The 56,047-nt window shown below is 71.9% G+C and carries 54 protein-coding genes and 1 riboswitch (2 of these 55 running past the window's edge); of the genes, 34 read left to right on the top strand and 20 right to left on the bottom strand.

The window, feature by feature from the left end; genetic code table 11:
• Window positions 1-459, bottom strand: partial view of an ABATE domain-containing protein gene (locus tag KBX50_RS08215; RefSeq protein WP_210935966.1) — the 5' portion only. Its footprint begins 162 nt before the window's first position; only the first 459 of its 621 coding nucleotides appear in the window; its start codon is at window positions 457-459; its stop codon lies off the left edge, out of view.
• An 87-nt stretch (window positions 460-546) separates the two neighbouring features.
• Here KBX50_RS08215 and KBX50_RS08210 point away from each other — a divergent pair, with 87 nt between their 5' ends.
• Window positions 547-1,782, top strand: coding sequence for an MFS transporter (locus tag KBX50_RS08210; RefSeq protein WP_210935964.1), 1,236 nt, complete (start codon window positions 547-549; stop codon window positions 1,780-1,782).
• A 200-nt stretch (window positions 1,783-1,982) separates the two neighbouring features.
• Here the strand turns inward: KBX50_RS08210 and KBX50_RS08205 are convergent, their stop codons facing one another.
• Together KBX50_RS08205 and KBX50_RS08200 are read right to left on the bottom strand one after the other, a co-directional pair.
• Window positions 1,983-2,156 carry a DUF397 domain-containing protein gene (locus tag KBX50_RS08205; protein ID WP_247673301.1) on the bottom strand — a complete coding sequence of 58 codons (174 nt, stop codon included), beginning with the start codon at window positions 2,154-2,156 and terminating at the stop codon, window positions 1,983-1,985.
• Between the two features lie 29 nt (window positions 2,157-2,185).
• Entirely contained in the window at window positions 2,186-2,599 is a 414-nt protein-coding gene (locus KBX50_RS08200; RefSeq protein ID WP_210935963.1) for an MmcQ/YjbR family DNA-binding protein, read from the bottom strand.
• Window positions 2,600-2,740: 141 nt separating this feature from the next.
• On the opposite strand from KBX50_RS08200, the gene KBX50_RS08195 reads away from it, so the two are divergent.
• Both KBX50_RS08195 and KBX50_RS08190 read left to right on the top strand, forming a co-directional pair.
• Window positions 2,741-3,838, top strand: coding sequence for an alpha-hydroxy acid oxidase (locus tag KBX50_RS08195; protein WP_374224585.1), 1,098 nt, complete (start codon window positions 2,741-2,743; stop codon window positions 3,836-3,838).
• 85 nt (window positions 3,839-3,923) lie between these two features.
• Window positions 3,924-4,184: a hypothetical protein gene (locus KBX50_RS08190; protein ID WP_091088513.1), complete on the top strand. Its 261-nt coding sequence runs from the start codon at window positions 3,924-3,926 to the stop codon at window positions 4,182-4,184.
• A gap of 95 nt (window positions 4,185-4,279) precedes the next feature.
• Here the strand turns inward: KBX50_RS08190 and KBX50_RS08185 are convergent, their stop codons facing one another.
• Complete coding sequence (locus tag KBX50_RS08185) at window positions 4,280-5,716, bottom strand: glycine hydroxymethyltransferase (protein ID WP_210935962.1); 1,437 nt, start codon at window positions 5,714-5,716, stop codon at window positions 4,280-4,282.
• 18 nt (window positions 5,717-5,734) lie between these two features.
• Window positions 5,735-5,824: riboswitch (ZMP/ZTP riboswitch) on the bottom strand.
• 90 nt (window positions 5,825-5,914) lie between these two features.
• Here KBX50_RS08185 and KBX50_RS08180 point away from each other — a divergent pair.
• From KBX50_RS08180 to KBX50_RS08170, 3 genes are all read left to right on the top strand, one after another.
• Window positions 5,915-6,784: a metallophosphoesterase gene (locus KBX50_RS08180; protein WP_210935961.1), complete on the top strand. Its 870-nt coding sequence runs from the start codon at window positions 5,915-5,917 to the stop codon at window positions 6,782-6,784.
• A gap of 125 nt (window positions 6,785-6,909) precedes the next feature.
• Entirely contained in the window at window positions 6,910-7,140 is a 231-nt protein-coding gene (locus KBX50_RS08175) for a hypothetical protein (protein WP_210936020.1), read from the top strand.
• 127 nt (window positions 7,141-7,267) lie between these two features.
• On the top strand, window positions 7,268-8,239 hold the full coding sequence (locus KBX50_RS08170; RefSeq protein WP_210935960.1) for a DNA polymerase domain-containing protein: 972 nt from the start codon (window positions 7,268-7,270) through the stop codon (window positions 8,237-8,239).
• A 4-nt stretch (window positions 8,240-8,243) separates the two neighbouring features.
• Here the strand turns inward: KBX50_RS08170 and KBX50_RS08165 are convergent, their stop codons facing one another.
• Window positions 8,244-8,750 (bottom strand): Lrp/AsnC family transcriptional regulator, encoded by a 507-nt coding sequence (locus tag KBX50_RS08165; RefSeq protein ID WP_210935959.1) that lies wholly within the window; start codon window positions 8,748-8,750, stop codon window positions 8,244-8,246.
• 104 nt (window positions 8,751-8,854) lie between these two features.
• On the opposite strand from KBX50_RS08165, the gene pdhA reads away from it, so the two are divergent.
• From pdhA to KBX50_RS08140, 5 genes are all read left to right on the top strand, one after another.
• Window positions 8,855-10,021, top strand: coding sequence for a pyruvate dehydrogenase (acetyl-transferring) E1 component subunit alpha (gene pdhA / locus KBX50_RS08160; RefSeq protein WP_210935958.1), 1,167 nt, complete (start codon window positions 8,855-8,857; stop codon window positions 10,019-10,021).
• Entirely contained in the window at window positions 10,021-11,037 is a 1,017-nt protein-coding gene (locus KBX50_RS08155; RefSeq protein WP_210935956.1) for an alpha-ketoacid dehydrogenase subunit beta, read from the top strand. Before pdhA ends, KBX50_RS08155 begins: the two co-directional genes overlap by 1 nt.
• Complete coding sequence (locus KBX50_RS08150) at window positions 11,034-12,467, top strand: dihydrolipoamide acetyltransferase family protein (RefSeq protein ID WP_210935954.1); 1,434 nt, start codon at window positions 11,034-11,036, stop codon at window positions 12,465-12,467. Before KBX50_RS08155 ends, KBX50_RS08150 begins: the two co-directional genes overlap by 4 nt.
• Before the next feature lie 299 nt (window positions 12,468-12,766).
• Window positions 12,767-14,026: an Ig-like domain-containing protein gene (locus KBX50_RS08145; RefSeq protein ID WP_210936019.1), complete on the top strand. Its 1,260-nt coding sequence runs from the start codon at window positions 12,767-12,769 to the stop codon at window positions 14,024-14,026.
• A 192-nt stretch (window positions 14,027-14,218) separates the two neighbouring features.
• Entirely contained in the window at window positions 14,219-14,569 is a 351-nt protein-coding gene (locus KBX50_RS08140) for an anti-sigma factor antagonist (protein WP_210935953.1), read from the top strand.
• A 93-nt stretch (window positions 14,570-14,662) separates the two neighbouring features.
• Here the strand turns inward: KBX50_RS08140 and KBX50_RS08135 are convergent, their stop codons facing one another.
• The 3 genes from KBX50_RS08135 to KBX50_RS08125 all read right to left on the bottom strand — a co-directional run bounded on the left by KBX50_RS08135 (window position 14,663) and on the right by KBX50_RS08125 (window position 16,669).
• Complete coding sequence (locus KBX50_RS08135) at window positions 14,663-15,043, bottom strand: FKBP-type peptidyl-prolyl cis-trans isomerase (RefSeq protein ID WP_210935952.1); 381 nt, start codon at window positions 15,041-15,043, stop codon at window positions 14,663-14,665.
• Window positions 15,044-15,208: 165 nt separating this feature from the next.
• Window positions 15,209-15,769 (bottom strand): DoxX family membrane protein, encoded by a 561-nt coding sequence (locus tag KBX50_RS08130; RefSeq protein ID WP_093402823.1) that lies wholly within the window; start codon window positions 15,767-15,769, stop codon window positions 15,209-15,211.
• Between the two features lie 174 nt (window positions 15,770-15,943).
• The gene (locus KBX50_RS08125) at window positions 15,944-16,669 is read right to left on the bottom strand and encodes a helical backbone metal receptor (RefSeq protein WP_210935951.1); all 726 of its coding nucleotides are present in this window, start codon (window positions 16,667-16,669) and stop codon (window positions 15,944-15,946) included.
• Between the two features lie 200 nt (window positions 16,670-16,869).
• Between KBX50_RS08125 and KBX50_RS08120 the strand changes: the two genes are divergently transcribed.
• Both KBX50_RS08120 and KBX50_RS08115 read left to right on the top strand, forming a co-directional pair.
• The gene (locus KBX50_RS08120) at window positions 16,870-17,742 is read left to right on the top strand and encodes a DUF2726 domain-containing protein (protein WP_247673300.1); all 873 of its coding nucleotides are present in this window, start codon (window positions 16,870-16,872) and stop codon (window positions 17,740-17,742) included.
• A 300-nt stretch (window positions 17,743-18,042) separates the two neighbouring features.
• A complete protein-coding gene (locus KBX50_RS08115) occupies window positions 18,043-19,290 on the top strand; it encodes a hypothetical protein (RefSeq protein WP_210935950.1) in 1,248 nt (415 codons plus the stop codon).
• 141 nt (window positions 19,291-19,431) lie between these two features.
• On the opposite strand, the gene KBX50_RS08110 is transcribed toward KBX50_RS08115, so the two are convergent.
• On the bottom strand, window positions 19,432-19,779 hold the full coding sequence (locus KBX50_RS08110; protein ID WP_093402683.1) for an Lsr2 family protein: 348 nt from the start codon (window positions 19,777-19,779) through the stop codon (window positions 19,432-19,434).
• Window positions 19,780-20,042: 263 nt separating this feature from the next.
• Between KBX50_RS08110 and lon the strand changes: the two genes are divergently transcribed.
• Entirely contained in the window at window positions 20,043-22,379 is a 2,337-nt protein-coding gene (gene lon, locus KBX50_RS08105) for an endopeptidase La (RefSeq protein ID WP_210935949.1), read from the top strand.
• Between the two features lie 86 nt (window positions 22,380-22,465).
• On the opposite strand, the gene KBX50_RS08100 is transcribed toward lon, so the two are convergent.
• A complete protein-coding gene (locus KBX50_RS08100) occupies window positions 22,466-24,208 on the bottom strand; it encodes a DEAD/DEAH box helicase (RefSeq protein WP_210935948.1) in 1,743 nt (580 codons plus the stop codon).
• A 194-nt stretch (window positions 24,209-24,402) separates the two neighbouring features.
• Between KBX50_RS08100 and KBX50_RS08095 the strand changes: the two genes are divergently transcribed.
• Complete coding sequence (locus KBX50_RS08095) at window positions 24,403-24,978, top strand: TetR/AcrR family transcriptional regulator (protein ID WP_210935947.1); 576 nt, start codon at window positions 24,403-24,405, stop codon at window positions 24,976-24,978.
• 57 nt (window positions 24,979-25,035) lie between these two features.
• On the opposite strand, the gene KBX50_RS08090 is transcribed toward KBX50_RS08095, so the two are convergent.
• The gene (locus KBX50_RS08090; RefSeq protein WP_210935946.1) at window positions 25,036-25,890 is read right to left on the bottom strand and encodes an alpha/beta fold hydrolase; all 855 of its coding nucleotides are present in this window, start codon (window positions 25,888-25,890) and stop codon (window positions 25,036-25,038) included.
• Between the two features lie 218 nt (window positions 25,891-26,108).
• On the opposite strand from KBX50_RS08090, the gene KBX50_RS08085 reads away from it, so the two are divergent.
• The 3 genes from KBX50_RS08085 (at window position 26,109) to KBX50_RS08075 (ending at window position 29,567) form a co-directional block, all read left to right on the top strand.
• Window positions 26,109-27,065 carry a DUF5715 family protein gene (locus KBX50_RS08085; RefSeq protein ID WP_210935945.1) on the top strand — a complete coding sequence of 319 codons (957 nt, stop codon included), beginning with the start codon at window positions 26,109-26,111 and terminating at the stop codon, window positions 27,063-27,065.
• 2 nt (window positions 27,066-27,067) lie between these two features.
• Window positions 27,068-28,678 carry an asparagine synthetase B gene (locus KBX50_RS08080; protein ID WP_210935944.1) on the top strand — a complete coding sequence of 537 codons (1,611 nt, stop codon included), beginning with the start codon at window positions 27,068-27,070 and terminating at the stop codon, window positions 28,676-28,678.
• 67 nt (window positions 28,679-28,745) lie between these two features.
• A complete protein-coding gene (locus KBX50_RS08075) occupies window positions 28,746-29,567 on the top strand; it encodes a MerR family transcriptional regulator (protein ID WP_210935943.1) in 822 nt (273 codons plus the stop codon).
• A 51-nt stretch (window positions 29,568-29,618) separates the two neighbouring features.
• Here the strand turns inward: KBX50_RS08075 and KBX50_RS08070 are convergent, their stop codons facing one another.
• The 3 genes from KBX50_RS08070 to KBX50_RS08060 form a co-directional block, all read right to left on the bottom strand.
• Window positions 29,619-30,842 carry an SLC13 family permease gene (locus tag KBX50_RS08070; RefSeq protein ID WP_210935941.1) on the bottom strand — a complete coding sequence of 408 codons (1,224 nt, stop codon included), beginning with the start codon at window positions 30,840-30,842 and terminating at the stop codon, window positions 29,619-29,621.
• Window positions 30,843-31,035: 193 nt separating this feature from the next.
• Window positions 31,036-31,257, bottom strand: coding sequence for a DUF2188 domain-containing protein (locus KBX50_RS08065; RefSeq protein WP_210935939.1), 222 nt, complete (start codon window positions 31,255-31,257; stop codon window positions 31,036-31,038).
• Window positions 31,258-31,391: 134 nt separating this feature from the next.
• A complete protein-coding gene (locus tag KBX50_RS08060) occupies window positions 31,392-32,849 on the bottom strand; it encodes an LVIVD repeat-containing protein (protein WP_210935937.1) in 1,458 nt (485 codons plus the stop codon).
• Window positions 32,850-32,988: 139 nt separating this feature from the next.
• Between KBX50_RS08060 and KBX50_RS08055 the strand changes: the two genes are divergently transcribed.
• The gene (locus tag KBX50_RS08055; RefSeq protein WP_210935935.1) at window positions 32,989-33,693 is read left to right on the top strand and encodes a DUF305 domain-containing protein; all 705 of its coding nucleotides are present in this window, start codon (window positions 32,989-32,991) and stop codon (window positions 33,691-33,693) included.
• A 20-nt stretch (window positions 33,694-33,713) separates the two neighbouring features.
• Here the strand turns inward: KBX50_RS08055 and KBX50_RS08050 are convergent, their stop codons facing one another.
• The gene (locus KBX50_RS08050) at window positions 33,714-34,976 is read right to left on the bottom strand and encodes a nucleotide sugar dehydrogenase (protein WP_210935933.1); all 1,263 of its coding nucleotides are present in this window, start codon (window positions 34,974-34,976) and stop codon (window positions 33,714-33,716) included.
• A 105-nt stretch (window positions 34,977-35,081) separates the two neighbouring features.
• Window positions 35,082-36,446 (bottom strand): serine/threonine-protein kinase, encoded by a 1,365-nt coding sequence (locus KBX50_RS08045; RefSeq protein WP_210935932.1) that lies wholly within the window; start codon window positions 36,444-36,446, stop codon window positions 35,082-35,084.
• Between the two features lie 505 nt (window positions 36,447-36,951).
• Here KBX50_RS08045 and KBX50_RS08040 point away from each other — a divergent pair.
• The 9 genes from KBX50_RS08040 to KBX50_RS08000 all read left to right on the top strand — a co-directional run bounded on the left by KBX50_RS08040 (window position 36,952) and on the right by KBX50_RS08000 (window position 44,606).
• Window positions 36,952-37,581 carry an RNA polymerase sigma factor gene (locus KBX50_RS08040; RefSeq protein WP_210935931.1) on the top strand — a complete coding sequence of 210 codons (630 nt, stop codon included), beginning with the start codon at window positions 36,952-36,954 and terminating at the stop codon, window positions 37,579-37,581.
• A gap of 1 nt (window position 37,582) precedes the next feature.
• The gene (locus tag KBX50_RS08035; protein ID WP_210935930.1) at window positions 37,583-38,323 is read left to right on the top strand and encodes a hypothetical protein; all 741 of its coding nucleotides are present in this window, start codon (window positions 37,583-37,585) and stop codon (window positions 38,321-38,323) included.
• A gap of 318 nt (window positions 38,324-38,641) precedes the next feature.
• Window positions 38,642-39,877, top strand: a complete 1,236-nt coding sequence (gene egtA / locus KBX50_RS08030; protein ID WP_210935929.1) for an ergothioneine biosynthesis glutamate--cysteine ligase EgtA — start codon at window positions 38,642-38,644, stop codon at window positions 39,875-39,877.
• Window positions 39,874-41,208 (top strand): ergothioneine biosynthesis protein EgtB, encoded by a 1,335-nt coding sequence (gene egtB / locus KBX50_RS08025; protein WP_210935928.1) that lies wholly within the window; start codon window positions 39,874-39,876, stop codon window positions 41,206-41,208. The genes egtA and egtB overlap by 4 nt, the downstream gene beginning before the upstream one ends.
• Before the next feature lie 22 nt (window positions 41,209-41,230).
• Window positions 41,231-41,977, top strand: coding sequence for an ergothioneine biosynthesis protein EgtC (egtC, locus tag KBX50_RS08020; RefSeq protein ID WP_210936017.1), 747 nt, complete (start codon window positions 41,231-41,233; stop codon window positions 41,975-41,977).
• A 75-nt stretch (window positions 41,978-42,052) separates the two neighbouring features.
• A complete protein-coding gene (egtD, locus tag KBX50_RS08015; RefSeq protein WP_210935927.1) occupies window positions 42,053-43,018 on the top strand; it encodes an L-histidine N(alpha)-methyltransferase in 966 nt (321 codons plus the stop codon).
• Window positions 43,019-43,287: 269 nt separating this feature from the next.
• Window positions 43,288-43,875: a TMEM165/GDT1 family protein gene (locus KBX50_RS08010; RefSeq protein WP_210935922.1), complete on the top strand. Its 588-nt coding sequence runs from the start codon at window positions 43,288-43,290 to the stop codon at window positions 43,873-43,875.
• A 93-nt stretch (window positions 43,876-43,968) separates the two neighbouring features.
• Window positions 43,969-44,319: a DUF1622 domain-containing protein gene (locus tag KBX50_RS08005; protein WP_093402707.1), complete on the top strand. Its 351-nt coding sequence runs from the start codon at window positions 43,969-43,971 to the stop codon at window positions 44,317-44,319.
• On the top strand, window positions 44,316-44,606 hold the full coding sequence (locus KBX50_RS08000; RefSeq protein WP_210935920.1) for a DUF1622 domain-containing protein: 291 nt from the start codon (window positions 44,316-44,318) through the stop codon (window positions 44,604-44,606). Before KBX50_RS08005 ends, KBX50_RS08000 begins: the two co-directional genes overlap by 4 nt.
• Before the next feature lie 18 nt (window positions 44,607-44,624).
• Here the strand turns inward: KBX50_RS08000 and nhaA are convergent, their stop codons facing one another.
• Window positions 44,625-45,956 carry a Na+/H+ antiporter NhaA gene (gene nhaA / locus KBX50_RS07995; RefSeq protein ID WP_210935917.1) on the bottom strand — a complete coding sequence of 444 codons (1,332 nt, stop codon included), beginning with the start codon at window positions 45,954-45,956 and terminating at the stop codon, window positions 44,625-44,627.
• A 369-nt stretch (window positions 45,957-46,325) separates the two neighbouring features.
• Between nhaA and KBX50_RS07990 the strand changes: the two genes are divergently transcribed.
• A complete protein-coding gene (locus KBX50_RS07990) occupies window positions 46,326-47,792 on the top strand; it encodes a polysaccharide biosynthesis tyrosine autokinase (RefSeq protein ID WP_210935916.1) in 1,467 nt (488 codons plus the stop codon).
• Here KBX50_RS07990 and KBX50_RS07985 read toward each other — a convergent pair.
• Window positions 47,773-48,327, bottom strand: coding sequence for a low molecular weight phosphatase family protein (locus tag KBX50_RS07985; RefSeq protein ID WP_093402710.1), 555 nt, complete (start codon window positions 48,325-48,327; stop codon window positions 47,773-47,775). The genes KBX50_RS07990 and KBX50_RS07985 overlap by 20 nt on opposite strands.
• 162 nt (window positions 48,328-48,489) lie before the next feature.
• Here KBX50_RS07985 and KBX50_RS07980 point away from each other — a divergent pair, with 162 nt between their 5' ends.
• The 5 genes from KBX50_RS07980 to KBX50_RS07960 all read left to right on the top strand — a co-directional run bounded on the left by KBX50_RS07980 (window position 48,490) and on the right by KBX50_RS07960 (window position 54,699).
• Complete coding sequence (locus KBX50_RS07980; protein ID WP_210935915.1) at window positions 48,490-49,743, top strand: glycosyltransferase family 4 protein; 1,254 nt, start codon at window positions 48,490-48,492, stop codon at window positions 49,741-49,743.
• 81 nt (window positions 49,744-49,824) lie between these two features.
• Window positions 49,825-51,609, top strand: coding sequence for a DUF4012 domain-containing protein (locus KBX50_RS07975; protein ID WP_210935913.1), 1,785 nt, complete (start codon window positions 49,825-49,827; stop codon window positions 51,607-51,609).
• 13 nt (window positions 51,610-51,622) lie between these two features.
• Window positions 51,623-52,255 (top strand): hypothetical protein, encoded by a 633-nt coding sequence (locus KBX50_RS07970; RefSeq protein ID WP_210935912.1) that lies wholly within the window; start codon window positions 51,623-51,625, stop codon window positions 52,253-52,255.
• Window positions 52,256-52,720: 465 nt separating this feature from the next.
• The gene (locus tag KBX50_RS07965) at window positions 52,721-53,659 is read left to right on the top strand and encodes a cell wall-active antibiotics response protein (RefSeq protein ID WP_247673299.1); all 939 of its coding nucleotides are present in this window, start codon (window positions 52,721-52,723) and stop codon (window positions 53,657-53,659) included.
• 86 nt (window positions 53,660-53,745) lie between these two features.
• On the top strand, window positions 53,746-54,699 hold the full coding sequence (locus KBX50_RS07960; RefSeq protein ID WP_247673344.1) for a pirin family protein: 954 nt from the start codon (window positions 53,746-53,748) through the stop codon (window positions 54,697-54,699).
• 12 nt (window positions 54,700-54,711) lie between these two features.
• Here the strand turns inward: KBX50_RS07960 and KBX50_RS07955 are convergent, their stop codons facing one another.
• A complete protein-coding gene (locus KBX50_RS07955) occupies window positions 54,712-55,833 on the bottom strand; it encodes an NAD(P)/FAD-dependent oxidoreductase (RefSeq protein WP_210935908.1) in 1,122 nt (373 codons plus the stop codon).
• Window positions 55,830-56,047, bottom strand: partial view of an alpha/beta hydrolase gene (locus tag KBX50_RS07950; RefSeq protein WP_210935906.1) — the 3' portion only. The gene runs 901 nt beyond the window's last position; the window shows 218 of its 1,119 coding nt (coding positions 902-1,119); its start codon lies beyond the right edge, outside the window; the stop codon is at window positions 55,830-55,832. Before KBX50_RS07950 ends, KBX50_RS07955 begins: the two co-directional genes overlap by 4 nt.

Below are 56,047 nucleotides of genomic sequence, written 5' to 3'. Positions count from 1 at the left end.
GGTGAGCAATCGGATCGCCGCGTGCACCACCGGGCGTAGTGGCCGGGCGGTGGTGTGGTCGTCCCGCCAGGTCCAGACGAAGCTGTCGGCCCGGTCGAGCTGCGCGTGAGCGAGCGCGTCAGCTTCGTCGTCGCGCAGCTCGGCCAGGGCGGACCTGCTCGGGCTCCGGCCGGTCGCCAGCGCCCGGAACACCTCGTCGAGCCGGTCGCGGGTACGCAGTGACCGCTCGTAGGTGGCCTGCGCGGCGTCCGGGTCGTCGTGGCGGAGACGATGCAACCTGGTCACCTCCGCGTCGGTGAGGGCGCCTGCGTAGCCGGCCCAGGCGACCAGCTCGGGATAGCCGGTGAGCACGTCGTCGTCGGGCGGCCCGACGGGTGGACCGCTGCGGGTGTTGACGAAGTCCAGCGCGAGGTTGCCGCCCACCAGGCGCAGCCTCCGGACACCCTCGAATGTTTCCATCAAAACAGACTTTACCAGTTGACCGTGGATCGAGAGCTCCCTAGTGTTACCTCCATAACCGATATAGACGGTAACGCTGGAGGGCGCATGGGACGCGGGCGGGCAACAGTGGTCCTGATCGGACTGTCGGGCGGCACCTTCCTCTACACCACCGCCGAGGCGCTGCCCATCGGGCTGCTGCTGCCGATGGCGCTGGACCTGGCCGTGTCCCCCGCGGACGTGGGCATGCTCGTCACCGCGTACGGCGCGGTGGTGATGGTCGCCTCGGTGCCGTTGACCGCGCTGGTCCGCCGCGTTCCTCGCCGGCCACTGCTGTCGGCGCTGCTGGCCGGCTTCGTCGTCAGCAACGCGGTGACGGTCTTCGCGAGCAGCTTCGCGGTGCTGATGGCGGCCCGGATGGCGACCGCGGCGACCCACGCCCTGTTCTGGGCGGTGGTGGTGCCGGCCGCCGCGGAACTGTTCCGGCCAGGGCTCCGCGGCCGGGTGGTCGCGGTCGTGTTCGCCGGTGGCAACGTCGCCCTGGCCCTGGGCGTACCCGCGGGAATCTGGTTGGGCGAGCGGGCCGGCTGGCGGGCCTCGTTCCTGGCGGTGGCCGGGCTCGGCGCGGTGGTGTTCGCGGTGGTGGCCGCGCTGCTGCCCTCGACCCGGCCCGACCAGGGGCACGCCACCCGGGGCGCGACTCCGGACGCGCGTCGCTTCTGGCTGCTGGTCACCGTGGCCGTGCTGGCCACCGCCGGTGCGATCGCCGCCTACACCTACATCGCCCTCTTCGTCACCGAGCACAGCGCGATGGCCGCGACCTCGGTCGGTGCCGTCCTGCTCGTCCGCGGTATCGCCAGCGTGTTCGGCATCCTCGCCGTCGGCGTGCTGGTGGATCGCAACCCCTGGCTCGCCCTGGTCGCGACGGTCGCACTCCAGTCGCTGGCCCTGGCCGGGCTGTACGCACTGGGCCACCGGCCCGCCGCGGCCGTCGGCCTGATCGCACTGGCCGGGCTGGCGTTCGCCGCGTTCACCGCGACCCTCGGCGGCCTCGTCCTCCAGGTGGCGCCGGGGCGCTCGGATCTCGCCGCCGCCACCGTGTCGGCCGCCGTCAACGTCGGCATCACCGGTGGCGCCTTCGTCGGCGGGCTGACGCTGCCGAGTCACGGCGTGCACCGCACGGTGCTGATCGGTGCGCTGCTCAGCATCGGTGCGCTGGTGCTGGCGCTCGGCGAGCGGCGTCTCGCCCACCCCGCCCTTACCGGGGACGCGCCGTCGGAGTCGCCCCCCACCGCAACGCCGGCGCTTGTTGCCCCGCGCTGCGCTGACCCGCAACTTCGCTGATACTGCTGCCTCGACGACGCCGGATGCAGCAGTATCCCTGAAAGTGCCGGGGAGCCCGGGCAGGGTGTTGTCCGGAGAGTCCGGCGGGGTGGGAGGGATGAGCACGCGCGTCGACGGTGTGCGGAGTGGGGGCGATACCTGTGTCGCGATGGGACGGACAGTTGCGGTAGCCCCTCCCGGTGCTGATGGCGGGGCGTTGGTCAGGCGTCGAGCGTGCCGGCCTTGATGCCCTGAGCGAAGCCGGCCCACCGGTCGGCGCTGAAGGACAGCAACGCGCCTTGCCGGTCCTTGCTGTCACGGATCTGGGCGTTGTGGTCGGCGTACCGAACTTCGACGCACGCGCCATTGCCACCGCTGTGGTGCTGGTGCGCCAATGGTTATCGAGCGCCTTCATGGCGTCTGCTCATCCCGAATCTTCTGCGGGTGGTGCCGTCTGCGGCTGGTACGCCGCGGCCAGCCGTTTCGGGGCACGGGCGTACCAGGCTTCGACGATCAGCTCGGTCAGCTCGGTGACGTCGATCCGCTCCAACCGAACCAGCACCGACGGGTAGCCGTCGAAGTGCGGCGTGGTGAAGAAGAGGTCAGGGTCGTCGTCGAGCAACGCCTCCTTGACGCCGAGGTCCGCCACCCGGACTCCGAGGATGGGACCGTCCGGCGCGGCCGAACCGAGGTCCTGGAGTTCCTTGCCGCGTAGCGGGCGCTCCCAGACGAACGGCTTGTCCTTCACCCGCCAGGCGGCCACCCCGTCGTAGGAGGGCCGTTCGCTGGTCTCCGGCAGGCCCAGCGCGATCCGGCGTACGTCGTCCCAACTGGCCACCCCCCCGACGGTACGCCAGGTGGCGCGCCCGGTGGGCCCCGCCGGGCGCGTTCGACTCCGCCCGGTCACCTCGCCGCGCCGGCGCCGATCCTCCGGCGCGACGGTGGCGTGGCGGGCGCCGGGTCGGCGATGGTGGACCGCATGGAGATCACGCCCGGTCCGACCCCGGTCTGCCTGGCCGACTTCGCCACCCTGGCCCGGACGGTGCTGCCGCCGCAGGTCTGGGACTACGTGGACGGCGGCAGCGGCGGCGAGGTGACCCTCGGTGCGAACCGCCGCGCGCTGGACCGGGTCGGCGTGCTGCCGAGGGTGCTGACCGGGGTGGCCACCCCGAGCCTGCGGACCCGGTTGCTCGGCCGCGAGTACGCGATGCCGGTGGGGGTGGCGCCCATGGCGTACCAACGGTTGGTGCATCCCGACGGCGAGTTGGCGCTGGCCGCCGCGGCCCGCGCCGCCGAGGTGCCGTATTTGGCCAGCATCCTCGGCAGCACACCGATCGAGCAGGTCACCGCCATCGGCGCCGAGGTCTGGTTCCAGCTGTACTGGCTGCGGGACCGGTCGCTGGTGGCCGACCTGCTGGCGCGGGTCCGCGCCGCCGGCTGCCGGGCACTGGTCGTCACGGTGGACGTGCCGGTGCTCGGCCGCCGTCTGCGGGACCTGCGCAACACCTTCCGGCTGCCGCCGGAGCTGGTCCCGGCGAATCTGCCGGGTGGTCGCGACGACCTGGCCCACGGCGGTACGCCGGGCGTCACCCCGCTGTCCACGCCGCACGACTCGCCCTTCGCTCCGGCACTGAGCTGGGCGGATCTGCGGTGGCTGGGGGAGAGGTGCGACCTGCCGCTGGTCGTCAAGGGCATCCTCGATCCGGCCGACGCCGTGCGGGCGGTCGAGGCGGGGGCGCAGGCGGTGGTCGTGTCCAACCACGGCGGCCGGCAACTCGACGGGGTCCCGGCCAGCGCCACCATGCTGCCCGAAGTGGTGACGGCCGTCGGTGACCGGTGCGAGGTGCTGCTGGACAGCGGTATCCGGGGTGGCATCGACGTGCTGCGCGCGTTGGCGATGGGTGCCGACGGAGTCCTGGTCGGTCGGCCGATGCTCTGGGCCCTGGCGGTCGGTGGGCAGCCGGCGGCCAGCACCGCGCTGGCCCTGCTCGCCGACGAGTTACGGGACGCGTTGGCGCTGGCCGGCTGTGCCGATCCGGCGACCGCCCGCGAACTGCGCACGGTGGCGGTGGACTGACCGGTACCGGTACGGCGACTCATCGCGTTCACCGGTTTGCAACCTGTGACCGCTGCCCTGCCGTCGTCCTGGGTGGACGGTCATAATGGGCGACATGGTTGCCTGGGAGTACGCCCTGCTGGTCCGCCGCTACCAGGGGCAGGGCCGCAATTTTCATGTCTCGTTCGTCTGGTACGGCCCGGACGGGTCGCGCAAGGACATCACGGCGTACGGCGACACCGCCATCGCGCATCTCAACCGCGCCGGACGCGACGGCTGGGAACTCGTCTCCGCCGCCGAGGACGTGAACAACGTGCAGGGCAGCACCGAGGTCCACCGCTACCACCTCAAGCGGCCGCTCGCCTGAGCCGGTCGCACCGTCGACAGTGGGACCGTTGGACACCGCACCAGCGGGGACCGGGATCGCGCCGGGCCGGGACGTCCGGCCCGGCGCGACCGTCGTCAGCCCAGCTCGACGTCGGGGTAGAGCGGGAAACCGGTGAGCAGCTCGCTGGCCTGGCGGCTGACCTTGTCCGCGAGGGCCGGGTCGAGGACGTACTTCGCCTTGGAGGCGGTGCCGTCCGGGCCGACCCCGGCACTGGTCTGGCTGAGCACGGTGTGGATCAGCTCGGCGGTGGTGTCCATCTCCGCCGTACCGAGCCCCCGGGTGGTCAGCGCGGGGGTGCCGATCCGGATGCCGGAGGTGTACCAGGCGCCGTTGGGGTCCTGCGGCACCGCGTTGCGGTTGGTGACGATGCCGGAGTCCAGCAGCGCCTGCTCAGCCTGCCGGCCGGTCAGCCCGTAGCCGGTGACGTCGATCAGCACCAGGTGGTTGTCGGTGCCGCCGGTGACCAACGTGGCACCCCGGCGCAGCAGGCCCTCGGCCAGCGCCTGCGCGTTGTCGACGATCTGGCGGGCGTAGCCGGCGAAGTCGGGTCGGCGGGCCTCGGCCAGGGCGACCGCCTTGGCGGCCATCACGTGCGGCAGCGGGCCGCCGAGCACCATCGGGCAACCCCGGTCGACCTGGTCGGCCAGTTCCGGGCCGCACAGCACCAGGCCACCGCGCGGGCCGCGCAGCGACTTGTGCGTGGTGCTGGTGACGATGTGCGCGTGCGGCACCGGGTCGAAGTCGCCGGTGAAGACCTTGCCGGCGACCAGGCCCGCGAAGTGCGCCATGTCCACCATGAAGGTGGCACCGACCGAGTCGGCGATCTCCCGCATGATCCGGAAATTGATCTTCCGGGGGTACGCCGAGTAGCCAGCGACCAGCACCAACGGGCGGAACTCCCGCGCCGCCTCGGCGACCCGGTCGTAGTCGACCAGGCCGGTGGCCGGGTCGGTGCCGTAGCTGCGCTGGTCGAACATCTTGCCGGAGATGTTCGGCCGGAAACCGTGGGTGAGGTGCCCCCCGGCATCCAGCGACATGCCGAGCATCCGCTGGTCGCCCAGCTCACGTCGCAGCGCGAACCAGTCGGCCTCGGTGAGGTCGTTGACGTGCCGCGCCTGGGCCCGCTGCAACGCCGGCGCCTCGACCCGGTCGGCCAGGATCGCCCAGAACGCCACCAGGTTGGCGTCGATGCCCGAGTGCGGCTGCACGTACGCGTGTGACGCGCCGAACAACTCCCGGGCGTGCTCGGCGGCGAGGGCCTCGACGGTGTCCACGTTCTGGCAGCCGGCGTAGAACCGGCGTCCGATGGTGCCCTCGGCGTACTTGTCGCTGAACCAGTTGCCCATGGCCAGCAAGGTCGCCGGAGAGGCGTAGTTCTCGCTGGCGATCAGCTTGAGCGACTCGCGCTGGTCGGCCAGTTCCGCGCCGATCGCGTCAGCGACCCGCGGCTCGACACCACGGATCACCTCAAGAGCGCTGCGGAAGGCGATGGATTCGGCGTTGCGCGGCATGCGACCTCCAGGTGACGTGCGGAAGGCCCAGGCGCTCGGCATGCGTCCTCGTGACGGGGCCGCTCCCCGATGGTTCTCCATCTCCATGCGCCAGTCACGGCCCGAGGGGATCCTACCGGGTACGCCCGCACGGCGGGCCGCAGCGCCGCCGGGCGCGGCCGGATCGACGCCCTTGATCGCTTCACTAGGATCGGAGGCATGGCGGGGACGGACGATGGTGGCAGTCTCCTGGCCATCAGTGACTTGCATGTCGGATATCCGGAGAACCGGTCGATCGTCGAGGGGCTGCGTCCCCGGACGCCCCAGGACTGGCTGCTCGTCGCCGGTGACGTGGGCGACACCGTCGCCGACGTGGAGTGGGCGCTGCGGCTGCTGACCGGCCGGTTCGCCCGGGTCGTCTGGTCGCCGGGCAACCACGAGCTCTGGACGCCGCCCGGTGACCCGGTGACGTTGCGGGGCGTGGCGCGCTATGCCCACCTGGTAGAGCTGTGTCGTGAGCTCGGCGTGGTCACGCCCGAGGATCCGTACCCGGTGTGGGAGGGGCCCGGCGGCCCGGTGACGGTCGCGCCGCTGCTGCTGCTCTACGACCACAGCTGGCGGCCGGACGGCTTCGACACGCCGGAGGCGGCGCTGGCCGAGGCGTACCGGACCGGCATCGTCTGCACCGACGAGGTGCTGCTGCACCCCGACCCGTACGAGAGCCGGTCGGCGTGGTGCGCGGCACGGGTGGCCGAGACCGCCCGCCGGCTCGCCGAACGCGATCCGGCGCTGCCGACCGTGCTGATGAACCACTGGCCGCTGGTCCGGGACGTGACGCGCGTCCTGCGGTACCCGATCTTCGCCCAGTGGTGCGGCACCGACGCCACCGCCGACTGGCACGTACGCTTCGACGCCGCCGCGGTGGTCTACGGCCATCTGCACATCCCGCGTACCACCTGGCACGACGGGGTGCGGTTCGAGGAGGTGTCGGTGGGCTACCCCCGGGAGTGGCGGACCCGTCGCGTCCCTGCGGGCCGGCTGCGGCAGATCCTGCCGCCACCGGACGGGGTGCCGCCGACGGCCTGGTGAACCGGCCCGGCCGCGACCACCCGGCGGGCTACCACGGAAACAGCGCCGCAGGCTGACGCGTGTGCCGCGGCCGACCGGGGGTATCCGGCCGGCAACCAACGAGCTGGAGGTGAGTCGTGGCCACCATGGTGCAGCGGCCGGACAGTCCGGTGAAGGACAAGAACTACGACCTGATCCACGCGTTGCAGATGTCGCTGGAGAACATCTGGCATCTGGAGACCTACATCGCCGACGCGGACGCCCGAGGCGACAAGGAACTCGCCACCTGGTTCCGCAAGATCCAGGAGAACAACCGCAAGGCGGGCGAGCAGGGCAAGCAGATGTTGGCCGCGCGTCTGCAACGCGAGAACGGCTGATCGGCGCGACGACGGCAGTTCCACCCGGTCTGGCCGGCGACGCCGCGGCTCGGCAGGTTGGACTCGTCGCGGCCCGGTGTCCGGCGGTGGCCCGCCGCGCCGGGCGCCGCGCCGTACCCTCTCAGGTGTGGCGACGGCGGCGGAGGAGATCCAGGTGGGGCGGCGGACGGTCCGCGTCACCAGCCCGGACAAGCCGTACTTCCCCGAGCGGGGGCTGACCAAGCTCGACGTGGTGCGCTACTTCCTCGCCGTCGGCGACGGCATTCTGCGTGCCCTGCGGGACCGGCCGACCATGCTGGAACGGTGGCCTCGCGGCGTGTTCGAGGGTGCGACCATCGCCACCCGCCAGGACAACCGGGGTGACGCGTTCTACCAGAAGCGGGTGCCGGCCGGCGCGCCCGACTGGGTGGGCACCGCCCACATCACCTTTCCCAGCGGACGCACCGCCGACGAGGTGGCGCCGGGGGAACTGGCCGTGGTGATCTGGGCGGTCAACCTGGGTACGCTGCGTTTCCATCCGTGGCCGGTGAGCAAGGCGGACGTGGAGCGGCCCGACCAGCTGCGCATCGACCTGGATCCGCTGCCCGGCGTCGGCTTCGACCAGGTGGTGCCGGTGGCCCACGAGGTGCGCGCCTTCCTCGACGAGTTGGGGCTGACCGGCTATCCGAAGACCACCGGCGGGCGGGGTCTGCACGTCTACGTGCCGATCGAGCCGCGGTGGAGCTTCGGCGACTGCCGCCGGGCGGTGCTGGCCCTCGGGCGGGAGATGCAGCGGCGCCGGCCGGATCTGGTCACCACCACCTGGTGGCGGGAGCAGCGGGACCGGCCGGTCTTCGTCGACTACAACCAGATGGCCCGGGACCACACGATGACCTCGGCGTACTCGATCCGGCCCACGCCGGCCGCGCTGGTCTCCGCGCCACTGGACTGGGCGGAGCTGGACGACGCGCGGCCGGAGGACTTCGACGTGACCACCATGCCGGTCCGGTTCGCCGATCGGGGCGACCCGCACGCGGGCCTGGACGAGCGCCGCTTCTCCCTGGCGCCCCTGCTGGAGCTGGCCGACCGGGAGGGCCTGGCCCCGCCGCCCGAGCGCTGAGCGGTCACTCCCACGGGCTGCGCACCCCGTCGTACTCCTCGAAGACCAGCCAGCTGCGGGTGGCGAGCACCCCGGCGATGCGCTGCACCCGGTCCAGCACCACGTCGCGCAGGGTGGCGTTGTCCGGCGCCCGGACCAGGGCGAGCACGTCGTGCTCACCGCTGAGCAGCGCCACATGTTCGACGTAGCGCACCCGGGCCAGCTCCGCCGACACCTCCCGCCAGGTGTTCTGCCTGATCGTCAGCGCGATGTACGCCGAGGTGCCCAGGCCGGCCGCCTCCGGGGCGACCCGCGCCGAGAAACCGGTGATCACCCCGTCCCGCAGCAGCCGCTCCACCCGGGCGTACGCGTTGGTCCGCGAGACGTGCACCCGTTCGGCGAGCGTCCTGATGGAGAGCCGACCATCCCGGGTCAGCTCGTCGAGGATGCGCCGGTCCACCTCGTCGAGGGGGACGGCCGAACGTCCCGTTCCGCCCCGCCGGTCCGCGTCCTCGGCGGCCTCCTGGCTCATCCTTGCCTCCTCCGGATGCCATTCATCCCGCGTTCACCAGTCATCTTGAGTCAATCATCCGACAGCAGGAGCATAGGGCCACCACACGTCCAGGAGGTTCCGCCGTGACCACCACCCCCCAGGCGGCCCGCAGGGCATCCCCGCGCAAGCGGCGGCCGGCCACCCCGACCGCGCCCGATCCCGCCGCCGGCCTGCTGCCCCAGACCGAACCGGTCCGGCTGCTCAACCCGGACGGCACCCTGCTGCCGGCCCGCGCGGACTACCCCGAACCGCCGGTCGAGGCGCTGCGCGAGATGTACCGGCGGATGGTCGTCGGCCGGCGCTTCGACGCGCAGGCCACCGCGCTGACCAAGCAGGGCCGGCTGGCCGTCTACCCGTCCTCCCGGGGCCAGGAGGCCTGCCAGGTCGGCGGCGTCCTGGCGCTCCGCGACGACGACTGGGTCTTCCCGACCTACCGGGAGTCGATGGCGCTGACCGCCCGCGGCATCGACCCGGTCGAGGTGCTGACGCTGCTGCGCGGCGACTGGCACTGCGGGTACGACCCGGCGCAGCGGCGCACCGCACCGCAGTGCACGCCGCTGGCCACCCAGTGCGTGCACGCCGCCGGTCTGGCCTACGGGGAGTCTTACCAGGGGCGCGACACGGTGGCCCTGGTCTACATCGGCGACGGTGCCACCAGCGAGGGCGACTTCCACGAGGGTGTCAACTTCGCCGCCGTGTTCAAGGCCCCGGTCGTGTACTTCGTGCAGAACAACAGGTACGCCATCAGCGTCCCGCTGTCCCGGCAGACCGCCGCCCCGACGCTGGCCCACAAGGGTGTCGGGTACGGCGTCCCCAGCGAGCAGGTCGACGGCAACGACCCGGTGGCCGTGCTCGCCGTGCTCACCCGTGCGGTCGCGCACGCCCGCGCCGGCAAGGGACCGTTCCTGGTCGAGGCGCACACCTACCGGATGGAGCCGCACACCAACGCCGACGACGCCTCGCGCTACCGCGACGCCGACGAGGTCGAGGCGTGGCGTGACCGCGACCCGCTGGTCCGGCTGGAGACCTACCTGCGCGGCCGGGACGTGCTCGACGACGCGGCCGTCGCCGAGATCGCCGAGCAGGCCGAGAGGTACGCGGCCGACCTGCGGGAACGGATGAACACCCAACCCACGGTCGACCCGCTCAGCCTCTTCGACCACGTCTACGCCGAACCCACCGCGCAACTGGTGGAGCAGCGTGAGCAGGTGCGCGCCGAACTGGCCGCGGCAGCGGAGGAGGACCTCTGATGGCCACCATGACCATGGCGAAGGCGCTCAACGCCGCGCTCGCCGACGCGATGCTCGACGACGAGCGGGTGCTCGTCTTCGGTGAGGACGTCGGCCAACTCGGCGGGGTTTTCCGGATCACCGACGGACTCCAGGCCCGGTTCGGCGACAAACGCTGCTTCGACACCCCCCTCGCCGAGGCCGGCATCGTCGGGTTCGCCGTCGGGCTGGCCATGTCCGGGCTGCGGCCGGTGGTCGAGATGCAGTTCGACGCGTTCGCGTACCCGGCGTTCGAACAGATCGCCTCGCACGTGGCGAAGCTGCGCAACCGCACCCGGGGCGCGCTGAGCGTGCCGATGGTGATCCGGGTGCCCTACGCCGGCGGGATCGGCGGTGTGGAACACCATTGCGACTCCTCGGAGGCGTACTACGCACACACCCCGGGCCTGAAGGTGGTCACCCCGGCGACCGTCGACGACGCGTACTCGCTGCTGCGGGAGGCGATCGACGACCCCGACCCGGTGGTGTTCATGGAGCCGAAGAAGCTCTACTTCGCCGGTGCCGAGACCGCGCTGCCGACCCGCACCGAGCCGTTCGGCCGGGCGGTCGTGCGCCGGGCCGGACGCGACGCCACGCTTGTCGCGTACGGGCCGGCGGTTCCGGTCGCGTTGGAGGCCGCTGAGGCCGCCCGGGACGAGGGCTGGGACCTGGAGGTGGTCGACGTACGCACCATCGTGCCGTTCGACGACGCCACCGTCGCCGCCTCGGTGCGTCGTACCGGACGGTGCGTGGTGGTGCAGGAGGCGCAGGGCTTCGCCGGAGTCGGCGCGGAGATCGCCGCCCGGGTGCAGGAGCGCTGCTTCCACGCGCTGCACGCCCCGGTGCTGCGGGTCTCCGGGCTGGACATCCCGTACCCGGCGCCGATGCTGGAGCACACCCACCTGCCGTCGGTCGACCGGGTGCTGGACGCGGTGGCCCGGTTGCAGTGGGACGACCAGCCCGACCGACGCTGGCTGACCGAAAGCAGTGCGGCATGACCGAGAAGGTTTTCCTCCTGCCCGACCTCGGTGAGGGTCTGGCCGAGGCGGAGATCGTGCAGTGGCGGGTCGCGGTCGGCGACACGGTCACCGTGGACCAGACCGTGGTCGAGGTCGAGACCGCCAAGGCGGTCGTCGACGTGCCCTGCCCGTACGCCGGCCGGGTCGTCGCCCTGCACGGCGCCGAGGGTGAGGTGCGCCCGGTGGGCCAACCACTGATCACCGTCGCCGAGCCGGTCGGCGGGCGCGCCGACGGCGGCGAGCCGACCGGGCACGCGGTCTACCGCGAGGAGGAGCGGGCCGGCTCCGGCAACGTCCTGATCGGGTACGGCACCGGGCACGGCAGTTCCCGCCGGCGTAGGCGGCCCCGGCTCGCCGCCGTCACGGACGCGTCGGGCGCGAGCGACGTCCCGACGGCCTCGGGCGCGGCAGTGACTCCGTCCGCCGGCGGCCGGCCGGCGGCGGTGGCCGACCGGGAGCCCGACTCGCCCGAACTGGCCCAGCCGCTGGTCATCTCGCCGATCGTGCGGCGGTTGGCGCGGGAGCGTGGGGTGGACCTGACGACGGTGCGCGGCAGCGGCCCCGGCGGTGTGGTCCGCCGGGCCGACGTGGAGGCGGCGGCCCGCGACGTCACCGGGGCGCCGGCCGACGTGACTGCCCGGCTCACCGCAGTTTCCGACCGGCCGGCGACAACGGGACAACACCCGGCACCGGGAGACCCGGGGCCGGTCGGTGCCCAGGACCTGGTCATCCCGTTGACCGGTATCCGCCGCACCATCGCGGACAAGCTGTCCCGCAGCCGGCGGGAGATCCCCGAGGTGACCATCTGGGTGGACGCCGACGCCACCGGCCTGCTGGAGACCCGGGCTGCGATCAACTCCGCTCGCCCGGACCATCCGGTGAGCATCCTGGCCCTGTTCGCGAGGATCTGTCTGTCCGGGCTGCGCCGCTACCCGCAGCTCAACGCGCGGGTCGACACGGAGGGCCAGCGGATCGTCCAGTCCGCCGGGGTGCACCTGGGCATCGCCGCCCAGACCGACCGAGGCCTGGTGGTGCCGGTGCTGCGGGACGCCGAGCGGCTCACCACCACCGAACTGGCTGCCGAACTCGCGGCCACCACCGCTGCGGCCCGGGCGGGCGAGCTGCCACCGGCCCGGCTGACCGGGGGGACCTTCACGCTGAACAACTACGGGGTGTTCGGCGTCGACGGCTCGACCCCGATCATCAATCACCCGGAGGCCGCGTTGCTCGGCATCGGCCGCATCGTGGACAAGCCGTGGGTCGTCGACGGCCAGCTCGCGGTCCGAAAGGTGACACAGCTGAGCCTCACCTTCGACCACCGGGTCTGCGACGGCGGCGTGGCCGGCGGGTTCCTGCGGCATGTGGCGGACTGTGTCGAGCAGCCCGCGCTGCTGATCGCCACGGTCTGACGGCCCAGGTCGATCAGGCAGGTTCGCCGTTCCGTCCGCGGCCGGGACGGCGAACCTGTGATCGACCGCCCGCCGGGCGCGGACCCGCGGACCGGATCAGTGGTACGCCGCCGGACATAACGCGACAGTCGACCGAGTATCGCCCGTACCGTCTTCGCTGGCATTTTCCGTTCGCCTGGGTGCGATTACGGAAACGGTTCTCCATGCAATGTCCCCGCTCTTGTTCGAAATCGCAAAAACGTCGGTGCCGAGCTAGGGAGAATGTGGCGGAGGACGCGGCTATAACGGGGGGACGCATCATGATGTTGAGGCGGCGACTGACGCTGTTGGCGGTGAGTGTCGCGGCGGCACCGCTGGCGCTGGGCGCGTGCACCGGCGATCGCAGGGCCGGGCAGCCCGCCGAGGCGCGAGCCAACCCGGAACTGTCCGTGACGCCGGCCGAGGGGACTCGGGACGTGCCGGTCACCGGGGAGATCGGCACCACGGTCAAGCACGGGCAGGTCACCGCCGTGCGGATCACCGACGACAAGGGCGCGACGGTCGCGGCCGAGCCGCGTGAGGACGGCTCCGGGTGGGTGCCGAGCCGGACCCTGGAACCGAAGCGGACGTACACCGCGGAGGTCACCGCGACCGGCAACTCCGGGAAGACGGTCACCCGCAGGACGACCTTCACGACGCAGCCGAAATCATCCAAACCGGCCATTGTCAGCACGTTGTATTTCGCCGGTGACCGGACGTACGGAACGGCCATGCCGGTAACCGTCGCCTTCGACCCGCCAATTCCCAAAGAGGCGCGGGCGGAGGTGCAACGCCGTTTGTTCGTGAAAACGGATCCGCCACAGCCGGGCACCTGGTCCTGGGTGTCCGACGGCAGCCAGGTCTATTACCGAGCGCCCGATTTCTGGCGGCCCGGTACATCGATCAAGGTCCGCTCGGCGCTGGAGGGCCTGCCGATCGGCAAGGAGCACGTCGGCGACGCCGACCGGCGGGCCACCTCGAAGATCGGTCGGCAGGTCGAGTTGGAGATCGACAACGCGAGCAAGCAGATGTCGGTGCTCCGGGACGGCAAGTTGCTGCGCAAGCTGCCGGTCAGTCTCGGCAAGCCGAGCACGCCCACCTCCAGCGGCAAGATGGTGATCATGGAGAAGCACGATTTCACCACGTTCGACACGCGGGGCTCGGCCGATCCGTACGTGGTCGACGTCGAGGATGCGCAGCGACTCACCTGGGGTGGTGAGTTCATCCACGGCGCGCCCTGGTCGGAGGGGGATCAGGGCTACACCAACGTGTCCCACGGATGCACCAACCTGTCGGCGGCCAACGCGGACTGGCTGATGGGCATCACCCAGGTCGGTGACCTGGTCACCGTCAAGGGCACCGAGGTCGAACTCAACGAGGGCAACGGCTGGACGGCGTGGAACGTCAGCTGGGAGCAGTTCGCCAAGGGCAGCGCGCTGCCGGTGCCGGCCGGCCTGCGGCCCACGCCGACCCAGGCGCCCGACCCGGGGGCGGTTGCCGGAGGCTCGCCCGAACCGCAGCCGTCGGCGAGCGGCGGCTGACCAGACGTACGCGCCGGGCCACCCGCCCGCGGGTCGGCCCGGCACCTCTGGTGGTCTCCGCAAGGCGGTCACCCAGGGGCCGGGGGTCGTCCCTAGGGTGGACCCGGCCGGCCTGGGGGTCATGCCCTGGGCTTACCCGGAACCGTCTTTCAGCAGGGCGGAAGTGTCGGTGGTGAGGGATAGGTTCGTCGTATGCGAGAGCGCGAGGAACGGTTCCACGTCGAGACCAGGGTGTCCGACGACGCGGTGTGCGTTCGCGTGGTCGGTGTGATCGACATCGCCACGGTCGCGGCGTTCCGCGCCGCTCTCTGGGCGGCCCCCACCCGCACCGAGTTGCGGGTGGATCTCTCCGGGGTCCGGCTGCTCTCCGCGGCCGGGGTCCGCACACTGGTCGCGGCTCGGCTCTGGGTGCGATCGCAGGGCGGCAACCTGGTGCTGGTCGACCCACCGCCTCTGGTCGAGCGGGTGCTGCGGGCCACCGGCCTGGGGCGGGTCATCCCGGTCGTCGGCACGACGCCGGAGCGGGTGCTCGCCGCGGCGTGACCGGCGGCGTGCCACCCGTCAGGTGGCGCACCGGGTGCGGGGTTCCGACGACGCGTCCGGCGCCGGGCACGGGCCGGCGCCGGACGCGTGCGGTCAGCGGACGCCGAGCAGGTCCACCACGAAGACCAGGGTCTCGTTGGGCTTGATGACGCCACCGGCACCGCGGCTGCCGTACCCGAGGTGCGGCGGGATGGTCAGCCGGCGTCGACCGCCGACCCGCATCCCCACCACGCCCTGGTCCCAGCCGGCGATGACCCGTCCACCGCCGAGCGGGAAGTCGAACGGCTCGCCCCGGTTCCAGGAGGCGTCGAACTCCGCGCCGGTGGAGTGCGACACCCCGACGTAGTGCACCCGGGCCACCTGCCCGGCCTCAGCCTCCGGGCCCTCGCCCACGGTGATGTCCTCGATCACGAGGTCGGCCGGCGGGGCGCCCTCGATCGGACCGATCTCGGGCTTGCTCGCTGCCTGGTTCATGCGGATTCTCCTGGTGCGTCGGTTCCGTCTCAGCACAATCCTGCCGGATGCTACGGCCCGGCGCGCCCCGTGGACCGATGTGGGCCACCGGTGGCCGAGCGCGCCGGACGCGGTGCGGCGGGCGTCACCGGTAGGTGACGCCCGCCGTGGGGGAGGTGATCAGGGTCAGCGGAGCCAGCCGAACCGCTTGACGATCGGCAGTCGTGCCCAGGTGCGGCCCAGGCCCCAGGTGTCACCGGCGTTCGTCACCGCGAGCAGGGCCAGCACGCCGGCGTAGACGAGGTGGTCGTCCATGAAGGGGTTGTTCTCCGGAGGCAGGACGGCCGTCCACATCAGCACCAGCAGCAGACCACCGGCCGCGGCGGCGACGCGCACCCCGATACCGAGCAGCAGTGCCGTACCGATGGCGGCCAGACCGATCATGAACAGCCAGTCGGCCCAGGCGGCTCCGGCGATGCTGTTGTAGAAGCCCTGGAACGGGCCGGCGGCACCGAAGCTGAGGAAGCCCTTGGTCGGGCTGCCCCCGTTGATCCAGGCGTTCTTCGCCTCGGTGGCGAACCCCAGGCCGAACACCTTGTCCAGGAAGGCCCAGAGGAAGACCCAACCGAGCGCCAGGCGGAGCCCGGCGAGCAGGTAGCGGGTGGCCCGGGTGCGGAGGTTCTGCTCCTGGTTGGTCTCGGCCACCGGGGTCTTGGCGGCGGTGTTCCGCTCGATCATCGCGGTCATCATGTCCACGTCCCTTCTCTGCTTCGCACCGCGTGTCCCGGTGGCACTTCCATTGGACGCCCGGGGAGCCGGCGGCGATCAGGGCCAGCGGGCCGTTGCCGGCCGGGACCTTCGACCCGTGTTCCCCGGGACCGGTGACCGGTGCCGGTCCTCGACGACCGTCCGGCGCAGTGGTCAGCGGGCGACGTACAGATCGGCGAGCTGGGCGGACAGCAGTGCGGGAGCCTCCGCCAACGACGGGCCGTACCAGGTCAGGTGCCGGCCGGACACCAGGGCGCAGGGAATGCCGGGAAACGCCTCCGGCCCGTCGTCGCGGGTGAAGCGGTACGGCTCGTCCGGCAGCACGACGAGATCCGGTGCCTGGTCCCGCAGCTGTGGCAGGGTCGGTCGTGGATACCGCTCCGGCTGCTCGGCGTACGGGTTGTCGACGCCGAGCCGGCGCAGCAGATCCCCGGCGAAGGTGTCGGCGCCGAGCACCACCCAGGGCCGCCGCCAGACCGGCACCACCGCGCGCCGGGAGACCGGCGTTTCCGGCAGCGCGGCCCAGGCTTGGCGGGCCTTCGTCAGCCAGTGCGGTTCCGCTGCCGATCCCAGCTCCCGAAGCAGGTCGGCCAGCTCGGTCAGCGCACCGTCCACTGTGCGCGGGTAGGTCACCCGGATCGGTACGCCCGCCGCGGCCAGGGCGGTGGCGTCCGCCCGTCGGTTCTCCTCGACGTTGAGCAGGACCAGGTCCGGACGCAGCGCGCGGACCCGGTCCAGGTCCGGATACTTGGTGCCGCCCACCCGTGGCACGTCCAGGTCCGCCGGGTGGGTGCACCAGTCGGTGGCACCGACCAGCACACCGGGCAGGGTCGCCGCCACCGCCTCGGTAAGCGACGGCACCAGGGACACCACCCGCACCCGTCCACCTCCTCGGCCGGCTGTCGGGCGGTCCGGCGTGGACCGTCGTCCGGTCACCGCCAGCCCGCCGGGGGAGCCGCCGGCATGATCGTCATCCTAGACTCGTCGGCCGACGGGAGGAGAGCCTTGTCGAGCTGCCCGCGCACCGTCGTCCGCCCCGCGGCCGCTGTCGGCCGGCAAGGAGAGGTTGAAGAGGACTCATGGGTACGACGATGATCGGTGACCACGATCGCGGGCTGGCGCAGGTGCCGGAGGACGCCGGGCGCGCCCCCGTGCAGGTCCGGGCGGAGCAGCGGGTACACGCCGGACTGCGCCTCGGCGAGATCGTCCGGCGTCGGCCGCCGGGTCTCACCGCGAGCCAGTGGAACATGGCCAGCCGGGCGGTGTTCGACCAGGTGGTCTGTACGGCGGCGACCGGACGGCCCGAGTTCGCCGTCGAGTTCCGGTCGCCGTCGATCGACGCCACCGCCAGGCGGGCCGAGCGGACCACCGAGGCTGTCGCCGCCGCGATCGGGCTGCCGCTGCTACGGGTCGTCTCGGCCACCCTGCGTACCGCCGGGCACGGGGCGCGGATCGTCGCGTACCTCGTCGACGCCCGTCGGTACGCCGCCGGTGCCGCCGGGTCTGACGTGGCGGACGTCGGGTTCCGGGACATCGTCGGCCGGCTACCCGACGGACGGGAGGGAGCGGTCAACGACCTCGGCGCGCTTGCCCGAGCCGAGGCGGTGCAGGCGTACGTGGCGCGTCGGCTGACCGATCCGATCCTGCGCGGGTTGCACGTGCGCTGGACGCGGGGGCCGGCCGAGGGTTGGAGCTGGGCCGAGGTGCGTCCGGGCGAGGTGCTGGTGGAGCGGGTGACCGTGCAGGCGTACGGCCTCTCCTGTGGCATCGAACCCGCCCGGCTGGCCGAGGACCTGGCCGTCCTCGCGGTCGGCGAGCGGCTGCGGACGATCGAGTCCGGCGCGTCGGCGCTGCTGCCACTCGCCGATCTGCTGGCCGACATTCGGCAGCTGCGGGATCGACGCGACGAACTCGTCGGCGATTTCGCCTACGACCATCTCTGCCAGCGGTGACCGCATCCTGAACGTTCGTCCAGCGAGGGCGGACGGTGACCGGCCGGGCGCGGAAAGAAACATCGAAAAAAAGTTGGCGGCCTTTGAACCGCCGTCGGAGCGGGCCCGTACCTCACCGCGAATGGACAGGATCTCCCCAACCCGCACCGGCAGGTGCGGCAGACGGTGCGGAAAGGGCATCGTCGTTCGTCGACGTGCCACCGGTGCGTTCAGGCGGTCCCCGTCGAACGCGCCAACCAAGATTCCGTTCGGTCCGTCGAGTCACGAATCAGGAACCGGATCGAGAAGGAGAGCAATTCGATGCGCAGGTCAACCCGGTCGCGCCGACCAACCGGTAACGCGCGGACCAAGCGACTTCTGGCCGTTGGCGCCACGCTCGCTGTCTTCGGCGGCGTCGTCGCCGTGACCCAGATCTCGTCGGCCGGTGACCGACGGTCAAACCAGCAGCAGCGACCGGTGGCGGCAGAATGTGTCGCACCCAGCCCCGGCGCCACCGCGCCGGCCGCTCGGGGCGCCACCACGACCCGCACCTGGCAGAACGGCCGCTGGGTGGTCAACCACTGGGGCGATGGGCAGCAGACCGTCGAGGAGTGTCAGGAGACTCGCGACGGCACCGACGGCGCGACCGACGGCGCTTTCGCGGTGGCCTGCCCGGACGTGGTCAGCCGGCTCCCGCAGGTGCCCGACCGGGCCCGCGCCGAGGTGGACCGTAACCTGAACGCGTTGCAGACCCAGATCACCGAGGCGGACGAGCGGCTCGCCGCAGAGGGTGACCGCGGCGAGGGGTTCATCCGTAACGCCATCCTCAATCCGCTGGCCAGCAAGCGTCGAGCGACTATCGGCCGGATCACGATCGCCATCGACCGCTTCGGCCCCCGGCCGCGCGGCCTCGGCAACCTCGCCACCTGCCAGGTGCAGCCGGTCGACAACAACAACGGCGGCAACGACGGCGGTAACAACGGCGGTAACGACGGGGACAACGACGGCGGAAACAACAACAACGGTCTCGACGTGCTGGCGAACAACTGCGACAACAGCCAGCTCCAGGCACACGACGGTTTCCAGAACGGCAACCGCTGCATCAGCACCGCCTTCGGCGAGGTCGGTGCCGCGGCCAACAACCCGTCGCTGCTGATCACCGACTTCCCGCAGCAGATCAACCGCAACGAGGGTTTCTCGATCCAGGTCAGCACCCGCAACCTGGTCCGGGACCGGTTCCTCCCGGCCGGCCAGGGCGGCTACTACCTGGAGAGCTCGCTGCTCAACGGGGAGGGCCTGACCCGCGGTCACTTCCACACCGCCTGCCGGATGCTGAACAACACGGACGAGGCGCCTGCGCCGGAGCCGGTGCCGGCCTTCTTCGTCGCGACCGAGGATGGCGGCGGCGGCGCCCAGCCGGACCAGGTGACCATCCAGATCCCGGGCCTGCCGGACTCCGGTACCGCGCAGTGCGCGGTCTGGGCCGGTGACGGTTCGCACCGCATCCCGATGTCGGAGCGGGCCAACCAGACCCCGGCCTTCGACGCGGTGCGCATCCAGGTCAACTGACGCCGACGACTGAGGCCGTGGGCTGAGACCAAACAGCGGGGCCGCCCGGAATTTTCCGGGCGGCCCCGCTGCAGGTAGGAAAGCCGGTGCAATCCTGCCGTGACCCGAGCCCTAACCGCGCCAGCGCGACATTCCCGCTGCTCAGCGGTTCTTGTACGCCTCGACCACCTCGACCGGGATGCGACCCCGTTCGGAAATCTTGTAGCCGTTCCGGACCGCCCATTCGCGGACTGCGCGGTTCTGCTCGCGGTTCATTCCGGGTGTGCCCGAACCGATGCCACGACGTGGGTTACGGCCCGTGTCGGCAGCGCCACGGCCGAGTCGTCGGCCGGCATTGATAAACGGATCCAACGCCTTCCGCAGGACACCCGCGTTCTCGTCGGAAACGTCGATGGTGTACGCCACGCCATCCAGGCTGAACTCGACCGTACGGTCGGCCTTTCCGCCGTCGAGGTCGTCAGTCAGCACCGTGATTACTTGTTTGGCCATCGTCGATTACTCCCTGTGTCTGACGGGGTGTGCTCAAAGTTTGACTGATCGTCCGCCAATTACGCAACAAAAGCGCGCCCTGCGGCGGTTCGCGTTTTGCGTGACATCGAAATCCCCGATTCCGGATCTGCTCCGCGTGGGCGCGGTCGACCATCTGTGCGCCTCGGCCGGCTCGCCGTGTGCTGGGTCACACGGCGGAACAACCGGGGCCCGTCGCGACTTGAGCCAGACACGCTCAACTCATATGCGATAGCAGGTGTTCGATGGCAACTCTTCCGGTACTTCCACTGACCGACGCCGTACTACTGCCCGGCATGGTCATTCCGGTGACCCTCGACCCGACCACCCAGGCCGCGGTCGACGCGGCCCGTGCCACCGGCGACCACACGCTGCTCGCCGTGCCCCGCCTGGACGGCGAGTACGGCTCCGTCGGCGCGGTCGCGACCATCGAGAAGGTCGGTCGGCTGCCCAGCGGCGAGCCGGCCGCCGTGATCCGCGGCATCGCCCGCGCGCGCATCGGCTCCGGGGTGCCCGGTCCCGGCGCGGCGCTGTGGGTCGAGGCGTCCGAGATCGACGAACCCGCCCCGGCCGGCAAAGCCCGGGAACTGGCCCGCGAGTACCGCGCCCTGGTCACCTCCGTGCTCCAGCAACGCGGCGCGTGGCAGGTCATCGACGCGGTGGAGCGGATGACCGACCTCGGCGAGCTGGCCGACTCGGCCGGCTACGCGCCCTGGCTCAGCCTGGCGCAGAAGACCGAACTGCTGGCCGCGCCGGACGTCACCGCGCGGCTGGAACTGCTCGTCGGCTGGGTGAAGGACCACCTGGCCGAGCAGGAGGTCACCGAGCAGATCAACTCCGAGGTACGCGAAGAACTGGAGAAGACGCAGCGGGAGTTCCTGCTGCGCCAGCAGCTCGCCGCGATCCGTAAGGAACTCGGCGAGGACGCCCCGGACGGCTCGGCCGACTACCGGTCCCGCGTCGAGACCGCCGACCTGCCCGAGAAGGTACGCGAGGCAGCCCTGCGGGAGGTCGGCAAACTGGAGCGGGCCAGCGACGCCTCCCCGGAGGCGGGTTGGATCCGCACCTGGCTCGACACGGTGCTGGAGATGCCGTGGAGCACGCGTACCGAGGACAACACGGACCTGGCCGCGGCGCGCGCCGTGCTCGACGCCGACCACGCCGGTCTGGCCGATGTCAAGGACCGCATCCTGGAGTACCTGGCGGTGCGCAACCGGCGGGCCGAGCGTGACCTCGGGGTGGTCGGCGGCCGTGGCTCCGGTGCCGTACTGGCCCTCGCGGGCCCGCCCGGTGTCGGCAAGACCAGCCTCGGCGAGTCCGTCGCCCGGGCACTCGGCCGGACGTTCGTTCGGGTCTCCCTCGGCGGCATCCGGGACGAGGCCGAGATCCGGGGACACCGTCGTACCTACGTGGGGGCGCTACCCGGGCGGATCGTCCGGGCGCTGCGCGAGGCGGGGTCGATGAACCCGGTGGTGCTGCTCGACGAGGTGGACAAGGTCTCCGCGGGGTACGCGGGCGACCCGGCCGCCGCCCTGCTGGAGGTGCTCGACCCGGCGCAGAACCACACCTTCCGGGACCACTACCTGGAGGTCGACCTCGACCTGTCCGACGTGCTGTTCCTGGCCACCGCCAACGTGGTGGAAGCCATCCCCGGGCCGCTGCTGGACCGGATGGAGCTCGTCACCCTGGACGGGTACACCGAGGACGAGAAGGTGGCCATCGCCCGGGACCACCTGCTGCCCCGGCAGCGGGAGCGGGCCGGGCTGACCGCCGACGAGGTCGACGTGGACCCCTCGGCGCTGGGTCGTATCGCGGGGGAGTACACCCGGGAGGCCGGCGTACGGCAGCTGGAGCGTGCCCTGGCGAAGATCATGCGGAAGGTGGCCGTGACCCTGGCCGACGACCCGACGCCCGCCCGCGTCGGCGCCGACGACCTGGTCCGCTACCTCGGCCGGCCGAAGCACACGCCGGAATCGGCGGAACGCACCGCGACACCTGGCGTGGCCACCGGCCTGGCGGTCACCGGTGCCGGGGGAGACGTCTTGTTCATCGAGGCGACCAGCATGGATGGCGAGCCGGGGCTGACCCTCACCGGCCAGCTCGGCGACGTGATGAAGGAGTCGGCGCACATCGCCCTGTCCTACCTGCGCGCCAACGGCCGTCGCCTCGGCCTGGACCCGAACGCCCTCGCCGGGCGGCGGATCCACCTGCACGTCCCGGCAGGCGCGGTGCCCAAGGACGGGCCCAGCGCCGGCATCACGATGGTCACCGCCCTGGCGTCGCTGGCCAGCGGCCGACCGGTACGTCCCGAGTTCGGGATGACCGGCGAGGTGACTCTCTCCGGGCGGGTGCTGCCCATCGGCGGCGTGAAGCAGAAGCTCCTCGCCGCTCACCGGGCCGGACTGACCGAGGTGATCATCCCGGCCCGCAACGAACCGGACCTGGACGACCTGCCGACCGAGGTTCGCGAGGCGCTGACCGTGCACACCCTGGCCGACGTCGCCGACGTACTCGCGTTGGCGCTGCGCCCGGCCGAGATCGACCCGGCGTCGTTGGGCGGGCAGCGCGTCACCGCCGCCTGACCGTGCTCGCGCCCCCGGTCACCCGACCGGGGGCGCGGCACGGCGCAGCAGGCGACGGAAACCCGGGCGCGGGAAGGTGACCGAGCTCAGCGGCGGTCGCGGCGGTCGCCGCCGTCGAATCGGCGCTCGTTGGGACGTCCCTCCCGGTCGCGGCGGACGGTGGCCTTACGGCCCTTGATGGTGCTGCCGCGCAGCCCGGCGATGACCTCGTCGGCGACGTCGAGAGGCACTTCGACCAGGGAGAAGCGATCAGCTATCTCGATCGAGCCGATGTCCCGGCCCCGGACCCCGGTCTCCCCGGTGATCGCGCCCACCAGATCCTGCGGGCGCACCCCGGCCCGCCGGCCCACCCCGATGAAGACCTGGGTGGTGCCGGCGGTGCGGGGCCGCGCCGGTCGGCGCTCGCCCCGGCCCTCGTACCCCGCCGACCGGCCCTCCCGAGGCGGGCGGACCGCGACCTGCGGGATCTCCTCCTCGGCCTCGTCGGAACCGGGCAGCGTCGCCTCGTGGGCCAGCTTCACGGCGGCGAGCGCCACCTCCATCAGGTCGAACTCGTCGCTGAGCGTCTCGACGATCACCCGGAACGGGTCCAGGTCGTCCTCCAGCAGGCTTTCCCGCAGCGCGGCCTGGGTCAGCTCCAGCCGACGGGTCCGTAGATCGGCGACCGTGGGGATCTTGTCGATGGTGATCCGCTGCCCGGTGACCCGCTCGATGGTCTTGAGCATCCGGTGTTCCCGGGGCTCGGCCAGGGTGATCGCCACCCCCTCCCGGCCGGCTCGGCCCACCCGACCGATGCGGTGCACGTACGACTCAGGTGCCGACGGCACGTCGAAGTTGACCACGTGGCTGAGCTGCTCGACGTCGAGCCCACGGGCCGCCACGTCGGTGGCGACCAGCAGATCGGCGGTGCCGGCGCGTAGCCGCCCCATCACCCGGTCCCGCTGCTCCTGGCTCATGCCGCCGTGCAGCGCCTCCGCCCGGTAACCGCGACCGTTCATCGTCTCGGTGAGCCGGTCCACCTCCTCCCGGCTGCGGCAGAACACGATCGCCGCGGTGGGCGACTCGACGTCCAGCACCCGCCCCAGCGCCGCTGGTTTGTGCGCCCGCGCCACCAGGTACGCGCTCTGCCGTACCCGGGGCGCCTCACCGGCCACCGGCTGCTCGCGGGCGATCAGGATGCGCACCGGATCGGTCAGGTGCGCTCGGGCCATCCCGTCGATACGCGCCGGCATGGTGGCCGAGAACAGCACCGTCTGCCGCTGCTCGGGGGTGTGTTCCAGGATCGCCTCGATGTCCTCGGCGAAGCCCATGTCGAGCATCTCGTCGGCCTCGTCCAGCACGACCGTGGCGAGATTGCCCAGCCGCAGCGTGCCCCGGGCGATGTGGTCCAGCGCACGACCGGGAGTGGCCACCACGACGTCGATGCCGGCGTCCAGCGCCCGCAACTGTCGACCGATCGGCTGCCCACCGTAGATCGGTAACACCCGCGCACCGAGGTCCTTGCCGTAGCGGTGGAACGCCTCGGAGACCTGCACCGCGAGTTCCCGGGTCGGCACCAGCACCAGCGCGTGCGGGTCGTCCCCCGCCCGGTCGTCGGGCATCCGCTGCAACAGCGGCAGGGCGAACGCCGCCGTCTTGCCCGTTCCCGTCGCCGCCTGCCCGAGCAGATCCCGGCCGCTCAGCAGCGGTGGGATCGCCTCCCGTTGGATCGGCGTGGGCTCCTCGTACCCGAGCCCGGCGAGCGCGGCGAGCAGTTCGGGTCGTAGGCCGAGTTCCGTGAAGGCGGGCGGCTCGGCGGACGGGTCGGGCAGTACGGGCGTGGAACTCATGGGTCAAGCCTTTCATCACCTCCCCCGAACTGCTGCGGCGACCACCCGAACATGTGCGCGGCGTCGCCGAGGGCGGTACCACCACGGACGTTGCCGTCTCGTCGACGGCTGTCCGGCATCGCGGGAGGCGGATCGCCGTGCGGACCTCGCCGCGACACCGCCACCGTTCCTGGACACCGCACTAGCATCGGGTCGTGACAGTCACCGCGCCGGTCGGCGGTCCGCAGGAGGCCCTCCTGCGACGGGTGATCGCGTACTTCGCCGCCAACGGTGTCGGCGACACCAGCCTGCGTACGCTCGCGGCCGAGATCGGGACCAGCCACCGGATGCTGATCTACCACTTCGGCTCCCGCGATGGGCTGCTCACCGCGATGGTCGAGGCCGTCTGGCGGGACCAGCAGGAACTGCTCGACTCGCTGCTGCGCGAGGCGGTCGATGACCCGTACGACGGCGCCTGGCGTTTCTGGGTCCGGCTCGCCGACGATCGGGCGTTCGCGCCGCTGTTCTTCGAGATGTCGGCGGCGGCGATGCAGGGGCACGCCTGGGCCAGCGCCTTGCGCACCTGGATCACCTTCTGGACCGACCGGCTCGGCTGGTTCTTCGAGGAGGTGGGCCACCCGCCCGCGCAGGCGCGGATCCAGGCGCGGATGGCGATGGCGATGACCCGGGGCGTCCTGTTCGAGTTGGCGCTCACCGGCGACCGGGCGACGGCGGACGCCACCATGGCGGCCTTCCTGCGTTCCACCCGGCCGATCAGCCGGGCCAGGTGACGCTCTGACGGCGGCGACGCGGCGACGCGTACGGTGCGTCCGGGGCAACGAACGGGTTCAGGGGTGCGGCCCGCGCACCTCGGTCGTGACGAACCGAGCGAGTTCCGCCGCGAGCCGGCGGGGCTGGTCCGCCGGCACCAGGGTGTAACTGTCGTCGATCTCGATCAGTCGGCCCCGGGGAAACAGCGCCGCCAGTCGGGGCCCGTGCGACGGGGGCATGAGCTTGTCCTCGCGGGCCCAGGCCACGAGGACCGGGCGGTCGAATGACGCCAACCGGTTCGGCAGGGCCCGCAGTTCCGCCTTCGGCGGGGTGGACAGCGCGAAGGTGCGTAGGTCCCGTCGGATCGCCCGGTCCTGCCGCGCCGGTCGGAACCAGGCGTCCATCACCTCGTCGGGGATCGGGTACTTGCTCATCCACCCCCAGGCGCCGGGGGCGCGCCGGAACCAGCCGAACCGTTGAAGCTGCATCGACAGCCACAGCGCACCGGGAAGTCGTGCGCTCATCGCCACCGCCTTGCCCGGCTTTCCGGGCGGGAAGTTGTCGAACGCCTCGCAGGCGACCAGCGCCAGACCGGCGATCCGGTCGGTCGGACCGTCGGCCACGAGAAACTGGATGCCACCCCAGTCGTTGGCGACCAGGGTCACCTCGCGCAGATCCAGCGCGTCGAGCAGTTCCCCGACGAGGGCGGCGACGCCCCGGTGGGTGACCAGTTCCGGCCGGTCCATCGGTCTTCGGTGGCTGCCGAGCGGCAGGGTAGGGCAGACGCAGCGCACGGTCGGACCGAGTTCGGCGACCACCCGACGCCACAGGCTCGCGTCCATGTTCACACCGTGCAGCAGCACCAGGACCGGCCCGTCGCCGCCGGTGTCGGTGTAGTCGATCGTCCCCGCGGTCAGGGTGATGGTCGGCATCGACCGTCCCTCCCGTCCGTCGACCGCACCCCGCAGCACGGTCGTTGTACCGAATGGTACAGCGACGCCGCCCGGTCCGTGTACCGTCCGGGCGGCACGCGCCGGCCGCGTGGTCTGCCACGCCTTAGGGGGATACAGGAGTATTACTCGTACTCATCCGGATTGGTGTAGTTACTTTCTGTCACAGGCGACCGTCACGGCGGCAGAGAGGACCGATCATGCGAGTGCCCAGCCGAAGCCCGGGACACCGACCCGGTCTCCCCGTCACCCCGGCCCGCCGACGCCCACCGGGCACCGTGCGCCCGGTCACCGCGGCCCCGCCCGACCTGGCGGCCTACCGCGACGCCGTGGCCGAACTGTTGGTCGAGGTGAGCGCGCTCGCCGGGGTGAGCAGCGCGAAGGCTCGTCAGGTGCTGATCGACCAGCGGCTGCGGGAACCGGCCATCATGCAGGTGCTCGACGCCACCTCCCAGGGGCTGATCGGAGCCCGCGAGACCCTCCTGCTCGAGATGGCCCGGTACCAGCCGAACGAGCGCAGTTCCGCCGCCGACCTGGCCGCACTGGTGCGCATCTACCTGCTGTCCCGCATCGACGTGATGTGGTGGCGCGACGCCGCCACGTTCCTCACCGACGCGGAGGTCGACCACAGCGCCGAACTGGTCGACCTGGAGTGGTTGCGGCGGCGAGGGCTGCTGCGGTTCCAGTACACCGAGCAGCCCCGCACGGTCGTCGGCCGGGGCGTACGCGCGCTGCGCCGCCGGGTGCTGCCCGACGCCACGCCGCGCACCGCCGGGTTGCTGTTCCGCCGGTCCCGCCGTGAGGTGATCGCCCTCCTCAACGACATCGGTCGCGAGTTCGCCGCGGCCACCCCGGCGGGCACCCCGCCGCTGTGGGTGACCAGCCTGGTCCGCAGCGCCGAACACCAGTACCGGTTGCGCCGCCTCGGGTACGCCGCCATGGTGCCCAGCGGCCACTGCCTGGGCTGGGCGGTGGACGTGGAGATGGAGTGGTACCGCCGCTTCGGGGTCCGGGACACCCTGGCCGGGCTGCTGCTGCACCGGCAACGGTCGGGCGAGATCAACGTGGTGGACGAGGGCCAGGCGTGGCACATCTGCCTCGCGCCGTCGGCGACGCTGCGGCTGCGCCGGGCGTACGAAGCCGAGATGGGGAGCTGACCGTGTGCGGGATCATGCTCAGCATCGGCCCGGAGGCGGACCCGGCGATCTTCCGGCGGATGCTCGGCACGCTCGCGCCACGGGGCGAGGTGACCGAGACCCGACACGAGAGCGGTCTGCTCGCCGGCACCCGGCGGTTGCGGGTGGTGGATCGTGAGCGCGCCGTGCAGCCCTGGGTCTCCGCCGACGAGCGGTGGCTGCTCTGCTACAACGGCGAGGTCTTCAACCACCATGAACTGCGGGCGGAGCTGACCGCCCTCGGTCACCGGTTCCGCAGCGCCAGCGACACCGAGGTGGTGCTCGCGGGGTTCGAACACTGGGGCGAGCAGGTGGTGACCCGGTTGCGGGGCGAGTACGCCTTCGTCGTGGTGGAACGGGCCACCGGACGCGCGTACCTGGTCCGGGATCCGCTCGGCGTGAAGCCCCTGTACTGGGCACGGACACCGGGGTGCCTGCACCTCGCCAGTGAGGTCAAGGCGCTGGTCCGGCTGGGCGCGCCGGTGCGCGAGGTGCCGCCGGGGCACCACGGTTGGGCCGACGCCGACGGTCACCCGCAGCTGCGACCGTACGTGGACCTGCTCGCCCTCGGCGCGGGCCGGCCGGTGGTGGCGGACCCGGACGAGGCCGCCCTGCTCGTCCGTGCCGCCCTCACCGACAGTCTCCGGGTGCGGCTGGACACCGATCTGACGGTGGGCGTGGTGCTCTCCGGCGGGCTGGACAGCTCGCTGGCGCTGCTGCACGCGGCTCAGCTGCACCCGGACTGCGTCGCCGTCACCGTCGGGGTGCCGGAGAGCCCGGACCTGGTGTACGCCCGGCGGTTGGCCAGGGATCTCGGCGTGGCACACGAGGTGGTGGAGCTGCGCCCGCGCGACATCCGGCTCGCCGACGTACGGGAGGCGATCCGGATCTCCGAGCTGACCGAGTACGGCGACATCATCAACGCTGTCGTCTCCGTGCCGATCTTCCGGCGGCTGCGGGAGTTGGGTGTCAAGGTGGTCCTCACCGGAGACGGCTCGGACGAGCTGTTCGGCGGCTACCCCATGTACCACGAGGTCGGTCCGGAGGCGTCCCGGCGACTCTTCCTGCACAAAATCCGCAACCTGTGTCGGACCGAGCTCCAGCGGGTGGACCGGACCAGCATGGCCTTCGGCGTCGAGGCCCGGGTGCCCTTCCTCGACCTCGCGCTTGTCGAGTTGGCGATGCGCTTGCCGATCGATTTGAAGCTACGTGCCGGCCAGGAGAAGTGGATCGTCCGGCGGGCCTTCGCCGACGTGCTGCCCGACTACATCCGACGTCGGCCGAAGAACCCCATGTCGTACTCCTCCGGGCTGCACGAGCGGGCCCGGTTGTACAAGCCGCTCTTCGCCCGCCTGCACCGCTCGTTCGGCTACCACCTGCTGGAGCCGGTCCGCCGTGACTTCGACAGCGTGCTGATGCGCTGCGGTAACGACCTGGACGCCGCGCTCGCCGCCGGTCGGGCGAGGCCCGACTACACGGTGCTCGAACACGCCCGGGACCTGGTCGGTGCGGCGAAGTGGAACGCCACCCCGATCATGCGCCGGCTGGTGTCCCCACGTCGCAACCGCGGCGACGAGGCCCCGCTTCCCGGCTGAGATGTTGTCGGCCGTGGTGGCCCAGGATTGACTCTGACACGGTGTCAGCGCCGATCGTGGGGGAGCCATGTTCACTATCGGAGACTTCGCCAGCCTGGGCCGGGTGTCGGTCCGGATGCTGCGGCACTACGACAGCATCGGGCTGCTACCGCCGGCCGCCGTCGATCCGCACAGCGGCTACCGCTACTACACCGCCGCCCAGCTGGGTCGGCTCAACCGGGTGATCGCCCTGAAGGAGCTGGGCCTGACCCTGGCCCAGGTGCGGGCGATCCTCGACGAGGCGGTCGACCTGGTCGAGCTGCGAGGCATGCTGCGGCTGCGTCGGGCCCAGTTGGCGGCCCAGGTGGCGGCGGACACCGCCCGACTGTCCAGCGTCGAGGCGAGGCTCCACATGATCGAGACGGAGGGTCGGATGACCAGCCAGGATGTCGTGCTCAAGCAGGTGCCGTCGATCCGGGTCGCGGAGCTGAGTGCCGTCGCCCGCAGCTACGACCCCGCGGACATCGGTCCGGTACTGACGCCGCTCTACCCGGAGCTCTTCCGCCGGCTGGAGGCCGCCGGGGTCAACCCGGCCGGTCCGGCGGTGGCCTGGTACGACCAGGCCGCCGACGGCGACGGCGTCGTCGTGCACGCCGGGGTGGGGATCGAGGGCGGCCGGGAAGCGGTCGGTGGCATCACCGTGGTGGAACTGCCGGCGATCACGGCGGCGACGACGATCCACCACGGCCCGATGGACACGGCCGACCGCAGCCTGCAGGTGCTGGCCCGCTGGATCGAGGAGAACGACTGGCGGACGGACGGCTACGCGCGCGAACTCTACGTGGAGTACTGGCCCGAGGAGGCCGACAAGGGGATCACCGAGTTGCAGCTACCGGTGCGTCGGGCCTGAGCCGAGCGGCGTGGCCGGCTGACCGGCCACGCCGCTCCACCCCGATCAGGGTCAGCCGGTGAGCAGCAGGGCACCGACCGCGGCGAGGGTGCCGAGCACCGCGACCACGGCGCTGGTCACCAGGAACCGGGCCACCGGCACCCGGACCCGGGCGGCCCGGCATCGTTCCAGCCACAGCAGCGTCGCCAGCGACGCCCAGGGCAGCGCCAGCGGTCCCACGTTGGTGCCGATCAGGAGCGCCAGCAGTCGCTGCCGTTCCCCGGCCGGCAGCACCACCTCGCCGGCCAGATAGGCCGGCAGGTTGTTCACCAGATTGGCCAGCAGGGCGCCGGTACCACCCGCGCGCAGCGCGCCGAGCACCCCGCCGTCCGGCCCGATCAGCCCGGCCACCAGGTCGTTCAACCCGTGCCGACCGATGGTCTGGATCACCAGGAACAACCCGGTGACGAAGAGCAGCAACCGCCAGGGGGCCAGCGCGTACCGCAGCGTGCGGGGCGAGCGGAGCGCGAAAGCGAGCACCAGCAGACCGGCGGCGACCGTCGAGCCGAGGCCGACCGGTACGCCGGCCAGGATCGCGCCGACGAAGAGCAGGCAGCCGGCGAGCGCGGTGCGGTACAGCACCCCGTCGGGCGGGCGGTGCGCCGCCGGCGCCGGGAACCGGTTGCCGGGCGGCCGGGCCGGCCGCCACCAGCAGTACCAGAGCAGCACCGTGGTGACCGCGAGCACGGCCAGTTGCGGCAGCCACATCAGGCTCGCGTACGTGAGCGGGTCCAGGCCGATCCGGTCCGCGGCGAGCAGGTTGGTCAGGTTGGACACCGGCAGCAGCAGGCTGGCCGTGTTCGCCAGCCAGACGGTGGTGACCGCCAGCGGCGCCACCGCGGTGCGCAGGGTGGCCGCCAGGGTAAGCAGCACCGGGGTGAGCAGCACGGCGGTGGTGTCCAGGTTGAGCACGACGGTGGTCACCGCGGCGAAGCCGACGCAGAGTGCGAACAGCGCGGGCCAGCTGCCGCCGGCGGCCACGGCCAGCCGGGTGGCGAGCACGTCGAAGACGCCGGCGGCCGCGGTCAGTTCGGCGAGGACCACCACGGTGCCGAGGAAGAGCAGCAGCGGCAGGATCCGGCCGAGGGTAGCGGCGGCCTCGGGGCGGGGCAACAGCCCGGTCGCGACGCAACCGGCCCCGACGACGGCGAGCAGGACGGCGATCGCGTCGAGCGGGTGGGGTCGGCGGCCGGGCGGTCGGATCGGGGCGGGCGGGGCAGCCCCGGCAGTCGTCACGGTCGGCCATCCTGACACGCCCGGCGTACCCCGCCGGTCTCAGTGTCGTCGCAGGTGACGGCCGGCACGGACGGCGGCGGCAGCGGTGCCGCGGCGGCGGTGGGGGACGCTGGCGACGGCGACCCGCGACGGCGGCCTGTCGACAGCACCCGGGGTGGATGGTGTCGACAGGCCGCCGCTGGGTGTCGCCCGGTCAGCCGGCGGGCGGGTACGGGTCGTCCTGGTAGGTGTACTCGGTCTCGATCTTGCCGTCGGCCGTGTGCACCACGAGCTGGCTGGGCTCGTTGCCGTGTGCCGTCACGCGCCCGGCCTCTACCGCCCGCTGCTTCGTGTCGTACGTCCCGACGACGGTGCTGCCCTGCTCGACCTTCCAGCCGGCGCCGTCGGGCACCACGTGGTACTCGTTGCGCGTCATCTCACACCCCTTCCCTGCGTGACGGACGTGGTACCCGGGACAGGCGGGAGGAAACGCGACAATCGATGCGGCTGTTACGCGGTCGGGCCCGGCCACCCGTACGGGGGTGACCGGGCCCGGTCGGTGCGCTGGTCCTACCAGCTCAGGTAGCTGGGCTGAGTCTGGACGTTCAGCTCGCGGAAGTGGGCCAGCTTGGCCGTCCACGTCCGCCAGTCGTTGAGCGCCAGCACGTCGAGCCCCTTCTGGATGTCGGAGGAGTAGATGTGCCCGTTGTAGTAGTAGGCCGACCAGGAGCCGCCCACGATCAGCTGGCTGTCCGACAGCGGGCCGCGCTCCCAGTAGCCGATCTCCTTCGGCTTGCGGGAGTTGGTGAAGTCCCACACCGAGACGCCGCCCTGGTACCAGGCCTGGACCATGATGTCCTTGCCGAGGACGGGGATGAGCGAGCCGTTGTGGGCCACGCAGTTCTCGGTGTCGCCGTTGGTGCGGGGGATCTTGTAGTAGCTGCGGAACTCCAGCTTCCGCTGGTCACCCCGACCGGTGATGTCGTAGATGGCGTTGGCGCCACGCTCCGGGCCGACGGTCTCGTTGCAGGTGGCGCCGCCGCCACCGCCCAGCTCGTCGGTGAAGACGACCTTGGTGCCACGGTTGTTGAAGGTGGCCGAGTGCCAGAACGCGAAGTTGGTGGTGTCCCGCACGGTGTGCAGCACCCGCGGCGCCTCCCGCTTGCTGATGTCCAGCAGCACCCCGTCACCCATGCAGGCGCCGGCGGCGAGGTCCTTCGTCGGGTACGCGGTGATGTCGTGGCAGCCCGTGGTCGCCGAGCCGCCGGTACGACCCTGGTAACCACCGTCGGGGAAGAGGTTCGGCGTGGCGACCACGGCCGCGTCGGTCGGCTTCTTCAGCGGCACCTTGACGATGCTTATCGAGTCGTGCGGCGGCTGGCAGTCCGGGAAGGCGGCGTTCGGGCTGTACGAGGAGACGTACAGGTAGACCGACTTCTTGTCCTTCGCCGGTACCAGCGTGTGGGTGTGTGAGCCGCAGGCCGTCTCGACCGCCTTGACGTACCGCGGGCTGGCCTTGTGCTTGATGTCGAAGATCTTGATGCCCTCCCACGATTCCTTGTTCGTGGCGGACTGGGAGGTGCTGCTGCACGAGTCGTCGTTGCGGGACGAGTCCGTCGACAGGAAGAGCAGGTCACCGTAGACGGAGACGTCGTTCTGCGCGCCCGGGCAGAGCACCTGGGAGACGATCTTCGGCTTGCTCGGCTTGGCGACGTCGTAGATGACGAAGCCGTCGTAGTTGCCGACGAAGGCGTACCTGCCCTGGAAGGCGATGTCGGTGCCGAGCGCCGCGGTGGTGTCGAAGGGCGCCTGCTTCGGCAGGTTGGCGATCAGTTTGAGGTTGGGGCTGCTGGCAATTTCGTCGACACCGAGCGGTGCCTGGACGGCTGCGGCGGACTCGCTGGCCGCCGACGAGACCGTCTGTGCGTTGCCGGGCGAGGCAACGGCGATGCTGGCGAGGAGGAGCCCGGTGGCGGCCACACTGACGATACGCAGTTGCCGCCCCCGTGGCAGGGTCAATCCGACCATCGGCGACGCCCTTCGAGAGGGTAGTGACGTTGGCCGTACCCTACTCGTAGATGAGATTCGTCGATGTGATCCAGCTCACATTCTACGTCCAATGTGAATGGTTACGATCGCAGCGACCTCGACCCGGAGGAGGTGTGGCATGACCGCCCGACGCGGAAGGCTACTCGCCGCCGTCACATCGGTTGCCGTGGCGCTGGCCGCCGGAGCCTTCGCGTTGCGGGGAGTGTCCGCATCGGACGATCCGGCCCCGGCAGCCGCCACCGCGTCCGCCACCGCCAGCCCCGCGCCGGCCCCGGTGGACGCCTCCGCGCCACCGGTCATCGTGCCGGGTCGTCCCGGTGAGGAAGCCGTCGAACGCCCCGCCGACGAGGTCCGCGACGACGCGCCGCCGCGCTACAACGGGCTGGACACCTGGTTCGTCCGGATGATGATCCCGCACCACGAGCAGGCGCTGGAGATGGCCGAGCTGGCCACCGACCGGTCCGCCGCGCCGCAGGTGCGTGCCCTCGCCGACCGGATCCGAGCCAGCCAGGGTCCGGAGATCGGCGTGCTGCGGGCCTGGCTGACCGCGCGGGGCCTCTCCGCCGGTGTCGACGGGCACGACCACGCCACGATGCGAGGCATGCAGTCGGCAGAGGCGATGCGCCGGCTCGCCGCCGCCCGGGGTGCCGAGTTCGACCGCCTCTTCGTGCGGATGATGACCGATCACCACGAGGGTGCCGTGGTGATGGCGACCGACGTGCTGAAGGTGGGGGTCGACCTGACCGTGGAGCAGTTCGCCACCTCCGTGGCCAGCGAGCAGTCCGTCGAGATCGCCCGGATGCGCGACCTGCTGCCGTCCTGACCGCTTCCCTGTACGGCTGATCAGAGGCGTTCCACGGTGGGGCCGACGCAGCGGTTGCGGGTGTCGAAGACGTATCGGGCGTGCCGGACCACGAGGTCGTAGTCGAACACGTCGTGGTCGGTGACCACCACGACACCGTCGGCCTCGCGCAGCTCGCGTTCGGTCAGGCTCACCGTCAGCACCCCGTCGGGCAGGTGGTGCGCCTCGGCGTACGGCTCGACCGCCCGGACCTCGGCGCCGAGTTCCCGCAGCCGCCGGGCGACCTCCACAGCCGGCGAGTCGCGCATGTCACCGGTGTTGCGCTTGTACGCCAGCCCGAGCAGCAGCAGCCGGGCATCCTTGACCGCCCGGCCGGAGCGGTTCAGCCCGGCCATCACCCGCTGCGCCACGTGTTCGGGCATCTCGTGGTTGACGTCGTTGGCCAGCTCGATGAACCGGAACTGCCGGCCGAGGCGGCGCTTGACCTGCCAGGAGAGGTAGCAGGGGTCGATCGGCAGGCAGTGCCCGCCGACGCCGGGCCCGGGCCGGAACGGCATGAATCCGAACGGCTTCGTCTCGGCCGCCTCGATGGCCTGCCACACGTCGATGTCCAACTGGTGCGAGAGCATCGTCAGCTCGTTGACCAGGGCTATGTTGACCTGCCGGAAGGTGTTCTCGATGAGTTTGGTCAGCTCGGCGACCCGGGTCGAGTCCACCGGCACCGTCCGCTCCACGAGTCGCCGGTAGAACGAGTCGATCCGGGTCAGCGCGGCCGTGTCCACCCCGGAAACCACCTTGGGGGTGTTGGCCAGCCGCCAGGTCGGGTTGCCCGGGTCGATCCGCTCGGGGCTGTACCCGAGGTGGAAGTCCCCGGGGCTGCGCAGCCCGCTGGCCGCCTCCAACAGCGGTCGGAGCAGCTCCTCGGTGGTGCCGGGGTAGGTGGTGGATTCCAGGACCACCGTGCAGCCGGGCCGCAGGTACGGTCCGATCCCCGTACCTGCCTGCTCCACGAAGCTCAGGTCGGGGGTGCCGTCACGAAGCGGAGTGGGCACGGTGATGACGCAGATGTCGAAGTCCTTGGCATCGGCGTACTCGGTGCTCGGGCGGTACCGACCGGTGGCCAGCGCACGGCCGAGCCGGTCGGCGGGAATGTCCGACACGAACGACTCGCCCGAGGCGAGGCGCTTGATCCGGTCGGCGTCGACGTCGAGGCCGACCACGTCCAGACCGGCCTCGACGGCCTGCATCGCCAACGGCAGACCGACGTAACCCTGGCCGACGACGACCAACTTCTCCACGCTCACCCGAACTCCCGAACAGTAGGAGATAACTGCTGGTGAGGAGCCTAGAGCGCAGTGTGGTGCCGTACGTCCGTTTCGGGGATTTAGAAAGGTCGAGGCCGGTGAGACTCAGCTCTCGCCCTCGCCGCTGCCCGGCGGCTCACCGTCCGGCGGCGTGGTGGGCGTGGACGGCGTGGTGGGAGTCGACGACGCCGGGCTGCTGGGCGTATCCGTCGGCTCCGGATCGGGGCTGGACGCGGTCGGCTCCGGCGACGCGGGTTCGCTCGACTCGCTGGGCTGCGGCGAGGACGGCTCAGGCGACGGAGACTCGCTCGGCCGGGTCGTCGAACCGGCCGGACGCAGCGACGGCGCCTGCGCCGGTGCGCTCTCCTGCGGGCTCGGTGGCGCCGCTTCCTCGTCGGTGGACTCCACGGTCGGTGCGGTGGTCGGCAGCTTGACCGCCGGGGTGTTCGCCTCCTGGGTGGCGCCGAGCGCCGCGCCGAGCGCCGTCATCCCGACCAGCACGGCGGTCAGCGCGCCCACCAGCTTGCCGCGACGCCGACGGCCCGGCGGCGGTGCGTCGACCACCGGCAGTCCGGTGCGCGTGTCCGGCCCGGCGTCGCGCAGCGCCGTGGCCGCCGGGACCACCGTGGTGGGCAGAGAGCCCTCGGAGACGGCTGCCCGTGCCGCCTCCGCCATCGCCGCCGCGCTGCTGAACCGGTCGACCGGGTCCTTGGCCAGAGCCCGGTCGACCAGCACCCGCACCGCTTCCGGGATGTCGTGGGGCAGTTCCGGTGGCGGGTCGTCGAGATGCCGGACGGCGACCTGGAGCGGGTTGTCGCCGGTGAACGGCGGACTGCCGGTCAGGCAGCAGTAGGCGACGGCACCGAGCGCGTACAGGTCCGTCGCACCGGAGACCGGCCGCCCGGCGGCCTGCTCGGGAGCCATGTACAGAGCGGTGCCCGGCACGGCGTTCGTGCTGGTGATGCTGGTGACGTTCGTCGAACGGGCCACGCCGAAGTCGACCAGGACGACCGTGCCGTCCTCCTGGATCAGCAGGTTGCTCGGTTTGACGTCGCGGTGCACGATCCCGCCGACGTGCGCGGCGTGTAACGCCTGGGCCGCCTGTGCCACCACCGACATGGTCAGGCCGACGTCCAGGCGGCCCTCGGCCTCGATCCGCTTGGACAGCGGCTGACCGGTGACGAACTCCATGACCAGGTAGTCGGCCCGGCCGCCGTCGGGCAGATCGTCCTCACCACAGTCGTAGACCTGCACGATTCCCGGGTGCCGCAGCGCCGCCATGATCCGCGCCTCGGCGCGGAACCGGGCGATGAAATCGGGGTCGGAGACGAGCGAGGGCAGCAGTACCTTGACCGCGACCTGCCGTCCGAGGATCAGGTCGGTCGCCCGCCAGACGTCGCCCATGCCGCCCGTGGCGACACGCTCGTCCAAGCGGTACCGACCGCTGAGTACGACCTCCGAAGACAACACGGCATTACCGTACCCACAGCGAGCGCGAACGGCGCGTCGGCGGGTCGGGCCGAACCGATGGCCGACCCGTAGTCCGAATCGACGGAGCCGTCGACCGGGGACCACGGTTGTCCCAGGGTGACCATGACGGCACAGGGCGCCACATTGTCGCCGGCGTCGGTCCGGTCCGCCTGTCCGCAGCGTCCTGGGCCCTCGCCGCGTTACGGCGAACCGCGGTTGCGCAGGTAGACAATTCTCACTGCGGGTGTACCCGGCACATCCTGTCCGGCGGCGACGGCGCTTCGAAACGTCAACCCCACCCCGGCCGGCTGGGACTGACGCGCGGTCAGGTTGTGGTCCTCGGCGTTGTCGGCAAGAATCCGCTACCGGGCCGCACGAGCCCGGTTCGTTCAGGTTGACGGGGGTGGGGTGCGGAGCGAGGTCCGGGACGCGGAGTGGGCCGAGTCGACGCGCGCCGCCGCTCGGTGGGCCTCCCAACATCGGCCGCTGGGTCGGCGGTGCGACCGTGACCGGTGAACTGGACCCGTTGGTGACGGCCGCCCGCGCTGGTGACGAGGACGCCTTCCGTCACCTCTACCGCAACCTTCAGCCCGGGCTGCTGCGCTACCTGACCGCCCTGGTCGGTGCGGACGCGGAGGACGTCGCGTCGGAGACCTGGCTGCAGGTGGCCCGCGACCTGCCCACCTTCACCGGCGGCGAGTTTCGTGCCTGGGCCGTCACCATCGCCAGGAACCGGGCCATGGACCACCTGCGCCGGCAGCGCCGTCGCCCCGCCGTGTCAGTGCCCGTGCAGGAACTCAGCGAGTTGGCCGGGGATGCGGACACCGCCGAACGGGCGGGCGAGAGTCTCGGCACCGAGGCCGCGCTCGCGATGATCGCCAGCCTGCCGCCCCGGGAGGCCGAGGCGGTCCTGCTGCGCGCCGTGATCGGGCTCGATGCCGAGACCGCCGGGCGGGTGCTCGGCCGTCGGGCCGGCGCGGTGCGTACCGCCGCCCACCGTGGCCTGCGCCGGCTGGCCGTGCTGCTGGACCAGCGAGCTGCGAGCACCGCACTCGACGACGTCCCGACCGGGGCCGACATCCGGGCCCAGCGACGAGCCGGCCTGCCGCCGCAGGCCGAACCGGTGGACGGCTGACATGCGCGGACTGCGAGTGATGCTGAGCCGGTCGCGACGCGGCGACCACGAGCGGCTACTGGACGCCGCACCGCACGCCCGACCCACGCGGACGGCGCCGGCTCCGACCGGCCCGCTCGCCGACCTGTTGCGGGCCGCTGCCGGTCCGGCGCGGGAGCGGGAACTGGCCGGCGAGGAGGCTGCCGTCGCGGCGTTCCGCGCCGCCCGCCAACCTGGGACGGCGGGGTCGACGCCCCGGCGACGACGGCGCCGGTTCACTGTCGGCGTGGTGGCCTGGGTCGCCGGGCTGGCGGTCACCGCCACTGCGGGCGTCGCCCTGGCAGCGGCCGGCCTGGACGGCTCCGGTCCGGCCCTGCCGCCGGTTGTCACCAGCCCCGCCGCGCCGGCACCCACCATCGACGCGACCCCTCCCGGGGAGGCCGTGCCCACCGGTGCGGCCACCGCAGCCCCGACCTCCCCACCTGCGCTGTCGCCGAGCACGTCGGTGCGGCCACCGGGCGCCTCGGCGACGCCGAGCCCGGGGGCCAGCGGGAACGTCGGCCCCGGAAACTCGGACAACACCACGGACCGTGCGGGCCTCTGTCGGGCCTATCTGGCCAAGTCGGAACGGCAGCGGGAGAAGGCGCTGCGTACGCCGGCCTTCGAGGAGCTGGTGGTCGCGGCCGGCGGCGCGGAACACGTCGAGGAGTACTGCCACGGCCTGCGGGACGACCCGGCGCCGACCGGAAGCGCCGCCGACTGAGTCCCACCGGACACCTCGGTCGGGCGGTCCGGCGGTGGGGCGGTCCGGCGGTCCGCGCGAAGACGAAACCTCTTCCGCGCGAGCCGAATTTGACCGAATCGTGAAATCCGTTCGACGGACGGTTGGCCCCTGCTACACAGATGGTGGCGGAGCTGCCGAGACCGGACCCGGGTGAATCGCCTCGTCAACCTGCCACCGAAGGCGACATGCCAGGCGTCCGGAGCTGATGCGCCGGCACCGTGCCGTTCAGGTTCACCCGGATTTGATGTCACCGGGGTGGGCTACCGTGGCGGCGGATCGATCGGGAAGGAGCCACGCATGGTGATGTCACCGGAGGTGGACCGGATCCCGGTGCTGCGGGACCGTGCCGCCGCGGCCCGGCACCTCGCCCGGATCTGCTTCAAGACCGGTCCACCCACCCTCACCGGCGTCGAGCTGGAATGGACGGTCCACGACGCCGTCGATCCGGTTCGCCCCGTCGACGCCGCGCGGCTGCGCGCGGCACTGGGGCCGTACGGCCCCACCACGCTGGACCCGACCAGCCCCGCCCTGCACCTGCTCCGGGGCGGCGTGATGACCGTCGAGCCGGGCGGGCAACTGGAGATCTCCACCCCACCGCGAGCCTGCGTCGCCGAGCTGATCGAGGCCACCCAGTCCGACGTGGAGCAGGCCACCAGACTGTTGGACGCCGCCGGCTTGACTCTCGGCCGGGCCGGCATCGACCCGTACCGACGCCCCCGGCCGGTGATCGACACCCCCCGCTACCGCGCGATGCGCCAGGTCTTCGACCGTCGCGGGCCCGACGGGCGGACGATGATGTACAGCACCGCCGGCCTGCAGATCTGTCTCGACGCCGGGCAGCCTGAGCAACTCCCGGTCCGTTGGCAACTGGTACACGCGGTCGGGCCGTCCCTGCTCGCCGCCTTCGCCACCGCCAACCGACACGCCGGCCGTGACACCGGCTGGGCGTCGGCCCGGATGGGCGCGTGGTGGCGCATTGATCCCGCCCGCACCGCCCCGGTCTGGACGCCCGCCGAAGCCGACCGGGATCCGGTCGCCACCTGGACGGCCTACGTCCTGGCCGCGCCGCTGCTCTGCGTGCGCGGCGACGGTCCGGACTGGACAGCTCCGCCGGACGTGACCTTCGCCGACTGGGTCGACGGGGCGCTGCACCGACCGCCCCGCCTCGACGACCTGGAATACCACGTCAGCACCCTCTTCCCGCCGGTGCGTCCGCGTGGCTACCTGGAGATCCGCTACTTCGACGCCCAACCGGGGCGGGACTGGATCCTGCCGTTGGCGGTGCTCAGCGCACTGCTCAGCGGGCCCGACACGATCGACGCGGCGATGGCGGTGGCCGCGCCCACCGCCGACAGCTGGCGCCGCGCCGCGCGGCACGGCCTGCGGGACGCCACCCTGGCCCGGGCCGCCGCGGGTCTGCTCGACCTGGCCCGGACCGCGCTCCCGCGGCTGGAACTGCCGCCGGCCCTGCACCGGGAGATCGACCACGGATTACGACGGCGGTGTGCCGCCGCGGAGAGGAGTCAGCCGTGACCGAGATCGGCACCGACCGAGACGCCGAGGGGTTGCGTGGCCGGATCGCGGCGGAGCTGGCGCGTACCCGCGCCCGTACCGCCATGCTGACCGAGGCGGTGGACGACGACGACCTGATGCGTCAGCACTCACCGTTGATGTCCCCGCTGGTGTGGGACCTGGCGCACGTGGGCAACCAGGAGGAGCTCTGGCTGGTGCGTGACGTCGGCGGGCGCGAACCGGTCCGGTGTGACATCGACGACCTGTACGACGCGTTCAAGCAGCCGCGTCGGGATCGCCCGTCGTTGCCGCTGCTGCCGCCGCCGGAGGCCCGGGCGTACGTGGCCACGGTCCGGGAGAAGGTGTACGACCTGCTGGACCGCGTCACCTTCGACAGCGGTCGGCTGGTCACCGACGGCTTCGCCTTCGGCATGATCGTGCAGCACGAGCAGCAGCACGACGAGACGATGCTCGCCACCCACCAGTTGCGTTCCGGCCCGGTGGCGTTGCACGCGCCGCCGCCACCCGAGCCGACCGTACGGGTGCCCGCCGAGGTGCTGGTGCCCGCCGGCCCGTTCGTCATGGGCACCGACACCGACCCGTGGGCCCTGGACAACGAGCGCCCCGCCCACCGGGTGGACCTGCCCGCGTACGTCATCGACGCCGCGCCGGTGACCAACGGTGCGTACCGCGCGTTCATCGCGGACGGGGGATACGACGACCCGCGCTGGTGGACCGAGGCGGGCTGGCGGCACCGCCGCGAGGCCGGGCTCAGCGCGCCGATGCACTGGCGGCGGGACGGAGACGGCTGGGCCTACCTGCGGTTCGGCAGGTGGGACGGGGTCCGCGACGATGAGCCGGTGGTGCACGTCTGCTTCCACGAGGCGCGGGCGTACGCCACCTGGGCGGGCAAGCGGCTGCCCACCGAGGCGGAGTGGGAGAAGGCCGCCCGGTGGGATCCGGCGACCGGCCGGTCCCGGCGCTATCCGTGGGGCGACGAGGATCCGACCTCCGCGCACGCCAACCTGGGCCAGCGGCACCTGTCGCCGGCACCGGTAGGCGCCTACCCGGCGGGCGTCTCGCCGCTCGGCGTGCATCAACTCATCGGCGACGTGTGGGAATGGACCGCCACCCCGTTCCGGGGCTACCCGGGCTTCGCCGCCTTTCCCTACCGGGAGTACTCCGAGGTCTTCTTCGGCGACGACTACCAGGTGCTGCGGGGCGGTTCGTTCGGTACCGACCAGGCGGCGTGCCGCGGCACGTTCCGAAACTGGGACTATCCCATCCGGCGGCAGATCTTCAGCGGCTTCCGCTGCGCCCGTGACGTTCGGCCCGACGAGGCGCATCGGTGACGGCCGGGAAGCCGGTCGCCTGATGTGCCGACACCTGGCCTATCTGGGGCCACCGGTGACCCTGCGGGAGCTGCTGTTCGACCCGCCGCACTCGCTGCTACGCCAGTCCTGGGCCCCCCGCGACATGCGCGGCGGCGGGACCATCAACGCCGACGGCTTCGGCGTCGGGTGGTACCCGGACGGCGAGACGCCGGTGCGGTACCGCCGGGCGCAGCCCATCTGGAGCGACCCGACCATCGCCGAGCTGGCCGCGGTCACCTCCACCGGCGCGGTGCTGGCCGCCGTCCGCTCAGCCACCGTCGGGATGGCGATCGTCGACACCGCCGCCGCTCCCTTCGCCGAGGGGCGGTGGCTGTTCAGCCACAACGGTGTGGTCCGGGGCTGGCCCGACTCGATGGTCCCGCTCGCCGCCGAGCTACCCGTACGGGACCTGCTCACCCTCGACGCGACGACCGACTCGGCACTGCTGTGGGCGCTGGTCCGTGACCGGTTGCGGGCCGGTGTCGCGCCGGCCCGGGCGGTCGCCGAGACGGTGACCTCGGTGGCTGCGGCGGCCCCCGGCTCCCGGCTCAACCTGCTGCTCACCGACGGGCACACGGTGGTCGCCAGCGCGGCCGGGCACGCCCTGTCACTGCGTGCCACACCCGCGTCGGTGCTGCTGGCCTCCGAACCGCACGACGACGGACCGGGCTGGCGTGAGGTGCCCGACGGGCAGCTCGTGCAGGCCACGGCGACCGATCTGCGCCAGCAGGCGTTGGCGGCGTGGTGAGGCGTCCGGGCGGGGGACCGCCGAGCAGGCCCGGGTCCGCACGCATGTGTCAGACACGACGGAAGGGGACAGCAGATGGGCGCTGAGCCGCTCGAGATCCACCTCGACGACCGGGACATCAGTCGCAGCCTGCGTCGGGATGTCCGCGTGGGGCTGACCGCCGCGGCGAAGTGGCTGCCGCCGAAGTGGTTCTACGACTCCCGGGGCAGCGAACTCTTCGACGAGATCACCCGACTGCCCGAGTACTACCCGACCCGGGCCGAGCGGGCCGTCCTGGCCGCGCAGGCGACAGAGATCGCCGAGCTGACCGGCGCGAAGACGCTCATCGAGCTGGGTTCCGGTTCCTCGGAGAAGACCCGCCTGCTGCTGGACGCCTTCACCCAGCGTGGGGGGCTCGGTACGTTCGTGCCGCTGGACGTGTCGGTCAGCGCGCTGGCCGGGTCCACCGCCGCCCTCGCCGCCGACTATCCGGGGCTGCGGGTCCGTGGCATCGTCGGGGACTTCACGCGCCACCTGGCGCACCTGCCGACCGGCGGGCGGCGGCTGGTGATCTTCCTCGGTGGCACGATCGGCAACCTGCTGCCGGAGGAGCGGGCGGAGTTCGTCGCCGGGATGCGGGCCGCGCTGGAGGCGGGTGACTGGCTGCTGGTCGGTACCGACCTGGTCAAGGATCCGGCGGTGATCGTGCCCGCGTACGACGACGCGGCAGGGGTGACCGCGGAGTTCAACCGCAATGTGTTGCGGGTGCTCAACCGGGAACTCGGCGCCGACTTCGATCCGGCGGGGTTCGCCCATGTCGCCCTCTGGAATCCGGACCAGGAGTGGATCGAGATGCGGCTGCGGGCGGAGCGATCCATGCGGGTCACGGTGCTCGACCTGAACGTCGACTTCGCCGTCGGTGAGGACCTGCGTACCGAGGTGTCGGCGAAGTTCCGCCCGGAAGGGATCTCGCGCGAGCTGGCCGCCGCCGGTTTCCGCACCGAGCGGTTCTGGACCGATCCGGACGGCCTGTTCGGGGTGACCCTCGCGCGCGCCGAATGAGCGCCGCCGAGCGGCGGAGCTGATCAGCTCGGCACCGGGGTTCGGCGGCGGTCACGCCGGGCCCCGGTGATCCGGGCGCGGACGATCGGCTAGGCTGGGCGCAGCGAAGGGGAGTAGCCCATAACGTCGTGGTCGACATACTGGTGCGTCACGCATCCGGCCACCCGGCCTCGTTTCGGCGAGGCGGGCGAGACCTTCGACCCAGGCTGTTACGGCCGGGTCGAGGGCGTCCCCACACCCTTCTCCCGGTCTGATCCGGGAAGGACATCATGGACGGGTTCCTCGCCGCGCTGGTGATCAGCTTCGGCGTCATCTTCGTCGCCGAACTGGGAGACAAGTCCCAGCTCATGGCGCTGGCCTTCGCCACCAGGTACCGCACGGTGCCGGTGCTGATCGGCATCACCGTCGCCACCACAGTGGTGCACCTCGCCTCGGTGGCGATCGGCCACGGCCTCGGCGCGACCCTGCCGACCGGCTGGATCTCGCTGCTGGCAGGTCTGGCCTTCCTCGGCTTCGGCGCGTGGACGCTGCGGGGCGACCGGCTCACCGAGGACGACGAGCGCCGTGCCGCCCGCGGCGGCAGATCAGCCGTGATCACCGTCGGCGTCGCCTTCTTCCTCGCCGAGTTGGGCGACAAGACGATGCTTGCGACCATCACGCTGGCCACCCAGTACGGTTGGTTCGGCACCTGGATCGGCTCGACGATCGGCATGGTCCTGGCGGACGCGTTGGCGATCATCGCCGGTCGGCTGCTCGGTCGGAAACTGCCGGAACGAACCATCAGGTACGGCGCTGCCACGCTCTTCGCCATCAGCGGCGGGTGGCTGATCATCGACGCGGTGGCCCAGTTGCGCTGACCGCCGTCGGCCTGCCCGGCGGTTGCGGTGACCGGCCCGTCGTCGTACGACCCGGTGCCGACTACCCGCAGGCAGGCCGGGTAAGGCGTCGGGGTGGACGTCGAGGTGATCCTCCAACGGGGCCACCAGTTGCTGGTGACCGCGGTGGAACTCGTCGGCGCGTTCGTCATCGTCGTCGGTGCGACGCTGGCCGCGCTGCGGTTCGTGGTCGACGGGCTGCGCCACCGCGACGCCGCCGTGTTCACCCGGATCCGGCTGTCCCTGGGGCGCTTCCTCACCCTCGGCCTGGAATTCCAGCTGGCGGCGGACATCCTGCGGACCGCGCTGTCGCCGACCTTCGCGCAGATCGGCCAGCTGGCCGCCATCGCGGCCATCCGGACGGTGCTGAACTACGTGCTGGGACGCGAGATCGAACACGAACAGCGGCAGGTCGACAACCGATGAGGATGCTGCTGTCCGCCCTCATCACCGCGCTCGGTGTACTCGCGGCGACGGTGGCGTTGCTGACCACCGGCTCCCGTACGACGGCCCTGGGGGTGCTGCTCGACATGCTGCTCGCCGCCGGCCTGCTGCGGCTGACCGGGGAGCAGTCCTGGACGGAGATCGCCGTACTGGTGGCGATCGTGGCACTGCGCCTGCTGGTGCGTACCGCGCTGACCGCGGATTTCCGGCGACGGGCGAGAGAGGCGAAACGCCCGGCCGAGCGGGTCGGCCGGGCGTTTCCGCGATGAGTGCGGCGTGGAACGCGGTCAGCCGCGGGGCTTCTGGTAGACGTCCGGCACACCGTCCTGGTCCTGGTCGACCTGCTCCTTGAGGGCGATCGCGCGGTACACCTTGTTGCGCCGCCGCAGCACGACGGTGGCCAGCAGCGCCGAGATCAACGAGCCGGCCAGCACCGCCGCCTTGACGTTGTCGCCCTCGCCGCCGTCGGAGCCGAAGGCCAGCTCGCCGATGAGCAGCGACACGGTGAACCCGATACCGGCCAGGAACGACACGCCGAGCAGGTCCGACCAGCTGATGTCCTCGTCCAGGCTGGCCCGGGTGAACCGGGCCAGCAGGAAGGTGGAGCCGAGGATGCCGACGCACTTGCCGACGACGAGGCCGAGCACGATGCCGAGGACGATCGGGTCGGTGATCACCGCGCCGAGGTCCGCGCCCCGCAGGGACACCCCAGCGGCGAAGAACGCGAAGACCGGTACCGCGAAGCCGGCCGATATCGGCCGCCACACGTGCTCCAGGTGCTCGGCGAGGCCCGGCATCGGGCGACCGCCGGGGCTGCCCTTGCCGGCGAGCACCGGCACGGTGAAGCCCAGCAGCACGCCCGCCACTGTGGCGTGCACTCCGGAGGAGTGCACCAGGGTCCAGGCGATCACGGCGAGCGGGATGAGCGCCCACCACCAGGTGCGGCGACGCTGCACCAGCAGGCCGAACAGGGCGATCGGCACCAGCGCGGCGAGCAGCGGGACGATGCTGAAGTCGTCGGTGTAGAAGATCGCGATGATGGTGATGGCCAGCAGGTCGTCGACGACGGCCAGGGTGAGCAGGAAGGCGCGCAGTCCCTGCGGGAGGTAGGCCCCGATCACGGCCAGCACCGCCAGTGCGAACGCGATGTCGGTGGCGGTCGGGATCGCCCAGCCGCGCAGTCCGTCGCCACCACCGGCGACGTTGACGGCCACGAAGATCAGTGCCGGCACGACCATTCCGCCGACCGCCGCCACCACCGGCAGCGCCGCCCGTCGCGGGTCACGCAATTCGCCGGCGACGAACTCGCGCTTGAGCTCCAACCCGACCACGAAGAAGAAGATGGCCAGCAGGCCGTCGGCGGCCCAGGTGGCCAGGTCGAGGTCGAGATGCAACGCCGTGCCGCCCGACCAGGGCACCCACCGCCCCAGCTCCGCGTAGGCGTCACCCCACGGCGAGTTCGCCCAGACCAGCGCGATCACGGCACCGAGGAGCAGCAGGGCGCCGCCGACGGTCTCCGTGCGCAGCACGTCGGCCAGGAAACGCGCCTCGGGCCAGGAGGTACGGGCGAAGAGGCCGCGCACGCCGCGGCGCTCGGGGGGCGGAGTCTGATCGGTCATACGTGAGGTCCACCTCGTCGGTCAGAGGGCAGCACGGCACCATCGCCGACCAGGCTTCCCGGCACACCCGTGCAAGACCCTATCCAGTGCCGACGACCGTCGCGAGCGGGGCGAACGCGACTCTTCCCACAGCAGGGCCGAGAGTCACCCGAAGTGCTCGGCGAAGACACCGCATTTTTTCCGGGTCGGAGCGATTCCGACAGACCCCCGGTCCGGTTGGTCACTGCGGGCACGATCCGCCATTGAGAAAATACCTAACTCCGGACATAAGCCGCATGAACCGCTTTAATGGTTTCACGAGATTGAGTCGACCTTGGGGGTTTTCGTGAAGTTCTTTGGCGTTACCGGCCCGGTACGGAGGCCCGCCTGATGGACCTGTACCGCCAACTACGCCTGGTGCGCCGGCACTGGTGGATCGTCCTGGTCACCCTCATGGTGGCCCTGGGCGTGACCGCGCTGGTCACCGTGCGGGCCCAGCCTCGCTACGTCGCCTCGGTCACCTTCTTCGTCACCACGCCGAGCCAGGGTGTCACCGATGCCTACCAGGGCGGGCTCTTCCTCCAGCAGCGGGTGAAGTCCTACGCGGAGCTGCTGACCAGCGACCGGCTGGCGCAGGCCGCGGTGGCCGACAACCAGCTCGGGCTGACCGCGGAGGAGATTCAGCGTCGGGTCAGCACCTCCACCGAGACCGGCACGGTGCTGCTGCGGGCGTCGGTGACCGACACCGACCAGACCCGGGCGCTGCGGGTGACCGAGGCGCTCTCGGCGAAGTTCGTCGAACTCGTACAGAAGGTCGAGGCGCGGCCGGACGGCAGCCCGGGGCCGATCAAGATCGAGGTGGTAAGTGGGCCACGGGTGACCCCGACGCCGGTGTCGCCGCAGCCGGTACGCAACACCGCGATCGGCGCCCTGCTCGGCCTGCTGGCCGGCGTCGGGCTGGCGATTCTGCGTGGCATGGCCGATGTCCGGCTGCGCGACGCGGCCGGCCTGCAGCGGGTGACCGGCAGCCCGCTGCTCGGTGAGATCCCGATCGACGCCAGCGCACGGTCGGCCCCACTGATCGTCGGCGACGCCGCCACCTCGGCGCGGGCCGAGGCCGTCCGCAAGCTGAGGACGAACCTGCGCTTCGTCGACGTGCACGAGCCGGCCCGGGTCATCGCGGTGACCAGCGCCCTGCAGGGAGAAGGCAAGACCACCCTGTCGTGCAACCTGGCGATCGCCCTGGCCGAGGCGGGCTGGCGGGTCCTGCTGGTCGACGCCGACCTGCGTCGTCCGAAGGTCGGCGACTACCTGGGCATCGACCCGGGGGTCGGGCTGACCGACGTGCTCGTCGGCGACGTGCAGGTGGGCGACGTGGTCCAGCGCTGGGGCGACAAGTCGCTGCTGGTGCTGCCCAGCGGCTCGGCGCCACCCAACCCGAGCGAGCTGCTCGGCTCCAAGGCCATGTCGGATCTGCTGCTCGCCCTGCGTGAATCCGCCGACATCGTCATCATCGACACAGCGCCGCTGCTCGCGGTCACCGACGGTGTGGTGGTCGCCGTGCAGGCCGACGGCGCGCTGCTGGTCACCCAGCAGGGACGTACCTCGCGGGCCCAGGTCGCCGCAGCCGCCCGGGCCCTGCACTCGGTCTCGGTGCGGCTGCTGGGCTGCGTACTCAACATGGCCCGGGTGCCCAAGGCCGAGGCGTACCAGTACGAGGCCTACCGGGTGGTCGCCGCCGCGGCCGGTGGCCAGTCGGTGCCGACGGACCGCAGCCGGGGCGGCCGGCATGCCGAGCGGGCCCACACCGGCGAGGTGAGCGACCACACGCAGGAACTCACCCGGCTGTCCCGATGAGCGTGGCCAGGGGGCGCAGCGCCCGGTCGATCTCCTCCGCGCAGCGTCGGAAGTCCTCCGGGGTGCCCCCCACGGGGTCGCGCAGGTCGTCCGCATCGCCGGGGGCGGGCTGCAATCGGCCCCGGGCCAGTGCGGCCGCGGCCACCGCGGCCCGTACCGGATCGTCCTGCTCGTCCGGCGGTGGTTCGGCCGCCGCGGCGAGCCGGCCGAACTGGCGCAGCGTGAAGGTCCGGTGCAGCGCCGCCGGCGCCAGCGCGGTGCAGATGGAGCGCTGGCGCCGGGTGGCGGTCAGCACCAGCACCGCCCCGGTGAGATGTTCCGGCAGCAGCCGCCGGCTGCGGAACGACGCCGGGTCCTCGCCGGTCTCGGCGGCGATAGCCGCCGCGTACGGATGCATGGCCAGGCCCTCGACGGCGTCGGTGCCGGCGCTGGCCACCGTCACCGGTTGCCCGGTGAGCAGGCGACGGGCGGCGTACTCGGCCATCGGTGACCGGCACAGGTTGGCGTGGCAGACGAAGAGCACCCCGCTGAGCATGTGGAACCCCCTGGACGACGCGGTCGCGGGCGGTGGCACCGCGACGTTGGACGGTCGCCGGCGGCGTCCGCCCGGTGAGGGGATGTCGAGATCGTACGCATTCGTCGCGTCCCCGGTCCCGGGCGGCGCGCCGAACCGATGCGAGGGGACGGGGGTGTCCGGGTGCGAATCGGGATGGTGACGTACCACTTTCCACCGGAGCCGGCGTTCATCCCCGGCAGCCTCGCCGAGGAACTCGCGGCGCGGGGCCACGAGGTACGGGTTCTCACCGGCTTCCCCGACTATCCCGGCGGGCACGTGTACCCGGGGTGGCGGCAGCGTTGGCACCATGAGACCCGCAGCCGGGGGCTGACCGTGCGGCGGGTGCCCCGGTACAGCACCGGCGACGTCACCGTACGCGGCCGGATGGCCTCCTGGCTGACCTTCGCCGGCAGCGCCGCGCTGGTGGGTCGCCGCTTCCTGGCCGGTGTGGACGTGCTGTACGTGCATCAGCCGCCGGCTGCCGTGTTCGCCTCGGCGGCCCTGCTACGCCTGCTCGGTCCGGTGCCGCTGGTACTGCACGTGCCGGACGTCTGGGCCGAACAGGTTCCCGAGGCCGTCGACGACGGCCGGTGGGCGGCGCGGGTGCGGGCGGCCACCCTCCGGACCTACCGCGCTGCCAGCCGGGTCGCGGTGACCACGCCGTCCCTGCGGGACGCGGTGCTGGCGGACGGGATCGACCAGGCGCGGGTCCGGGTGGTGCTCAACTGGACCGACGAGCGGATCTTCCGTCCGGTGTCGGCCAGTCCGGCCGCCCGGCGGTTGGTCCGCCGGGACGAGCGGTGCGTGGTGATGCACGCCGGCACCATCGGGGCGCGGCAGGGACTGGACACGGCGGTACGCGCGGCGGCAGCCCTGGGCGAGACCGTGGATCTGGTCCTGGTCGGCTCGGGCTCCGACGAGCGGCGGGTGCGGGGTCTCGCCACCGAGCTGCGAGCCGACAACGTCCGGTTCGTGGACCGGCGTTCCCCGTTGGACATGCCCGAGCTGTACGCCGCCGCCGACTACCAGCTGGTCATGGTGCGCGATCTACCCGAGCTGCGCAGCAGCGTCCCGGACAAGCTCCAAGCGGCGCTGTCCTGCGGCGCACCGGTGGTCGCCTCGGCCGGCGGCGACACCGCGACGCTCGTCGAACGGGCCCGGGCGGGGCTGTCCTGCCCGCCGGAGGACTGGGCCAGCCTGGCGGACCGGCTCTGGCTAGCGGCGCAGATCCCCGCACCGGCGCGGGCCGAGATGGGGCGGCGCGGTCGAGAAGCGTACCTCCGGGAGATGTCGCTGCCGTCGGGCGTGGACCGGATCGAGGAGCTGCTGCGCGAGGCGGCGGCCACCGGCACCAGGCATGCCACGGAAGCCGAACGAACCTCTCGTAACGCCTGATCCCGTCATTAACACACCGAACCCACCGTTAGGTGTTAAGAACAATGTGGTCTTCTGTCCGTTTTTGGAAAGAGGTGTGATGTGTCGGAGAGCGAGAGCCCTCGACGGCGGCGTAGCCGATCCCGCCGCCGTCGGCGCGCCCGACTGCGTCGCATCCTGCTGACCACGTTGGTGGTCGCCTCGTTGGTGCTGGGTCTCACCGGGTGGGTCGGTTTCCGTGGCTGGCAGGCGCGTGCTCACCTGGTCAACGCCGCCGGCCTGGCCGGTGAACTCAGCGCCCATCTGGTCGGTGGCGACACCGCACGCGCGCAGCGGACCCTCGCCGCCCTGCAGGAGCAGTCCGGCGCGGCGCGGCGGGCCACCGGGGACCCCGGATGGTGGCTCGGCCGACAGGCCCCGGTGGCCGGGGCGAACCTCACCGCGGTCCGGCAGATCGCCATCGCCATCGACGACCTGGCCCGCCAGGCGTTCCCGGCGCTGCTCCGAGTCGACCTCGGTGGGCTGATCCCGCAGGAGGGTCGGCTGGACCTGACCGGCCTGCGTGCCGTCACCGATGACCTGGTCGCGGTGCACGCCGCGGTGCAGCGGACCCGCACGGAGTTGGCCGAGGTCTCCGGTGACCGGCTGGTCGAGCAGGTTCGGCGTGCTCTGACGGAGCTGCGTGGCGAGATCGACCAGTTGGCCGCGATGACCTCGGCGGCGGACCGGGCGAGCCGGCTGTTGCCGCCGCTGCTGGGCGTGGACGGGCCGCGACGCTATCTGCTGGTGTCGCAGAACTCCGCGGAGCTGCGCGCGACCGGCGGCATGTTCGGCGCGTACGCGGTCATCGAGGCGAACAAGGGCCGGGTCACCTTGGGCGCCCAGGGCAGCAGTTCAAGCCTCGGCCGGTTCACCCAGCCGCTGAAGATCCCGGCGGAGGTGCGCGCCCTCTGGGGAGAGCTGCCCGGCATCTATCCGGCGGATGTGAACCTCAGCCCGCACTTCCCGACCGCGGCGGCGTTGTACCGGGAGATGTACCGGCGGCACAGCGGGGAGACGGTGGACGGCGTCCTGGCCGTCGACCCGGTGGTGCTGTCGTACCTGCTGAAGGCCACCGGGCCGGTGCGGGTGCCGGGTGGCGTGGCGTTGAGTGCCGAGAACGTGGTTCGGACCCTGCTCAGTGACACCTACCAGCGGATGAGTCCGAGAGAACAGGACAGCTTCTTCGCGGGCGCGGCCGCCACCGTCTTCGACACGCTATTCGCCCGGAACGTCCACCCGAATGGGTTGTTGTCCGCATTCAACCGCTCTATACAAGAACGTCGGATACTGTTCTGGAGTGCCCGACCGGAGGAACAGCGGACATTCGGCGACAGCCGGATGGCCGGGACGCTTCCGGAACAGGACACCGTGCCGACGGTCGGCGTGTTCCTCAACGACGGCAGCGGCGCGAAGCTCGGCTACTACCTCCGGCAGACCGCCGACCTGACGGTCGGCGACTGCCACGCCGACGGCCGCCGTGAGCTGAACCTGCGGGTGACGCTCCGGTCCACCGCACCGGCTTCGGGGCTCAGCGAGTCGGTCCTCGGCCTCGGCCGCGCCGGGGATCCGTACACCGTCCGGACGCTCGTGTCGGTGTACGGGCCGGCCGGCGGGGCGGTGCTCGACACCCGAGTCGACGGTGCCGAGACCTCGGTGGGCAACGGCACCGAGCGGCGGCGGCAGGTCGCCACCGTGAACGTCGAGATCGGACCGGGCGGGACCCGCACGTTGGAGGTCTCGCTGTTGACCGGCAAGACGGACAGCGGAGCGGCCGAACTGTGGCTGACCCCGACCGCCACCCCATGGACCACCCATGTTGTTACCGCACCAAGCTGTTCTCAGTAGGAGGGAACGAACCATGCGGCTATCCCGCATCATCATGGCGCTCACGGTCGGTCTGGCCGTGGTGGCCGTGCCGGCTGCGGCGGGGGCGGCGCAACCGCAACCGCAGCCGTCGCCAACAGTCACCGATCCGCCCCAGCCACCGCCGTATCCGCCGGTGCTGGCGTCGCTGACGGTGAACCGACCCACCATCTTCCTCGGTGAGACGGTCATCCTGACCGGCCGCAACTTTGGGCCGAACGAGACGGTCGACATCGTCGTCTCGGTGTCGCCGCTGGCCGCACCGGCCGCTGGTACGGCACGGCGCAGCGACGGCAGCACGGTCGCCATGGCGCCGGTGGCGTTCCAGGCCAGCGCGCCGCTGAGCTTCACCGCCCGGACCAACTCCGAAGGGGTCTTCACCCGGCGGTACACGCCGTCGGTGACCGGCCTGCTCACCTTCACCGCGACCGGGCGGGAGTCCGGCCGTACCGCCTCGACCCAGCTGCGGGTGCTGCCCAAGAAGAAGCCGCACCTGCCGGTCACCGGCAGCAGCCTGGACACGCCGATGAAGGTCGGCGGTGGTCTCGTCGCCGCCGGTGCCGTTCTGCTGCTCGGCACGCTGGCGTGGCGGCGGCGCAACCGCTTCGGTGCGGGTGGCGCGAACTGATTCACGATTCCGGGCAGGGCCCGGAGAACGAAGGTACCGGTGCCCGCCGCTCCCTCCGACGGGCACCGGTACCTGTCTGCCCAGCCCACGCCGCGCGCCAGCATCGCCTCGGCGATCCGGGCCTGCGCGTACTCCGGGTGCCGGGCCAGCGCCGGCCCGATGCTCTCCAACACCTCCCGTACGGCCTGGTGGAACTCGGGCTCACCCGGGTTGCGGGCGACCACACTGGCGCACACCGACTCGACCGTCTCCGGCATCACCGACACGTCCCTTCCGGTTCAGGTTCGGCGCCGTTGCCGGGCCTTGGCGGCGTCGCGCCGACCGTCCTCGGATACGGTTCGTCACCGCCGTCCGGTTCGCCGACGGTCCTGGACCAGCTCAGGCACCGGTTCGACGCGTGGTCGACTGATCCGTCCCGCCTCCTGGCGCGTACCCCTCGGTAGGGGACCGTGAAAGGGGCGACCGATGGCCGGATCGGTGCAGGACGGACAGGATCAAACAGCACCGGGGCCAGCCCGGGCGCCATCGATCGAGATCGAGGTGGTGCCGGCGACGCCCACCGATGCCGGAGGCACACCACCGGATCGGCCGGTCTGGTCGCCGGCTGCCCGGCTGCTGGTCGCCGCCGCCGTGCTGGTGCTGGGCCTGGGAGCGGTTGCCGTCGTGGTGATCCTCTCCGACCCGCACCGGCTCGGCCGGGTCTTCTCCGGCGGTACGGACTCGGTGGCCAGCGCGACCGCCGCGCCGGACGACGCCAGCGGACTGGGCGGTGCCGCCCGGGCCGCGCGGGAGAGCCCCGAGGAGGTACGGACCGCGCCGCTGCACGATCGACGGCGGGCCAGCTTCGAGCTGGTCGACGGGCTGGACCGGGTGGATCTGCGGGTCACCGAGTTGGGGGAGGAGCTGTACCGCGTGGTCAGCCCCACCGCGTCCGGCTCGCGGGCACGTCCGGAACTGGTGGGCGATCGGGTGTCGCTGCGGATGGAGCGGACCGGCGAGCAGCCGGGCACGGTCGAGGTGCTGCTGAACGCCCGGGTGTCCTGGAATCTGCGGCTCACCGGTGGGGCCGCCGAGCGACGGATGGATCTGAGCGCCGCCCGGCTGTCCGGACTGGAACTGGTGGGTGGCGCGACCCGGACCGACCTTCGGCTGCCCCGCGTCGACGGGTTGCTCGTGGTGCGGGTCACCGGTGGGGTCAACCAGTTCGACGTCACGGTCACCGACGACGTGCCGGTGCGCGTCCGGGCTGGCTCCGGTGCCGGTTCCGTCGAGCTGTACGGCGAGCGTCGCGACGGCCTCGCCCCGGGTACGGTGCTCGGCTCGCCGGGCTGGGACCGGGCCCCCGAACGGATTTTCCTGGACCTGGTGGCCGGTGCCAACGTGGTGACCGTACGCGGCGGCTGAGCCCCCGTGCGGGGGTACCCGCTCGCCGACCGCCGGGCGGGCGGCCGGGGCGGGCGTAGAGTCGAACCGTGGAGCGTGCCGAAGCGATGCCTGCCGAGACCCGTCCGCCCGGCGTGGCGACGGTCGATCCGGGCAGCGTGCTGCTGCCCGGCCACGACGTGCCGCTGGGTCGCTACACCACGGTGCGTCGGCTGCTGCCGCAGCGCACCCGCCGACTGGTCGGGGCGTGGTGCTTCGTCGATCACTTCGGCCCCGACGATGTGGCCCAACGACCCGGCATGGAGGTGCCGCCGCACCCGCACACCGGTTTGCAGACGGTGACCTGGCTGCTCGACGGCGAGATCCTGCACCGCGACAGCCTCGGGAACCAGCAGCCGATCCGTCCCGGCCAACTCAACGTGATGACCTCGGGTCACGGCATCGCCCACTCCGAACGCTCACCGGCGGAGCACCCGCCCCTGATGCACGGGGTGCAGTTGTGGGTGGCGTTGCCGGACGAGGCCCGAGCCGGCGGGGCCGACTTCACCCACCACGCCGAGCTGCCCCGGTGGCGCGACGGGGATCTCGACGTCACCCTGCTGGTCGGAGAACTCGCCGGAGAACGCTCGCCGGCCCGGGTGCACACCCCGCTGCTCGGCGCGCAACTGGAACTGGCCGGCTCGGCGGTGCCCGGGCTGCCGCTGCGGCGTGACTTCGAGTACGCGCTGCTGGCCCTCGACGGTGCCGGCGAGGTCGACGGACTGCCGCTGGCGCCTGGGGCGCTGCTCTGGCTCGGCTCCGGGCGGGACGTGCTGCGCCTCGGCGGTGCGCCGGGTAGCCGGTTCATGCTGCTCGGTGGCACACCGTTCGAGGAGCCGCTGGTGATGTGGTGGAACTTCGTCGGCCGTGACCACGACGAGATCGTCGCCGCCCGGGAGGACTGGATGGCCGGGCGGCGTTTCGGGGTCGTGGCCGACGACCCGGACCCGCCGCTGCCGGCACCGGCGCTGCCCACCGTCCGGCTCAAGGCCCGCGACCGTTCCGGCGGCTTTCTCGGCTAGTGCGGTGTCCAGTCAGGCGGGGTGCTCCAGGTCGCGTGCCAAGGGGTCGAGCAGCCGGTCGACGGACACGCGGGCGACGAGCCCGTTGCGGAGGCGGGCGAGCGTGCGCGACGAGGTGAAGAGCGCCCGGGCGAACTGGCGTGACTGCCGTTGCGCCCGCTCGACGCGCCCCTTTCGCCGCCGCTCATAGAGGCGGAGCGCGATGGGTACGTGACCGGCGTCGCAGCGGCTGAGCTCGTCCGCCAGCGCCGCTGCCGACTCCAGTGCCATCGAGGCGCCCATTCCGGCGGTCGGCAGAAAGGCGGCTGCGGCGTCCCCCAGCAGCGCCACCCGGTCGCGTACCCACTTGGTGGAGCGCACGTCGGTCATGGGCCACAGCCAACGCTCGTCGTCCGAGCCGGGCAGCAGACGGTCGGCGGGCAGGCCCGCTCCGGTGAGGGTCCGGCGCAGCCATGCCCTGGCCTGCGGACCACGGACGGTATCCGAGGGGCCGCCGACGATCAGACACACCCGGCCCTGGCACGGGTAGCACCCGACGAAGCTGCCGGCTCCCCAGAACTCCAGCGTCTCACCGGCGGCGCCCGGGTGGTCCGCCGCCTCGATCCACCACGTGGCGCAGGTCCATCCCGTGTCATGCCGGGGCTGGGGTCCGAGGAGCGCGGTGCGCACCGCGGAACCGATGCCGTCGGCACCCACCAACAGGTCGGCCTCGATGGTGGTTCCGTCGTCGAGTTGAGCATCGACGCCAGTGTGGTGCTGCTCCAGGGCCACGACGCGACCTGTCCGGTGCTCGACGTGGTCGCAGGCCGTGGCCAGCAGCTCGACGAGGTCGCCGCGCGGCACGGTGCCCAGATATCCGTGGTGGGCGATGCCGGCAGGTGGCCCGGAGGTGGTGAGCAGGGCTCCAGACCCCGACCGCGCCGTGTAACGCCGCATCGGAAGGCCGCGCTCGACCAGCCGGTCATGGACGCCGACCGCGTGCAGCACCCGGGTCCCGTGTGGCCACAGGGCGAGCGCGAAGCCGTCGTCGCTGCCGTGGCCGGGGTCGACCACGGTGATCTGGTGGCCACGGGGACGCAGCAGCGCCGCGAGTGTCAGACCGGCGACACCCCCGCCGGCGATCAGCACCTTCACGACGCCTCCAGGCGACGTCCCGCTCCCACGCCGATGTCAGCCAGAAGAGCGTCCAGGGTGTCGATGACCGCGCTCAGCCGCCAGGAGGTGACGAAGTCGAACGCGTGCTGGCCGCCGGGCAGCTCGACGTGGACCACCGGCTGCGACGACTCGGCTCGCAGCTTGTCCGCCAGCGCGCGCGCCGTGGTGGCGGAGGTGTTGTTGTCGAGGCTTC

Source organism: Micromonospora sp. C51, from assembly GCF_018070435.1.
Taxonomy (GTDB): domain Bacteria; phylum Actinomycetota; class Actinomycetes; order Mycobacteriales; family Micromonosporaceae; genus Micromonospora; species Micromonospora sediminimaris.
Note: the sequence above shows the minus strand (reverse complement) of the source record. Positions and strands in the feature narration are given on the sequence as shown.

Excerpts from the sequence above, each read along its gene's own strand:
- KBX50_RS08120 (WP_247673300.1), top strand. The coding sequence starts at position 16,870 with ATGGGTACGACGATGATCGGTGACCACGATCGCGGGCTGGCGCAGGTG.
- KBX50_RS08085 (WP_210935945.1), top strand. The coding sequence starts at position 26,109 with ATGCGAGTGCCCAGCCGAAGCCCGGGACACCGACCCGGTCTCCCCGTC.
- KBX50_RS08145 (WP_210936019.1), top strand. The coding sequence starts at position 12,767 with ATGATGTTGAGGCGGCGACTGACGCTGTTGGCGGTGAGTGTCGCGGCG.
- KBX50_RS07970 (WP_210935912.1), top strand. The coding sequence starts at position 51,623 with ATGCGGCTATCCCGCATCATCATGGCGCTCACGGTCGGTCTGGCCGTG.
- KBX50_RS08195 (WP_374224585.1), top strand. The coding sequence starts at position 2,741 with ATGGAGATCACGCCCGGTCCGACCCCGGTCTGCCTGGCCGACTTCGCC.
- KBX50_RS08175 (WP_210936020.1), top strand. The coding sequence starts at position 6,910 with ATGGTGCAGCGGCCGGACAGTCCGGTGAAGGACAAGAACTACGACCTG.
- egtA (WP_210935929.1), top strand. The coding sequence starts at position 38,642 with ATGGTGATGTCACCGGAGGTGGACCGGATCCCGGTGCTGCGGGACCGT.
- KBX50_RS08115 (WP_210935950.1), top strand. The coding sequence starts at position 18,043 with ATGCGCAGGTCAACCCGGTCGCGCCGACCAACCGGTAACGCGCGGACC.
- KBX50_RS08180 (WP_210935961.1), top strand. The coding sequence starts at position 5,915 with ATGGCGGGGACGGACGATGGTGGCAGTCTCCTGGCCATCAGTGACTTG.
- KBX50_RS08100 (WP_210935948.1), bottom strand. The coding sequence starts at position 24,208 with ATGAGTTCCACGCCCGTACTGCCCGACCCGTCCGCCGAGCCGCCCGCC.
- KBX50_RS08130 (WP_093402823.1), bottom strand. The coding sequence starts at position 15,769 with ATGACCGCGATGATCGAGCGGAACACCGCCGCCAAGACCCCGGTGGCC.
- KBX50_RS08060 (WP_210935937.1), bottom strand. The coding sequence starts at position 32,849 with ATGGTCGGATTGACCCTGCCACGGGGGCGGCAACTGCGTATCGTCAGT.
- KBX50_RS08140 (WP_210935953.1), top strand. The coding sequence starts at position 14,219 with ATGCGAGAGCGCGAGGAACGGTTCCACGTCGAGACCAGGGTGTCCGAC.
- KBX50_RS08135 (WP_210935952.1), bottom strand. The coding sequence starts at position 15,043 with ATGAACCAGGCAGCGAGCAAGCCCGAGATCGGTCCGATCGAGGGCGCC.
- KBX50_RS08035 (WP_210935930.1), top strand. The coding sequence starts at position 37,583 with ATGCGCGGACTGCGAGTGATGCTGAGCCGGTCGCGACGCGGCGACCAC.
- KBX50_RS08150 (WP_210935954.1), top strand. The coding sequence starts at position 11,034 with ATGACCGAGAAGGTTTTCCTCCTGCCCGACCTCGGTGAGGGTCTGGCC.
- egtC (WP_210936017.1), top strand. The coding sequence starts at position 41,231 with ATGTGCCGACACCTGGCCTATCTGGGGCCACCGGTGACCCTGCGGGAG.
- KBX50_RS07960 (WP_247673344.1), top strand. The coding sequence starts at position 53,746 with ATGCCTGCCGAGACCCGTCCGCCCGGCGTGGCGACGGTCGATCCGGGC.
- KBX50_RS08155 (WP_210935956.1), top strand. The coding sequence starts at position 10,021 with ATGGCCACCATGACCATGGCGAAGGCGCTCAACGCCGCGCTCGCCGAC.
- KBX50_RS08210 (WP_210935964.1), top strand. The coding sequence starts at position 547 with ATGGGACGCGGGCGGGCAACAGTGGTCCTGATCGGACTGTCGGGCGGC.
- lon (WP_210935949.1), top strand. The coding sequence starts at position 20,043 with ATGGCAACTCTTCCGGTACTTCCACTGACCGACGCCGTACTACTGCCC.
- KBX50_RS07985 (WP_093402710.1), bottom strand. The coding sequence starts at position 48,327 with ATGCTCAGCGGGGTGCTCTTCGTCTGCCACGCCAACCTGTGCCGGTCA.
- KBX50_RS08090 (WP_210935946.1), bottom strand. The coding sequence starts at position 25,890 with ATGCCGACCATCACCCTGACCGCGGGGACGATCGACTACACCGACACC.
- KBX50_RS08065 (WP_210935939.1), bottom strand. The coding sequence starts at position 31,257 with ATGACGCGCAACGAGTACCACGTGGTGCCCGACGGCGCCGGCTGGAAG.
- KBX50_RS08190 (WP_091088513.1), top strand. The coding sequence starts at position 3,924 with ATGGGCGACATGGTTGCCTGGGAGTACGCCCTGCTGGTCCGCCGCTAC.
- KBX50_RS08000 (WP_210935920.1), top strand. The coding sequence starts at position 44,316 with ATGAGGATGCTGCTGTCCGCCCTCATCACCGCGCTCGGTGTACTCGCG.
- egtD (WP_210935927.1), top strand. The coding sequence starts at position 42,053 with ATGGGCGCTGAGCCGCTCGAGATCCACCTCGACGACCGGGACATCAGT.
- KBX50_RS07965 (WP_247673299.1), top strand. The coding sequence starts at position 52,721 with ATGGCCGGATCGGTGCAGGACGGACAGGATCAAACAGCACCGGGGCCA.
- KBX50_RS08165 (WP_210935959.1), bottom strand. The coding sequence starts at position 8,750 with ATGAGCCAGGAGGCCGCCGAGGACGCGGACCGGCGGGGCGGAACGGGA.
- KBX50_RS07990 (WP_210935916.1), top strand. The coding sequence starts at position 46,326 with ATGGACCTGTACCGCCAACTACGCCTGGTGCGCCGGCACTGGTGGATC.
- nhaA (WP_210935917.1), bottom strand. The coding sequence starts at position 45,956 with ATGACCGATCAGACTCCGCCCCCCGAGCGCCGCGGCGTGCGCGGCCTC.
- KBX50_RS08055 (WP_210935935.1), top strand. The coding sequence starts at position 32,989 with ATGACCGCCCGACGCGGAAGGCTACTCGCCGCCGTCACATCGGTTGCC.
- KBX50_RS08110 (WP_093402683.1), bottom strand. The coding sequence starts at position 19,779 with ATGGCCAAACAAGTAATCACGGTGCTGACTGACGACCTCGACGGCGGA.
- KBX50_RS08185 (WP_210935962.1), bottom strand. The coding sequence starts at position 5,716 with ATGCCGCGCAACGCCGAATCCATCGCCTTCCGCAGCGCTCTTGAGGTG.
- KBX50_RS08010 (WP_210935922.1), top strand. The coding sequence starts at position 43,288 with ATGGACGGGTTCCTCGCCGCGCTGGTGATCAGCTTCGGCGTCATCTTC.
- KBX50_RS08075 (WP_210935943.1), top strand. The coding sequence starts at position 28,746 with ATGTTCACTATCGGAGACTTCGCCAGCCTGGGCCGGGTGTCGGTCCGG.